This window comes from Robertkochia aurantiaca (genome assembly GCF_020166495.1).
Lineage (GTDB): Bacteria > Bacteroidota > Bacteroidia > Flavobacteriales > Flavobacteriaceae > Robertkochia > Robertkochia aurantiaca.
Map to the genome: position 1 here is coordinate 402259 of NZ_JAINZS010000004.1, position 57671 is coordinate 459929.

The 57671-nt window shown below is 44.9% G+C and carries 49 protein-coding genes (2 of these 49 only partly in view); 17 read left to right on the top strand and 32 right to left on the bottom strand.

Going from position 1 to position 57671, the window contains the following annotated elements; translation table 11 throughout:
- From K7R10_RS07635 to ruvB, 4 genes are all read right to left on the bottom strand, one after another.
- Window positions 1-476, bottom strand: the 5' portion of a protein-coding gene (locus tag K7R10_RS07635) for a hypothetical protein (protein WP_224484087.1). 46 nt of this gene lie to the left of the window's left edge; only the first 476 of its 522 coding nucleotides appear in the window; its start codon is at window positions 474-476; the stop codon falls past the left edge of the window.
- A 223-nt stretch (window positions 477-699) separates the two neighbouring features.
- Complete coding sequence (locus K7R10_RS07640; protein ID WP_224484088.1) at window positions 700-1308, bottom strand: hypothetical protein; 609 nt, start codon at window positions 1306-1308, stop codon at window positions 700-702.
- Window positions 1309-1466: 158 nt separating this feature from the next.
- On the bottom strand, window positions 1467-2552 hold the full coding sequence (locus tag K7R10_RS07645; protein ID WP_224484089.1) for a helix-turn-helix transcriptional regulator: 1086 nt from the start codon (window positions 2550-2552) through the stop codon (window positions 1467-1469).
- Window positions 2553-2679: 127 nt separating this feature from the next.
- Window positions 2680-3702 carry a Holliday junction branch migration DNA helicase RuvB gene (gene ruvB / locus K7R10_RS07650; RefSeq protein WP_224484090.1) on the bottom strand — a complete coding sequence of 341 codons (1023 nt, stop codon included), beginning with the start codon at window positions 3700-3702 and terminating at the stop codon, window positions 2680-2682.
- Between the two features lie 324 nt (window positions 3703-4026).
- Here ruvB and pckA point away from each other — a divergent pair, with 324 nt between their 5' ends.
- Window positions 4027-5601 carry a phosphoenolpyruvate carboxykinase (ATP) gene (gene pckA, locus K7R10_RS07655; protein ID WP_224484091.1) on the top strand — a complete coding sequence of 525 codons (1575 nt, stop codon included), beginning with the start codon at window positions 4027-4029 and terminating at the stop codon, window positions 5599-5601.
- Window positions 5602-5652: 51 nt separating this feature from the next.
- Here the strand turns inward: pckA and K7R10_RS07660 are convergent, their stop codons facing one another.
- The 4 genes from K7R10_RS07660 to K7R10_RS07675 all read right to left on the bottom strand — a co-directional run bounded on the left by K7R10_RS07660 (window position 5653) and on the right by K7R10_RS07675 (window position 7884).
- A complete protein-coding gene (locus tag K7R10_RS07660; RefSeq protein WP_224484092.1) occupies window positions 5653-6237 on the bottom strand; it encodes a DUF3332 domain-containing protein in 585 nt (194 codons plus the stop codon).
- Between the two features lie 271 nt (window positions 6238-6508).
- Complete coding sequence (rpmA, locus tag K7R10_RS07665; protein ID WP_224484093.1) at window positions 6509-6769, bottom strand: 50S ribosomal protein L27; 261 nt, start codon at window positions 6767-6769, stop codon at window positions 6509-6511.
- 27 nt (window positions 6770-6796) lie between these two features.
- The gene (gene rplU / locus K7R10_RS07670) at window positions 6797-7324 is read right to left on the bottom strand and encodes a 50S ribosomal protein L21 (RefSeq protein WP_224484094.1); all 528 of its coding nucleotides are present in this window, start codon (window positions 7322-7324) and stop codon (window positions 6797-6799) included.
- 98 nt (window positions 7325-7422) lie between these two features.
- Complete coding sequence (locus K7R10_RS07675; RefSeq protein ID WP_224484095.1) at window positions 7423-7884, bottom strand: DUF4199 domain-containing protein; 462 nt, start codon at window positions 7882-7884, stop codon at window positions 7423-7425.
- A 172-nt stretch (window positions 7885-8056) separates the two neighbouring features.
- Here K7R10_RS07675 and K7R10_RS07680 point away from each other — a divergent pair, with 172 nt between their 5' ends.
- A complete protein-coding gene (locus K7R10_RS07680; RefSeq protein WP_224484096.1) occupies window positions 8057-9373 on the top strand; it encodes a M16 family metallopeptidase in 1317 nt (438 codons plus the stop codon).
- Between the two features lie 7 nt (window positions 9374-9380).
- Window positions 9381-11450: an insulinase family protein gene (locus K7R10_RS07685; RefSeq protein ID WP_224484097.1), complete on the top strand. Its 2070-nt coding sequence runs from the start codon at window positions 9381-9383 to the stop codon at window positions 11448-11450.
- 64 nt (window positions 11451-11514) lie between these two features.
- Here K7R10_RS07685 and K7R10_RS07690 read toward each other — a convergent pair whose 3' ends face one another.
- Window positions 11515-12390 carry a DMT family transporter gene (locus K7R10_RS07690; RefSeq protein ID WP_224484098.1) on the bottom strand — a complete coding sequence of 292 codons (876 nt, stop codon included), beginning with the start codon at window positions 12388-12390 and terminating at the stop codon, window positions 11515-11517.
- Window positions 12391-12637: 247 nt separating this feature from the next.
- Here K7R10_RS07690 and K7R10_RS07695 point away from each other — a divergent pair, with 247 nt between their 5' ends.
- Window positions 12638-13069, top strand: a complete 432-nt coding sequence (locus tag K7R10_RS07695) for a hypothetical protein (RefSeq protein ID WP_224484099.1) — start codon at window positions 12638-12640, stop codon at window positions 13067-13069.
- A 49-nt stretch (window positions 13070-13118) separates the two neighbouring features.
- On the opposite strand, the gene gldD is transcribed toward K7R10_RS07695, so the two are convergent.
- The 4 genes from gldD to mutY are packed head-to-tail and all read right to left on the bottom strand — an operon-like array spanning window position 13119 to window position 16572.
- Window positions 13119-13676: a gliding motility lipoprotein GldD gene (gene gldD / locus K7R10_RS07700; protein WP_224484100.1), complete on the bottom strand. Its 558-nt coding sequence runs from the start codon at window positions 13674-13676 to the stop codon at window positions 13119-13121.
- Entirely contained in the window at window positions 13673-14995 is a 1323-nt protein-coding gene (locus K7R10_RS07705; protein ID WP_224484101.1) for a gliding motility-associated protein GldE, read from the bottom strand. The genes gldD and K7R10_RS07705 overlap by 4 nt, the downstream gene beginning before the upstream one ends.
- Before the next feature lie 26 nt (window positions 14996-15021).
- Entirely contained in the window at window positions 15022-15474 is a 453-nt protein-coding gene (locus tag K7R10_RS07710; protein WP_224484102.1) for a single-stranded DNA-binding protein, read from the bottom strand.
- 60 nt (window positions 15475-15534) lie between these two features.
- A complete protein-coding gene (gene mutY / locus K7R10_RS07715) occupies window positions 15535-16572 on the bottom strand; it encodes an A/G-specific adenine glycosylase (RefSeq protein ID WP_224484103.1) in 1038 nt (345 codons plus the stop codon).
- Window positions 16573-16702: 130 nt separating this feature from the next.
- On the opposite strand from mutY, the gene K7R10_RS07720 reads away from it, so the two are divergent.
- Entirely contained in the window at window positions 16703-16993 is a 291-nt protein-coding gene (locus K7R10_RS07720; RefSeq protein WP_224484104.1) for an HU family DNA-binding protein, read from the top strand.
- Between the two features lie 325 nt (window positions 16994-17318).
- Window positions 17319-18863 (top strand): Rne/Rng family ribonuclease, encoded by a 1545-nt coding sequence (locus K7R10_RS07725; RefSeq protein WP_224484320.1) that lies wholly within the window; start codon window positions 17319-17321, stop codon window positions 18861-18863.
- 46 nt (window positions 18864-18909) lie between these two features.
- Here the strand turns inward: K7R10_RS07725 and K7R10_RS07730 are convergent, their stop codons facing one another.
- From K7R10_RS07730 to K7R10_RS07755, 6 genes are read right to left on the bottom strand one after another with little or no spacing between them, the layout of a single operon-like run.
- Complete coding sequence (locus K7R10_RS07730; RefSeq protein WP_224484105.1) at window positions 18910-20247, bottom strand: RagB/SusD family nutrient uptake outer membrane protein; 1338 nt, start codon at window positions 20245-20247, stop codon at window positions 18910-18912.
- A 15-nt stretch (window positions 20248-20262) separates the two neighbouring features.
- Window positions 20263-23304, bottom strand: coding sequence for a SusC/RagA family TonB-linked outer membrane protein (locus tag K7R10_RS07735; RefSeq protein ID WP_224484106.1), 3042 nt, complete (start codon window positions 23302-23304; stop codon window positions 20263-20265).
- 26 nt (window positions 23305-23330) lie between these two features.
- Complete coding sequence (locus K7R10_RS07740; RefSeq protein WP_224484107.1) at window positions 23331-24623, bottom strand: aspartate aminotransferase family protein; 1293 nt, start codon at window positions 24621-24623, stop codon at window positions 23331-23333.
- A gap of 29 nt (window positions 24624-24652) precedes the next feature.
- The gene (locus tag K7R10_RS07745; protein WP_224484108.1) at window positions 24653-26140 is read right to left on the bottom strand and encodes an aldehyde dehydrogenase family protein; all 1488 of its coding nucleotides are present in this window, start codon (window positions 26138-26140) and stop codon (window positions 24653-24655) included.
- A 10-nt stretch (window positions 26141-26150) separates the two neighbouring features.
- Entirely contained in the window at window positions 26151-27383 is a 1233-nt protein-coding gene (locus tag K7R10_RS07750; protein WP_224484109.1) for a Zn-dependent hydrolase, read from the bottom strand.
- Window positions 27380-27877: an Lrp/AsnC family transcriptional regulator gene (locus K7R10_RS07755; RefSeq protein WP_224484110.1), complete on the bottom strand. Its 498-nt coding sequence runs from the start codon at window positions 27875-27877 to the stop codon at window positions 27380-27382. The genes K7R10_RS07750 and K7R10_RS07755 overlap by 4 nt, the downstream gene beginning before the upstream one ends.
- Window positions 27878-28069: 192 nt before the next feature.
- Between K7R10_RS07755 and K7R10_RS07760 the strand changes: the two genes are divergently transcribed.
- The 5 genes from K7R10_RS07760 to K7R10_RS07780 are packed head-to-tail and all read left to right on the top strand — an operon-like array spanning window position 28070 to window position 34030.
- A complete protein-coding gene (locus tag K7R10_RS07760) occupies window positions 28070-29455 on the top strand; it encodes an aminotransferase (protein ID WP_224484111.1) in 1386 nt (461 codons plus the stop codon).
- A gap of 50 nt (window positions 29456-29505) precedes the next feature.
- Window positions 29506-30819, top strand: a complete 1314-nt coding sequence (locus tag K7R10_RS07765; protein ID WP_224484112.1) for an agmatine deiminase family protein — start codon at window positions 29506-29508, stop codon at window positions 30817-30819.
- A 32-nt stretch (window positions 30820-30851) separates the two neighbouring features.
- Entirely contained in the window at window positions 30852-32156 is a 1305-nt protein-coding gene (locus K7R10_RS07770; protein ID WP_224484113.1) for a serine hydrolase domain-containing protein, read from the top strand.
- Window positions 32153-33511 (top strand): Na+/H+ antiporter NhaC family protein, encoded by a 1359-nt coding sequence (locus tag K7R10_RS07775; RefSeq protein ID WP_224484114.1) that lies wholly within the window; start codon window positions 32153-32155, stop codon window positions 33509-33511. Before K7R10_RS07770 ends, K7R10_RS07775 begins: the two co-directional genes overlap by 4 nt.
- 48 nt (window positions 33512-33559) lie before the next feature.
- Window positions 33560-34030, top strand: a complete 471-nt coding sequence (locus tag K7R10_RS07780) for a regulatory protein RecX (RefSeq protein WP_224484115.1) — start codon at window positions 33560-33562, stop codon at window positions 34028-34030.
- Between the two features lie 6 nt (window positions 34031-34036).
- Here the strand turns inward: K7R10_RS07780 and K7R10_RS07785 are convergent, their stop codons facing one another.
- From K7R10_RS07785 to K7R10_RS07810, 6 genes are all read right to left on the bottom strand, one after another.
- A complete protein-coding gene (locus K7R10_RS07785; RefSeq protein ID WP_224484116.1) occupies window positions 34037-34894 on the bottom strand; it encodes a cupin-like domain-containing protein in 858 nt (285 codons plus the stop codon).
- A 51-nt stretch (window positions 34895-34945) separates the two neighbouring features.
- Window positions 34946-36028 (bottom strand): biotin synthase BioB, encoded by a 1083-nt coding sequence (gene bioB, locus K7R10_RS07790; protein WP_224484117.1) that lies wholly within the window; start codon window positions 36026-36028, stop codon window positions 34946-34948.
- A gap of 128 nt (window positions 36029-36156) precedes the next feature.
- Window positions 36157-37323, bottom strand: a complete 1167-nt coding sequence (locus K7R10_RS07795; protein WP_224484118.1) for a beta-ketoacyl synthase N-terminal-like domain-containing protein — start codon at window positions 37321-37323, stop codon at window positions 36157-36159.
- A complete protein-coding gene (bioA, locus tag K7R10_RS07800; protein ID WP_224484119.1) occupies window positions 37320-38633 on the bottom strand; it encodes an adenosylmethionine--8-amino-7-oxononanoate transaminase in 1314 nt (437 codons plus the stop codon). Before bioA ends, K7R10_RS07795 begins: the two co-directional genes overlap by 4 nt.
- Before the next feature lie 57 nt (window positions 38634-38690).
- Complete coding sequence (gene bioD, locus K7R10_RS07805) at window positions 38691-39326, bottom strand: dethiobiotin synthase (protein ID WP_224484120.1); 636 nt, start codon at window positions 39324-39326, stop codon at window positions 38691-38693.
- A gap of 2 nt (window positions 39327-39328) precedes the next feature.
- Window positions 39329-40480, bottom strand: coding sequence for an aminotransferase class I/II-fold pyridoxal phosphate-dependent enzyme (locus K7R10_RS07810; RefSeq protein ID WP_224484121.1), 1152 nt, complete (start codon window positions 40478-40480; stop codon window positions 39329-39331).
- 100 nt (window positions 40481-40580) lie between these two features.
- Between K7R10_RS07810 and K7R10_RS07815 the strand changes: the two genes are divergently transcribed.
- On the top strand, window positions 40581-42374 hold the full coding sequence (locus K7R10_RS07815; protein ID WP_224484122.1) for a M61 family metallopeptidase: 1794 nt from the start codon (window positions 40581-40583) through the stop codon (window positions 42372-42374).
- A 65-nt stretch (window positions 42375-42439) separates the two neighbouring features.
- Here the strand turns inward: K7R10_RS07815 and K7R10_RS07820 are convergent, their stop codons facing one another.
- The 7 genes from K7R10_RS07820 to K7R10_RS07850 all read right to left on the bottom strand — a co-directional run bounded on the left by K7R10_RS07820 (window position 42440) and on the right by K7R10_RS07850 (window position 53235).
- Window positions 42440-42718, bottom strand: coding sequence for a F0F1 ATP synthase subunit delta/epsilon (locus K7R10_RS07820; RefSeq protein ID WP_224484123.1), 279 nt, complete (start codon window positions 42716-42718; stop codon window positions 42440-42442).
- 47 nt (window positions 42719-42765) lie between these two features.
- Window positions 42766-44274 carry a F0F1 ATP synthase subunit beta gene (atpD, locus tag K7R10_RS07825; protein WP_224484124.1) on the bottom strand — a complete coding sequence of 503 codons (1509 nt, stop codon included), beginning with the start codon at window positions 44272-44274 and terminating at the stop codon, window positions 42766-42768.
- A 226-nt stretch (window positions 44275-44500) separates the two neighbouring features.
- Window positions 44501-45988 carry an SGNH/GDSL hydrolase family protein gene (locus tag K7R10_RS07830; RefSeq protein WP_224484125.1) on the bottom strand — a complete coding sequence of 496 codons (1488 nt, stop codon included), beginning with the start codon at window positions 45986-45988 and terminating at the stop codon, window positions 44501-44503.
- Window positions 45989-45999: 11 nt separating this feature from the next.
- A complete protein-coding gene (locus K7R10_RS07835; RefSeq protein ID WP_224484321.1) occupies window positions 46000-48762 on the bottom strand; it encodes a TonB-dependent receptor in 2763 nt (920 codons plus the stop codon).
- A gap of 90 nt (window positions 48763-48852) precedes the next feature.
- The gene (glmS, locus tag K7R10_RS07840) at window positions 48853-50700 is read right to left on the bottom strand and encodes a glutamine--fructose-6-phosphate transaminase (isomerizing) (protein ID WP_224484126.1); all 1848 of its coding nucleotides are present in this window, start codon (window positions 50698-50700) and stop codon (window positions 48853-48855) included.
- Between the two features lie 41 nt (window positions 50701-50741).
- Window positions 50742-52412, bottom strand: coding sequence for a BamH family beta-barrel-assembly machinery protein (gene bamH, locus K7R10_RS07845; protein ID WP_224484127.1), 1671 nt, complete (start codon window positions 52410-52412; stop codon window positions 50742-50744).
- 13 nt (window positions 52413-52425) lie between these two features.
- Complete coding sequence (locus K7R10_RS07850; RefSeq protein ID WP_224484128.1) at window positions 52426-53235, bottom strand: glycogen/starch synthase; 810 nt, start codon at window positions 53233-53235, stop codon at window positions 52426-52428.
- A 109-nt stretch (window positions 53236-53344) separates the two neighbouring features.
- Here K7R10_RS07850 and panC point away from each other — a divergent pair, with 109 nt between their 5' ends.
- The 5 genes in view from panC to radA are tightly spaced (at most 34 nt apart) and all read left to right on the top strand, a layout consistent with a single transcriptional unit that may run on beyond the window.
- The gene (panC, locus tag K7R10_RS07855; protein ID WP_224484129.1) at window positions 53345-54193 is read left to right on the top strand and encodes a pantoate--beta-alanine ligase; all 849 of its coding nucleotides are present in this window, start codon (window positions 53345-53347) and stop codon (window positions 54191-54193) included.
- Window positions 54194-54205: 12 nt separating this feature from the next.
- Window positions 54206-54556 carry an aspartate 1-decarboxylase gene (gene panD, locus K7R10_RS07860; RefSeq protein ID WP_224484130.1) on the top strand — a complete coding sequence of 117 codons (351 nt, stop codon included), beginning with the start codon at window positions 54206-54208 and terminating at the stop codon, window positions 54554-54556.
- Between the two features lie 2 nt (window positions 54557-54558).
- Window positions 54559-55524 carry a lysylphosphatidylglycerol synthase transmembrane domain-containing protein gene (locus tag K7R10_RS07865; RefSeq protein WP_224484131.1) on the top strand — a complete coding sequence of 322 codons (966 nt, stop codon included), beginning with the start codon at window positions 54559-54561 and terminating at the stop codon, window positions 55522-55524.
- Window positions 55525-55558: 34 nt separating this feature from the next.
- Window positions 55559-56701 (top strand): alpha/beta hydrolase, encoded by a 1143-nt coding sequence (locus tag K7R10_RS07870; protein WP_224484132.1) that lies wholly within the window; start codon window positions 55559-55561, stop codon window positions 56699-56701.
- Window positions 56702-56716: 15 nt separating this feature from the next.
- A protein-coding gene (gene radA, locus K7R10_RS07875; RefSeq protein WP_224484133.1) for a DNA repair protein RadA crosses the window boundary here: on the top strand, window positions 56717-57671 show its 5' portion. The gene runs 407 nt beyond the window's last position; 955 of the gene's 1362 nt are visible here — the first part of the coding sequence; it begins with the start codon at window positions 56717-56719; its stop codon lies off the right edge, out of view.

Here is a 57671-nt window from a genome sequence, read left to right on the forward strand (position 1 = left end):
GCAAATACACCCTCAGGATTATCGATTCCGATCCAGACGTTCAGACGGTATGCAGATAAAGTTCCATCGAATCGCCATGCATCATGGTCTCCCGTAAATCCCTGCGGAGGTGTATACGCTCCATTGACGCCTCCATCTGAAGAAAACTCTTTCACCAGATAAGACACCCCGGCGAAGGTCAGCGATCCATCTGATTCCCGAATGTAAATGATCTCTTCCGGGTTCAAAAGATCAAAAACATTATCGACCAGGTCTGTATTCTGCATCTTGACAAGGTTTGCAGCAATCGGGCTTTCGCTATTTTGCAAATCATAGCCGAGTTTCTCGCAGTCGGCCGGATCAGGGAGGTCGCTATAATGAGCCTGTAGTTGCAGGAGTTCCCCGTAATAGGGAAGTCCGGCATTCTGATCTTCCGCATCATATATTTCTCCAAAGTTGTCAGATGAACAAGCCGTCAGGATTAAGGAAAATAACAAAACTGTCGTTTTGAAAAATGTTAATGAGCTCAGCCCCGAATGAGATAAATGTAATCGTTTCATAAATGTTCGTTTTTTGATTTGATGATTGATACTATTACGACGAATGAAAAAATAAAAAGTTACAGGAAGTAAGTTTTCACGTATCTCTACAGCTATGATCATTAAAAAAGCCGGAACATGATATTCCGGCTTTTTCGGTCAGATTGTTGGCCTGCTCAGATCACTGAATATTAACAGTAGCTACTACCGTGTTCAGCGCAATTGCAGGGTTCTCGTACGCGAATACACCATCAGGATTCTCGATCCCGATCCATACATTCAGCCTGAAGGTCGATTCTTTTGGTTGGTAACGCCAGACATCGTGGCTGCCTGCAAACCCCTCGGGAGCATTTTGAGGGGCAGTGCGCACCTGTTCATCCGGCGTCTGCCTGACAAGGTAAGATACCCCGGCAAAGGTAAGCGAGCCGTCTCCCTCTCTGTAATAGATCATCTCTTCCGGGTGCAACAGGTCAAAGGAATTATCAACCAATTGATTGTCCTGCATTCTGATTACTTCCGGAGCGATAAGACCATTGGCAAGTTGCTTGCTGTACCCCATTTTCACAGTTTCCGCCGCACTAACACTTTTTGCGAACCGCTCCTGCACCAATTGCAGTTCCTGGAGATAAGGTTGGCTTTCAACAGGATTATCGATCGGGTCTAATTCCCCGTAAATTTCATCTGAACATGCGATTACAGGAATAAGGACAGACAATAAGGCTACTTTGAGCAGTTTGGCTACGGTGGTACTCAGAATCGTTTTTCGGCTTGATTTAATTAAAGTTTTCATAACTGTTCGTTTTAAAATTGATGAATGATTGATGATATAAAAGTACCAAGGCCGGGAGGAAGTGACATGTTTGATTTGATCATAAATGAGAACAAATATTCCGGGGGAAAATCCTCCTTTCAGAGGGGGAAAACACCTGAAAGAAAATCAGGGGGGAATTAAATCAGGGAAGCTTTTTTCAGGTTCAGATAATCCAGAGGTCTCACCCCGTAACGCTCATTAAAGCATTTTGAAAAATAAGACGGGTTGTTAAAGCCTGAATCGTAGGCTACTTCTGAAACATTCCGGTCGGTAGCCTTCAACATCTTCAACGCCCGGCACAGACGATAGTCCCGAACCAACGCGTTTGGTGATTTTCCTATAATAGAGGTGCATTTTCGGTACAGCTGGGTTTTACTGAGTTGAACTGCATCAGACAGATCACTGAGTTCGAAATCAGGATCCTGCCAGTTTGTTTCGAGAACTTCGGCCAGTTTAAGCAAGAAACATTCTTCATTTCCGGTCATTTTATAAACCGGACTTATATAATCGCATACATCGAGAAGCTTGTTGGCTGCAAGTTCGTTAAAAGATGAAGAAACAAAGATCTTATGGGTTTGAGCGATCTTACCCAGAATACGTGACAATCTCAGTGATTGCCTGGTAAGTTCCCTTGCGTCTGAACACACCACTCCTGAATGAACCCCTATTTTCAGTGACATCGGTCTGTATGAATCTGATCGCACCTCATTAAGAATCTTTAAAAAATTAAGTGTCTTTACCAGGGAAGAGAATGCTATAAACTGCGTTCGCTCACTTATTTCAATAATTTCACCCAGGTATTCCCCGATAATATCCCTTAAAAACCCGGAAAAGGAAGCTTGTAAAGATTTTAATTCGTGTATGCCCAATTGGTGGGAGAGTAAGATATCGTCTTCAGACTCGATATATACCATATGTACCGATGATGGGGAGCTACCGGGACTTCCTGTTACAGGCTGACCTTCGAAGCGATCTATAAGAATATCAACCAGGGCTTCTTCAATCTCGGTGAAGCTGACATGCTCACAACCGGGAAGATCATCATGAATTTGTTGAATGACATCACGATCGGGTGCATCAATCAATTGTATTTGCAGACCTTTATCATGATCTTTCCATGAGAGCATGACCGTACAGTTCAATGCCATTGCCTTTTCCTTTTTGGCACTGCTCAGTCGTTCCACCTCTTCGGGCGACAAACCACGAATGATATGTTGATCCATGAACACAGGCATAATACAAATAACTATATGGTCGGAAGAAACACATTACATCAATAAATGTACTATTTCAACCACCTGTATTCAAGAGGGTTTTTCCCCTATTTAACTGTACAACAATTGATTACGTTTAAAAGAGTCCGGGCTGAGCACCCCCCTTGATACGCCCAAGATGCTTATATGCCAGGTCTGTCACTTCCCGCCCTCTTGGTGTTCGTATGATGAATCCCTGCTGAATAAGGAAAGGTTCATAAACCTCCTCTATGGTCTCGGCGTTTTCAGAAACAGCCGTTGCGAGCGTGGTAATACCCACGGGCCCTCCTTTGAATTTGTCAATAACGGTCGCCAGAATCTTATTATCCATCTCATCCAGGCCATAAGCATCAACGTTGAGAGCCTTAAGACCAAATTTGGAGATCTTGATATCGATGTTTCCGTCTCCTTTAATCTGAGCAAAATCCCTGATTCTTCTCAGCAATGCATTGGCAATACGCGGAGTCCCCCTGCTTCTGCCGGCAATTTCGATGGCTGCCTCCATGGTGATTGGCACCTTCAGTATACCGGCACTTCGCTGTACGATATCAGAGAGGATCTCGGTAGAATAATACTCCAGTCTGCTGCTGATACCGAATCGCGCGCGCATGGGTGCCGTGAGCAAACCGGAACGTGTGGTTGCACCTATAAGGGTGAACGGATTGAGATTGATCTGCACCGTTCGGGCATTCGGACCGCTTTCGATCATGATATCGATCTTATAATCTTCCATGGCCGAATAGAGGTACTCTTCCACAACAGGGCTCAGCCGGTGAATCTCATCGATGAAGAGCACATCGCGCTCTTCAAGATTGGTAAGCAGCCCGGCAAGATCTCCCGGTTTATCAAGAACGGGACCAGAAGTAACCTTAATACCCACCCCGAGTTCATTCGCTAGTATATGAGCAAGAGTCGTTTTTCCCAGCCCGGGAGGACCGTGAAACAAGGTATGATCCAGGGCTTCTTCTCTCAGATTAGCCGCCTGCACGAATATTTCAAGATTCTCCAGCACCTGTTGTTGTCCGGTGAAATCATCAAAGCTCAAAGGCCTGAGAGCTCTTTCGATATCCATCTCTTCAGAGGATAAATGGTCTCCGCTGGGGTCTAAAAATTCGTTCATAAGGCGTAAGTTCTGAGCGGGCTTCACCCGTTGCAACAAATATAACAAAGATCCTCACACCCGCCTTGAAATCATCAGGGCAGTTTCGACTCTTGATCTCCTTCTAAAAAATTGAAAGCTGTATAAAAACATCAGGAACATCAAAACAGAATCGTATTTTATTGATTTGATTTACAGAATCTTATCGAGTCTAAAGGTTATTAGGCTGAAAAATTACCCCTGATATTTTAAACGAATTAATTTACTTAAGGAAATCACAAATCAGCTAATGACACGATCATTTTAAAACGTATCGCAGTTCATGACGCTAACAAAAACATCTCTATGGAATTCACGCTCGAACAGTATGACATCCAAACAGAAAATATCTACCGCAATGCCAGCGCACCCGTATTGTATGAGCTTGCTTTAAAAAAGGAAAAGGGTACGGCATTGTCAGATAAAGGAGCTCTTTTAACTTATTCCGGGACAAAAACGGGTCGCAGCCCGAAAGACAAAAGAGTGGTTCGCAATGAAGCTTCTGAAAAAAATATCGATTGGGGGAGCATCAATATTGAACTCGATGAGCACACTTTTCTGGTAAACCGTGAAAGAGCCACCGATTATCTTAATACCCGGCAGCAGCTCTTCGTGGTCGACGCCTATGCGGGATGGGACCCTGAATATCGTTTAAAGGTCAGGATCATATGCACCCGGGCCTATCACGCCCTCTTTATGAGTAATATGCTGATCATGCCTGACACTGAGGAACTCAAAAATTTCGGGGAGCCCGACTATGTGATTTTCAATGCAGGCCAGTTCCCAGCCAACCGACACACTTCTCAAATGACCTCCAAGACCTCTATCGATGTTGATCTGGAACGAAGGGAGATCGTGATATTGGGTACCGAATATGCCGGAGAAATGAAAAAGGGCATATTTTCGGTGATGAATTATCTGATGCCCCTGCAGGACGTTCTTCCGATGCACTGCAGTGCCAACGTGGGAGAAAAAAATGATGTGACCATTCTTTTTGGCTTATCGGGAACGGGAAAGACCACACTGAGCGCTGACCCGGAAAGGCGGCTTATCGGCGATGACGAGCATTGCTGGAGCGACAGGGGTGTCTTTAATATTGAAGGCGGTTGTTATGCAAAAGCGATCAATCTTTCGGAAGAAAATGAACCCGACATTTTTCGTGCTATCAGATTCGGCACAGTACTTGAAAATGTAGTCTATGACCCCAAGACCCGGGAAGTGGATTACACAGACACCAGCATCACCCAGAATACCAGAGCCTCCTACCCTATCAGATTCATTGATAATATTCAACTACCCTGCCTGGCAGGTCATCCGGAAAACATCATCTTTCTTACCTGTGATGCCTTCGGGGTTTTACCACCGGTTAGCCGGCTGAATCCGGAACAAGCCTGTTATCATTTTATCTCGGGTTATACCGCCAAGGTAGCCGGTACCGAGATGGGAGTCACCGAGCCATCTGCCACTTTCAGCGCCTGTTTCGGAGCAGCTTTCATGATGTGGCACCCGAATGATTATGCCCGTCTGTTGGCCGATAAAATGAAAAAACACCGGGTAAATGCCTGGCTGGTCAATACCGGTTGGACAGGCGGACCTTACGGGGAGGGATCACGAATAAAACTCAAATACACCAGGGCTATGATAGATGCCATTCACAATGGTGATTTTGAAGGAGTGGAGACCAAAAAAGACAGCGCCTTCAAATTCGAGGTCCCCTTGCATTGTCCTGAGGTACCGGATGAACTGATGATCCCAAAAAACACCTGGAAAGACCAGGAAGCCTATGAGCAAACCCGGAATAAACTGGTAAAATTGTTTCGTGAAAACTTCAAACAGTTCGAAGAAAAAACCGACCCAAAAATCATCGGCGCCGGACCATAAAAAAACCCGCCTAAAGCGGGCTTTTTATTGAGCTTGTTGATCACTTGTACCTTATTTGGCTTCTGCGAACATTCCCTGACCGGTATAACAACCAATGTATTCATTGATCATTTGTATTCCATGGTCTTTATTCATTTCTGCGTCAATACGGATGGTTTCACCATCAGGCAGGTAAACCATGTTAAATCCATCTTCGAAAGAAGAAAGTTTAATGATTTCTCCTTCAGGTGTAATGGCATTCCATGATCTCTCACTTGGTTTGTAAAGAAGATCGATCTTATTGCCTTTTTTAGGACCTTCCACTATAGAGATCTGCATACGGTTCTTGGTAGCCACCATTTTATAGGTATTGCCATCATGTTCCACCATTTGCAGTTCTGACTCTCCTTCTTCCATCGCTACAGGGTTATTCCCGGTCCAGAATTCGAGTACGTTAAAAATAAAAACATCTCCAATCATGAAAATACCATAGACAGGTATGATATTTAGTCCCCAAAACAACAGGTTATTGATGAACTTACTATCAGACACCCCCATGTTCCAATCCTTCAGATTATTGAAGGCTGCAAAGGAACCCAGACAGCTCGTGAAAAGGATAGATGATGACAACAAACAGCATACGAGTAATTTTTTCATAATTCTGATTTTTATGGTTTATTACTCTAATTTATAAAAAAATACGCAGCAAACTATTTTAATTACCTAATAATTAGAATGTTGTGCGAAGGAAAAGTTTCGTATCGGACCACCGAATAAAAACGACGGTTAAGGCTTATAACAGGCGTAACTAGGAAACAGACAGGTCGCTTTTGAAAGATTGAGGCGTCAGGTTTGGGCACTGTCTTAAAATAAAAAATCCTTCCACCCCGAAGGTTGGAAGGATCCTTAATTTTGTATCGAAATCTGCTTAAGCCTGGAAAGGCTCTATAGAAACGTATGATTTATCGTTTCTTTTCTTTTCGAATCTTACGATACCGTCAACTTTAGCGTGTAATGTATGGTCTTTTCCCATGTATACATTTTCACCAGGGTTGTGAGCGGTACCACGTTGTCTTACGATGATGTTACCGGCAGTGGCAGCCTGACCTCCGAAGATTTTCACCCCGAGGCGTTTCGATTCTGACTCCCTACCGTTCTTGGAACTACCAACTCCTTTTTTGTGTGCCATTTTATTACGGTTTTATTCGGTTATACTTTATTTATTAAGCGCTTCGATCAATTCAGCCTTTTTCATGGATGAATATCCGGTGATTCCGGCATCCTTGGCCAATTCTCTCAGCTCTGCTACAGTTTTGTCTGAAAGATCAGCCTCGCTTTGCTTGGCTTCTTTCTTCTGTTCTGCTACCTTTTGAGGTTGTGGTGCTGGTACAGGGTTACTTTTGGCTTTGGCTGCACTGCTCTTTTTAGCACCGCTGGCCAGAATATCCTCGATCACTATCTCAGTAAGAGCTTGTCTGTGACCGTTCTTAACTCTGTAACCTTTACGTCTTTTCTTTTTGAAGACGATTACTTTGTCACCTTTCAGGTGCTTCAGGACCTTCGCTTCCACAGCGGCTCCGTCTATAGCCGGGGCGCCAAGGGTAACATCTCCATCGTTGTCAAGAAGAAGTACGTTGTCAAAAGTAACTTTCTGACCCTCTTCTCCAGCCAAACGATGTACGAATACCTTTTGATCTTTCGCAACTTTAAACTGCTGCCCTGCTATCTCTACAATTGCGTACATAACGTTATTATTAATGAATTATTTTATAGTATATGGTCTCCAAACTGAATTTTTGGAGGGTGCAAATATACTGCTAATTCATTAAACTCCAAACGTATTTAGGCCTTTTGAGCAGATTTTTTGCTGTTCCAGCTGGGTTTGAATTTCTGCATGAATGCCAGGGTGAGCACCACAGTGGAAGCAAAACCCTCTACGGTAAGAATAAAAATCAGAATTCCAGGTCCCTGGTTATAATCTTTCATCCAGGTGGTCATTATGCTTTCAGGAAAGTCGGGATCCAGGTGAAACATATACACGGCCATAAAACCCACAAAGATCAATGTCGCCAGAAAACCGGCATAGATACCGGTCTTAAAGCCTTTATAATAGCTGAAATCACTCCCTTCCAGTACTCTTCTGTAGCGTATGGCCGAATAAAGTCCATATGCCATGATAACTCCGTTAAGAAGACGCAACCAGGGATTTTCGTGCAGACCAAACAGCTTAACGATTAAAAAATAGGCAATAAGTGCAACGGCCATTACCAGGCCATATCGAATATGTATTCTGTCGGGATTCATTTAAGTTGATTTTTAGATTGATAAATTACAAAATTTTGAAATGGAGCAGGTTAAAATCATCTAAAATTTCCATACCACTCCTCGGTTCTGAGAGAATTTAAGTATTTTTACCCGTAGAAAAAAATCTGTAACATTGTAGTTTTTTTCATCAACTTAAAAAATAATGAATCATATGAAAAAGAAGTTTCTAGCCGGATTCCTGGCTTTGTTCACGGTCTGCTATGCCGGAGCTCAAAAAGTGGAGTTTGAAGAGTACGACCTTGATAATGGCCTTCACGTTATACTTCACCAGGATAATTCAGCTCCTGTAATCACTACATCGGTAATGTATCACGTGGGTGGTAAAGACCGCAAAGAGGGAAGAACCGGATTTGCACACTTTTTTGAACACTTGCTTTTCGAAGGAACCGAGAACATCGAAAAAGGAGAATGGGATAAACTGGTGTCATCACATGGCGGCAGCGGTAATGCGTATACCAGTCAGGACGTCACCTATTATTATGAATCCTTCCCTTCAAATAATCTGGAACTGGCGCTTTGGATGGAGTCTGAACGCATGTTGCACCCTGTCATAAAACAGGAAGGTGTTGACACCCAGAACGAGGTGGTCAAGGAAGAAAAACGCATGCGTTATGACAACAGTCCGTACGGTCAGTTATTGCCGGTTGTCTCCAAGGCCCTGTTCTCAGAACACCCCTATAAAGACCCGAATGTCGGCTATATGGAAGATCTCGACGCAGCCACCCTTGAAGAATTCAAAGAATATTTCGAAAAATATTATGCCCCAAACAATGCGGTACTGGTAATCGCGGGAGATATCGACCTGTCTCGTACCAAAGAACTGGTCGAAGACTATTTCGGACCCATACCCCGCGGCGCCGAGGTTCAGAGAAATTACCCTCTCGAAGATCCCATCGAACAGCAAATAAACCTTAAGACTTACGATCCGAACATTCAGGTTCCGGCACTTATCACAGCATACCGAACCCCGGGTCAGCAGTCCAAAGATTCATACGTGCTTAACATGATCTCAAGATATTTGAGCGGAGGCCGATCTTCAAAACTTTACAAGAAGCTGGTCGACGAACAGAAACAGGCGCTTCAGGTGGGTGCTTTTAACCTGGAACAGGAAGATTACGGCATGTACATAGTCTTCTCCCTTCCTTTGGGCGACACCCCTTTGGAAACCCTTGAACAGGAAATCGAAGAGGAAGTCAGTAAACTGAGAACCGAACTGATATCAGAAAAAGACTATCAGAAACTTCAAAATCAGTTTGAAAACAGCTTTGTGAATTCTAATTCGAGCGTTGAAGGCATCGCCAATAACCTGGCTAATTACTACATGCTTTACGGAGATACGAACCTGATCAATTCCCAACTGGAAATCTACCGAAACATCACCAGAGAAGACATAAGAGACGTGGCCATCAAATACTTGTTGCCACGACAAAAAGCCGTTATTGAATACTTACCTGAAAACAATCAATAAAAAAATCATGAAAAATATATTTTTCACACTAATTGCACTTTTAAGCATCACAACACTGCAGGCACAGGTCGACCGTACCGTTGTACCTCAACCGGGCCCGGCACCAGAGATCAACCTAAAGTCACCGACAAGCTTTGAATTGCCTAACGGACTGAAGGTACTGATCATCGAAGATCATAAATTACCACGGGTAAGCTACTCGCTGACCCTTGACAACCCGCCCATAGCCGAAGGAGAGAAAACCGGAGTTTCAACGCTGACCAGCAGAATGCTCGGTCAGGGAACACAAACCATCTCAAAAGATGATTTCAACGAAGAGGTCGATTTTTTGGGAGCCAGAATTTCCATTGGTGTGAATTCTGCTTTCGCCACCGGGCTGTCTCGCTATTCAGACAGAATTCTGGAGCTCATGTCAGACGCAGCGATCAATCCAAACTTCAAGCCCGAGTACTTCGAAGATGAAAAGAAAAAGCTGATAGAAGGGCTGAAGACCTCCGAAAAAGATGTCTCCCAGATTTCGAACACCGTTTCAAACGCTCTGGCTTACGGGAAGGCTCATCCGAAGGGAGAGTTCGTAACCGAAGAAAGTGTCAATCGCGTAGCTTTAAATGATGTGATTGACTTTTACCAGGATCAATTTGCACCTTCGAAAGCTTATCTGGTAGTGGTGGGAGATGTCGAATATGAGGCTATAAAGAAAAAGATAACCGATGCTTTCAGTACCTGGAAAAAAGCATCTCCGCTTTCCCTCACCTATTCAAAACCCTCTGATGCACAATACCGGCAGATCAACTTTGTAGACATGCCCAATGCGGTGCAATCTGAGATCAAGGTGCAGAATCTGGTAGAACTGAAGATGTCTGACCCCGATTACTTCCCTGTAATCCTTGCCAATTATATACTCGGAGGCGGATCTGCCGGCCGACTTTTTAAAACCCTGCGTGAAGAAAAGGGATATACCTACGGCGCTTACTCGAGCATAGGAAACGACAAATACAACCCTTCGCTGTTTCGTGCGGGCGCGAGTGTGCGTAACGAAGTAACAGACAGTGCAGTGATCGCATTCCTGGAAGAGATAGATAATTTCATAGAAAAAGAAGTAAGCAACGAAGAGTTAAGAACCGCGAAAGCGAAGTATACAGGAAATTTCGTCATGGCACTCGAAGATTCAGAAACCATGGCTAACCTGGCGCTGAACATAGAGGTGAACGACCTTTCAAAAGATTTCTACCGCACTTATCTTGAACAGATCGATGCCGTGACACGTGAGGACATCTCCAGGGTAGCAAAAAAATACCTGAACCCGGGACAGATGCGAATCGTTGTGGTAGGAAAAGGAAGTGAAGTAATCCCGGACCTTGAAAAGCTCTCTTATAAGGGCAGAAACATCCCCATCTTCTATTATGATAAAAAAGCAAATAAAACAGATAAACCCGAATTTGGTTCAGATGTACCTGAAGGAGTTACCATCGGTACCGTATTGAATAATTATATCCAAGCAGTTGGCGGAAAGGCTAAGCTGGAAGACGTTGCATCGGTATTTATGACGGCAAAGGCCAGCATGCAGGGAATGAACCTGGACCTGGAAATAAAGAAAGCACAGGGCAAGTTCCTGGTAGACACAAAAATGCAGGGCAATTCACTTTCCAAGCAGGTGTTTACCGGAGACTCGGCGTTCGTTATAAGCCAGGGGCGCAAGCAGGCACTTCCAAAGGAAAGGGTTGAAGAAATGCGAAAAACCGCCATGCCGTTCCCTGAACTGGAATGGCTGGACTCCGACCAGGTAAGTCTGGAGGGAATCAGTAAGATCGGAGAACGCGACGCTTACGTTGTAAAGGTATCTGATAACCAGAATTACTATTACGACGTGGAAACAGGCCTGAAACTGCGCGAAGAATCCACTGTTAAAATGGGACAGCAAACGATGCTGCAACAATCGAACCTGAGCGATTATCAGGATGTAAAAGGAGTCATGTTCCCTTTTAAAATGACCCAGACTGTAGGTCCGCAGGAAATCGAGATGAATGTGGTCTACGTCAAAATCAATGAAGGCATAAGCGATTCAGATTTTCAATAAAATCAAATCACAAACCTTAAAAAGCCGGCCCTTGATGGTCGGCTTTTTTTGTTTTATGAAAGTACTAGCGTCCGCGATTTACCTGGTACACCCCGAAGAGGATCACGGCAGAGCCAAGAACCTGGACCATGGTGAAACGCTCCTGGTCTAAAAGACCCCAGAAGATACCCACCACCGGGATGAGATAGGTCACCTGGGTAGAAAAAACCGCCGAGGAAATCTGTACGAGTTTATTGAACATGATCTTGGCTATCCCGGTACCTACCACCGCCAAAAGCAGCACATACAACAGGGAAGGGATAAAATCAGGAGAGCTCGTTACCTGGGGATCTGAAATTCCACTGAAGAATAAAATAATACAAGCCGGGATCACCATAAGGGCAAAGGTTCCCACTGCGATAGCCATCGCAGATACATTCTGAAGCCGTGATTTGATAATATTGGCATTTGCCGCATAAAGAATGGCTGCCGTAACCACCAAAAGAGCATAGAAGTAGTTCTGTCCGGGATTCACCCTTGAACCCTGCAGGATAAGGATAAGTGCTCCGGCCAGGCCAAGCAGCACCCCTATGAGCTGACTCTTGCTGAAACGAATTCCAAATATTACAAAACCGATCATAATCGTGAACAAGGGCACCAGAGAATTTAAAACCGATGCAATACTGCTGTCGATCTCAGTCTCTGCAAAAGCGAAGAGAAAGACGGGTAGAAATGTGCCGCAGAGAGCAGAGAGTGCGATCCATCTCCAGTCGGTCTTACTAAGCCCCCGAATCGAACGAAACCCGATGATAAAAAGGAATACCGTTGAAAACAGTATTCGTACACTTCCAAGCTGCAAGGGTGACAGACCTTGCAAACCTTTTTTGATCAAAATATAGGAACTCCCCCAAACCAGGGAAAGTATGATCAGATATATCCACTTTTTCTTTTCTTCTTCCATAGCAGTATTCAGCCTGCAAAAATCCTGATTTTTTTATCAATAACCTTTCCTGTGGTATTGTTTTATTCTATACCCCATTGCCGTCTTGCTTATTCCCTCGCCGTAAAAACAGGTTATGATCATTCAATCTTTCCATAGACTATTAAACCATGTACCCTTTCAAAAAAGAGACCCTTTGGTGCAATTAGGCCTGAGACAAAATCTAAAGCATGATTATGATGTATCTTTACACAAAACCGATGAACTCATGAGACATCTGATCATACTTTTCGTTATTCTATTTGTTTTTGGATGTAAAGAACAAGAATCCAACACCTCACAGGGACCTTCCCAAATGCAGCAGGTAATGACGATACACGATGAGGTAATGCCCAAGATGGGCACCATAGGAAGCCTTGTAGCCGAATTAAAACCCATAAGCGATACCATTGCAGATCCGGAACCCTACAACACTGCCATTAAAGATCTGCAGGATGCCCATCAGTCTATGATGGACTGGATGAGAGGTTTCGGCGAAAGATTCGATTCAGAAGAGATCATGAAAGGCAAAGAACTAAGTCAGCAAAAAAAGGAATGGCTGGACGAGGAAGAGGAAAAGGTTAAGGCTTTGAAAACTCAGATCAACTCCAGTATCGAACAAGCTCAAAATCTTCTGGATCAAACGAACTCACCAGATTAAAAACCTTCAGAAAACCAAGATCGGTGTACATCCAAAACCCGGCTCCTGTTTATTTTTCCTGCCAGCGCAGGGACTCCATGATCTTTCTGATATCATTTTCAAGGTAGATCGCGGCAGGAAATACCGAATCATAATTGGGTTTACTATTGAAGTACAGACTTCCGGTCAGGAAATGTCTGGTGCTGTCGGTAACATAAAACTGAGACTGAGAAGCAGCATCACCCCTGAGCTCATAGAACATGCCATATACCCGATCATCTTCATTGATAAAAGGTTGTTCGGTAATATTATCGGCCTTCACCACATGCTCATAAGTTAACTTCTGAGCATCGTTTAATAGGGCATTAAGGTTGTTATCAACCTCTTTATAAGTAATAAAAATACTGGCATTCATGGCGGGGTACTGCAGCACCAGGGAGCAGTCTCTCTGCCCGTCTACCTGTGCCCGGCTGTTCTTTTCAAAACGGTAAGGGCAGTCAATATCCAGGCTTTCATATGAGGCAGACTCATACTCGAGCCTTAATAACCCTTTAGGTTTCGGAGTAGGCTCTTCCCGGCATGAAGCCACTAAAAACAACGAGATCAGTATAAACAGTGAATTTCTCATATGGGATTCAGGGTCACTTTAATTTGTTTAATTCGCTTTTTATCGAGGGCTTCGACCACAAAGGTCACATTATTAAACACGATCTTTTCACCCTTTCTGGGAAAGTTCCGTGCGATCTCCAGCACAAAGCCGGCTATGGTTTCAGATTCTCCCTTATTTTCTTCAAAAGCTGAGTAATCATCAAGCTTGATCACCCGGTAAAAATCTTTCAGTGCCGTTTTACCTTCAAAAACGAAATTTCGTTCATCGAGCTTGGAAAAGATGAGGTCTTCAACATCAAACTCGTCGCTGATGTCACCCACGATCTCCTCGATGATATCTTCAAGCGTAACCAGGCCAGACGTTCCTCCGTATTCATCGACCACGATGGCCAGGTGATTTTTCATCTCCTGGAACTCCCGCAACAGGTCATCGAGCTTTTTATTTTCAGGCACAAAATAAGGCGGACGCTTTAATGAAACCCAATCAAGCGTTTTCCGATCCAGGTAAGGTAACAGGTCTTTTACATAAAGCACTCCTGTGACATGATCCATATTCTCACTGAAAACCGGAACGCGTGAATACCCGTTCGCAACGACTTCTTCAAGTACTTCAGGGTACTTCATCTCCTCATTAAGGGCAAAAATATCGATACGCGGCCGCATGACCTGCTTCGTATCGGTATTCCCAAAGGAGACGATCCCTTGCAGGATCTTCTTCTCCTCCTTGGTGGTATCTTCTTCAGAGGTGAGTTCAAGAGCATGTGAAAGCTGATCAACAGAGATATTCGCCTTTTGCTTTCCCAGGTGCTCATGAAGGTAAAGCGTCACCGAGCGCATGGGCATGCTGAGCGGATACAAAATCTTATCCAGCACATTCAGCGGGTGTGCCATCATCAATGAAAACTTGATCTTGTTCCTGCTTGCATATATCTTCGGAAGTATTTCACCGAAAAGCAATATCAATGATGTTGCCACCACTACTTCCAGTAAGAATCTGAGATCAAAGAAACCGATGGTCATCTGAAGACCTCCAAAGATAAATTCACTCAGGGAACTAAAAAGGAGTACAATGGCAATATTTATAAAGTTGTTGGCGACCAGGATGGTGGCAAGCAGCTTTTTCGGCTTTTCCAGCAGCCTTGCGATAATATCACCCTTGACTGCATCTGTATTCTTTGACTCGAGTATATCTGAAGGAGACAGCGAGAAAAGTGCAACCTCGGCACCAGAGACAAGGGCTGAACATCCCAGCAAAATCAAAAGCACGATCAGCTTGAGGACATTAGCGGTTTCGTAGGACAGAAATAAGGACAATAAACTCGCGGGATCAGGGTCCAATAGCGAAATATTTAATTAAACATGTATTAAAATGGTAGATCGTCGTCGTCTTCAGTTTCCTGTTGCCGTGGTTGTGGAGCCGGTCTTTTCATATCGTTCTGCGCTGACTGATTTCCACTTTGTGCACCTGACTGCGGTGCCGGGTTATTCGAGAGAAAGGTAAAATCTGTCACCTGAATCTCTGTAGTATACCGATTGTTTCCATCTTCCCCTTGCCACTGACGTGTCTTGATCCTTCCTTCCACATAGATCTTATCACCTTTCTTCAGGTACTTTTCACAAACCTCTGCCGCCTTATTACGCACCACTATATTATGCCATTCGGTATGTGTTACCTTTTCACCGGTCTGTCTGTTTGTATAGCTTTCATTGGTCGCCAAAGGAAAATTCCCCACACAATTACCGCCATCGAAGTACTTTAGTTTAACATCATCTCCGAGATGGCCGATCAACATAACTTTATTCAATGTTCCACTCATTTTTCCTTTGTTTATTTAACGTTTACAGGTGGTCATAAATGTATTTAAAAATTACTCAATCTAAAAATCTAATTCCCTGACAAAATTCGCAACCAGCACAGGCATGGGATACTCGTTGACCTTTTCTCTATCAACCGCCTTTTCAAGGGGAGAGTTGCAGTGTATGATCCAGAACCGTGTATGTATATGCTGATGTGATAATTTATGGATCAATGCCTCTTCATGGTAAGGCTCCATAATGAAGTCGTCGTCGGGGAGAATGGAAGATTCTCTGATCTTCTCCTGAAGTTCTTCACGCTCTGCCGGACCGGAGGTTTCGATCAGAGGAAACTCATACATGTTTTTCCATATATCGTTACCCGTGCGCTGTTGCAGGATCACCTTATTATCATACAGGGCTACCAGGTAATTAAAAAAACGACGTTTCACCTTATTCTTTTTGGTCTTCACAGGCAGGTCTGATACCCGGTCGGTCTGAAAAGCCACACACTCCTTACTCAAAGGACAATTCTCGCAATCGGGATTAGCGGGAACACACTGCAGGGCCCCGAACTCCATGATAGCCTGGTTATGGGTGGCCGGATCATTCTTGTCGAGCACTTCGGCGGCCTTCCCGGCAAAGAGCTTTTTCCCTGCCGTACTGTTCACAGGAAGATCAATTCCAAAGTATCTGGCCAGTACCCGGTAGACATTACCATCTACCACCGCCACAGGTTCGTTATAGCAGAAGGAGGCTATGGCATGCGCCGTGTACTCGCCCACCCCTTTCAGGCCCTTGAGTCCGGCCGCTGTACCGGGAAAATCCCCGTTCATTTCATGAGAGACCTGTCGAGCCGCATGATGCAGGTTTCTGGCTCTGGAGTAATACCCCAACCCCTGCCAAAGCTTAAGCACCTGCTCTTCTTCGGCTTCAGCCAGCGAATGCACATCAGGAAAATGGCTGATAAACCGTTCATAATAAGGCAAACCCTGAGCCACACGCGTTTGTTGAAGAATAATTTCAGACAACCATATTTTATAAGGATCAGATGACTGGCGCCATGGTAAATTACGCTTATTATCTGAATACCAGTTTTTTATAATTGGTGAAAAAGCCATATATTGGTGTGATTTTAGAACTTGAAGCAACTATATATGGTTAAATTTTAATCAATTACAGTTTATAAATTGATTATTTAATTTATATATTTGCAACCCCTAAATTATAACACTTAAACAAGATACGAAAATGACTAAAGCAGACCTTGTAGCTAAGATTTCAGAAAAGCTTGGTATGGAAAAAGGAGATGTACAGGCAACTGTTGAATCTTTTATGGAAGAAGTGAAGAATTCACTTGAGAGTGGCGACAATGTTTACCTGAGAGGTTTTGGAAGTTTCATCATCAAAACCAGAGCAGAGAAAACAGGCCGTAACATCTCTAAGAATACTACTATTAAGATTCCTGCTCACAATATCCCGGCATTTAAACCTGCCAAGGTATTTGTAGAGGGCGTTAAGACCAGTGTAGAAGTTAAGTAGATTTATTAATAAAAATTGATTTTAAATGCCTAGTGGTAAAAAAAGAAAAAGACATAAGGTAGCAACGCACAAGCGCAAGAAGCGCAGACGAGCTAACCGCCACAAGAAAAAGTAGTTAGACAACTACTTTTTCTTTTTTGGCCCTTTTGGGCCTTTTATCGTTCTTTGAAATAGGGATATAGCTAAGTATATCCTGCCGGGGTTAATAACCAATAAACCTGTCAAAAAAACCATGATGCGCCCTTTATCAGGTCGTATCCAACTATTGTTTAATCCATCAGCCAATTTTCCTGAGGGAAAACTGGCAGATATAAATTCATTCAGAGTGAATAAAGAATTAATCGTAAGATCTGGTTCCTCTGACGTTGATTTTGCCATATTAAAGGATGGAAAGCTTATTGAATTGCATAAGGAAGAAGACAGCAATGATTTTTCTGTAGGCGATATCATGCTTGCAAAAATCAGAAAGCCCGTCTCAGGACTGAATGCCGCTTTTGTGAACGTCGGTTATGAAAAAGATGCATTTCTGCATTATCATGACCTGGGTCCGCAACTGTCTACCCTACTAAAATTCGTTAAGCGTGTAAGCACAGGTAAACTAAAAGATTTCTCTTTAAAAAACTTCCCATTTGAAAAAGATATAGACAAAAATGGGGTCATCAACGATGTGTTGAAGGCCAACCAGTCTATATTAGTGCAAATTGTAAAGGAGCCAATCTCAACCAAAGGTCCCAGAATCAGTTCTGAGCTATCGATAGCCGGACGATTTCTGGTGCTGGTACCATTTTCTGACCGCATTTCGGTTTCACAGAAAATCGAAAGCAAAGAAGAAAAAGACCGGTTAAAAAGGCTTGTAATGAGCATCAAACCGAAAGGTTTTGGTGTTATCGTTCGTACAGTTGCCGAAGGCAAAAAAGTCGCCGAACTAGACAAAGACTTGAACAACTTGCTGAGCAAATGGACAGCATTGTGCAAAAAAATTTACAAGGGCTCTTATCCCTCTAAAGTACTCAGTGAACTAAACCGAGCCGCATCTATTTTAAGAGATGTATTTAACGACGAGTTCTCGGGGATTTATGTTGACGATGAGACCCTGTATTATCAAATCAAGGATTATTTGCAGCAAATAGCACCAGACAAAGAATCCATTGTTAAACTGTATGATTCTAACGTACCCATATTCGAGAAATACGGAGTAGAACGTCAGATAAAAACCTCATTCGGAAGAACAGTTTCAACCAGTAAGGGAGCCTACCTGGTCATCGAACACACCGAAGCGCTTCACGTTATAGACGTGAACTCGGGTAATCGATCGAACAAAGCTAAAACTCAGGAACAGACAGCTCTCGAAGTGAACCTGATCGCAGCCACCGAGGTAGCAAGACAACTCAGACTCAGAGATATGGGAGGCATCATCGTTGTAGATTTTATCGATATGTCTTCTGCTGATAACCGCAGAAAACTATACGATCACCTCCGCAACGAAATGAAAGATGACCGAGCCAAACATAAAATATTACCACCCTCTAAGTTTGGACTCATACAGATCACCAGACAACGCGTAAGACCGGAAATGAGCATCAAAACGCGGGAAGAAAATCCCAACGGCTCAGGGGAGATAGAAGCTCCCATTGTACTGATCAACAAGATCACCGCAGATCTGGAACGTATTGTTTCAAATAAAGGGCATAAGAACGGTATAGTGCTTAATACGCACCCGTTTATCGCCGCATATATTACCAAAGGATTTCCATCCGTGCGTTCTAAATGGTTTTTAGAACACAAAAAATGGGTAAAAGTTTTACCAAGAGATGCTTACACATATTTAGAATACCGTTTTAAAGACAAAGACGGAAAAGTATTAAAATAAAAAAACCACGCCAGTCGGCGTGGTTTTTTTGTTTATAGTCATTTCATTATTCAGTGGCATAGCCCGGATTCTGAACCAGTGCAGGATGTGTCTGCAACTCGTTACGTGGAATGGGAAGAATCTTTCTGAAATCTTCTGTAAGACCAAGAACTTCACCGGTCAGGTCGTAACGTACCAGGTCAAAGAAACGGTGACCTTCAAAATTCAGTTCAGCACGTCTTTCCTGCTGCATAGCAGCGATGTAATCATCCATGGTAGCAAATACTCCAAGAGGTAACAATCCGGCTCTTTCTCTGAGCACATTCAGATCATCTGTACCAGCGTTAGGATCATTCGAGCTCATAACCGCAGCTTCTGAACGAATGAGATACATCTCAGCCAAACGCAACACCTTAGCGTTGTTAGCGTTGGTATTGTCAAGATATTTAGCCGTACGGTCACGACTTCTGTCAACGACGAAAAGATCGGCACGTGCATCACCTTCCTCGAAGGAAACAAGAAGATCAGGGTCTACATTATACTCATCTCTACGAATGGTGTAGGTATTGAAATCACTCTGATCCTGGTCGTTGAACTCAAGATCGAAGATCGACTCAGAGGTCACATCGGTAGTGAAATAAACATCAGCTACATCGGGAACAAGGCTGAAAGGCCCCTCGGTAATCACCCTGTTGGCATCTGCGAAAGCCGCCTGGTAATCCATACGATAAAGGTTCACCCTTGCGCGCAGAGCCAGTGCTGCCCAGTAATTCATTCTTTCCTGGTCATCAAAGCCTTCCAGGAGCGAAATGGCCGTATTCAGATCTGTAAGGATCTGATTGTAGGTATCACTCACATTACTGCGCTCAAGGTTTGGTATCTGGTTAAAATCATTGTCAGGAATGGGTTCCAGCAACAATGGCAATCCGAACTGAGAAGTGGTATCATAAAACTCTCCGAAAGAACGCAGCAGGTCAAAATAAACCAGCGCTCTTACGGCATGAGCCTCCCCGTAGATCAGATCTCTGTCGAGAGCCGGATCATCTATATTATCGACACCATCGATCAGAAGGTTAGCCGAATTGATCACACGGTACATTTGCACCCATGCATCGGTTACCCAAAGGTTGGTGATCGGCACAGCTTGCTGATCGAACTCCAATTGAGAATCGTAGAATCCCTGAAAAACAGAATTATCTGCATACAGGTCGTTATTCAAGACGAATTCGGCCCCGTAATAGGCTATACTCTGCATTGAGGAGTAAGCTCCAAGCATGATCCCTTCAGCTGAAGCTGCATCTACCAGGGCATTATTGGCATCTAATGATGTCTGCGGTTCGGGCTCCAGCACGTCGCATGAAGCCAGCGAAATTAATCCTAAGACAGTTACTAATATTTTCTTCATGATATGTTATTCTTTTTATAGTCCAATGTTAAATCCAAGGCTCAAACTCTGCGACTGTGGCAGGGTTCCGAAGTCTGATCCGGCAACCAGTGGGTTTCTGGCATTCTGGTTAACTTCAGGATCAAAACCTGTGTAATTCGTAAGGGTCCAGAGATTCTGCCCCTGCAGGTAAATACGCAGACTTCTGAGTCCAACGCTTTCAATCACCTCCGGCTTAAAGTTGTAACCGAAATTGATCGTTTTCAAACGAAGGAAAGATCCGTCTTCCAACCATCGTGAAGAGTATTCTCTCCAGTTGATTCTTTCCAGGGAAGCTCGAGGGATGTCTGTAACATCACCAGGCTCTCTCCAACGATCTTCAACCCCGGTATAGTTATTACCATCAGGTAACGGGAAACCTGGTCCGATACGGCTCCAACCAAGGTTTTCATAGGTCGCCCGGCTATGGTTAAAGATATCATTTCCTACTGTAAACTGGAAGAACAGGTTCAGGTCAAATCCTTTATAGCTTAAGTTGTTATTCCACCCTCCGAAAAAGTCAGGCTGGGCATTACCAACGATCTGACGGTCTCCCGAGTTGATTGAACCGTCTCCGTTCAGGTCGTCCCAGATGATATTACCTGTCTGAGGATCCACCCCATCCTGATCGATAAGGAAGAAGGTACCTATAGGCTGTCCTTCAGCAAGAATGTGTGAATCGTTCAACACCTGGCGGTCAACAGCCAGTTTTTTCACTTCGTTCTCAATGAATGAAATGTTGAATGAAGAATTCCAGGAGAACTCACCATTTAAGATAGCACCTCTCAGAGCCATCTCAAGTCCGCGGTTTTCAACCTCTCCGATATTATCCAATACACTAGGGAATCCTGAGATACCGGGAATCAGTCTGCTCAGCAGCAGGTCGTCGGTGTTCTTGATAAAGTAATCAGCAGTAAAGCTTACCCTGTTATTGAACAAGCCAAGATCAAGACCTACGTCAAACTGGCTGGTGCTCTCCCAGCTCAGATTCGCATTGCTCAGCTGAGTAGGAACAAGGGCAGGTGTCTGACGGTATGCACCAATCCCGAACAATCCTCTGGAAGCAAAGTTCCCGATTCCGTCCTGGTTACCGGTAAGACCATAACTCACACGGAATTTCAGGTTAGAAACCGCGTCTACATCTTCCATGAATTTTTCGTTGCTCACTCTCCAGGCCAAAGATCCTGAAGGGAAGAAACCGAATTGGTTATTCTCACCGAAACGCGATGAACCATCGGCACGACCTGTAAGTGTTAGCAGGTAACGATCTGCGTAGCTATAGTTAAAACGGGCGTAATAAGAGGCCAGCCCCCACTCTGTACCGCTGGTAGAACCGGCAGTCACCTGAGACGCAACAGAAAGCTTTGTGAACTGATCACTTGGGAAGCCCTGAGCTGAGATAGAAGCAAAGTCTCTTGCTGAAGCCTGGTATGAAGCACCCACCACCCCGTTGAAGGTATGGTTCTTTCCAAAGGTGGTATCGTAGCTAAAGTAATTCTCTGTGATCCAGGTAAAATCCTGGGTTGAACCGTAGAAACCAAAACCATTGGCGTTGGCATTACGCGATTCTCTTGAAATTATCGGGGTATAAGCTTCATCGCTCAGACTTGTATAGTCGACAGACCATGATGATCTGAACTTAAGCCCTTCTGCCAGGGTGATCTCGGCGAAAATTGACCCAAGACCCCTTACAGTATTGGTGAATCGGCTATATTCGTTAGCGATCAATACCGGGTTATCAAGCATCCACCAACCGAAATAGTTGAATGGATCGGCATAACTTCCGTCTTCCTCATAAACCGGCATCAATGGATCAGCTGCCAGCGTATTAATTACGACCCCATAAAGCGAGTTATCATTGATAGTTCTGTCCTGAACAGTTTTGTTCACATTCAGACTTGAACCGAATTTCAACCATTCATTCGCCTGAACATCAAGATTGATACGTCCGCTGATACGCTCAAAACCTGTTCCGATCTGTGTACCTTCCTGGTTAAAGTAAGCGATTGAAGAGTAATATTTGATCTTCTCATTACCTCCTGAAATTCCAAGGTCATGACTTTGAATTGGTGCCGTTCTGAAGATGGCATCATACCAGTCTGTGTTTTGCAGGTTTGGATCATTAGGATCGTATCCCCAAAGATCACTCACATAATTTTCAGGGTAATTAGTACCCAGGTCACGGTTATCCTGTTGGGCGGCCTCGTTCATCAGGTTAAGGAACTCACTGGAGCTCTGCATCTCGATCACATTGGTAGGCTCCTGGAAACCGTAATAAGTATTGAAATCGATCTTAGGCGCACCTTCACGACCTCTTTTAGTAGTGATAAGCACCACCCCGTTAGCACCTCTTGAACCATAGATAGCGGTAGCAGATGCATCTTTCAGGATCTCGATCGAAGCAATATCGGCCGGGTTAATATCTGCCATAGAGTTGGTTCGCTGCCCTCCTGAGAATAGCCCGGAAAGATCTTCTGAGATCATGGGGATACCATCTACTACGTAAAGTGGTTCACTACTTGCTGTAAGCGAGGTGTTACCACGAATGTTGATGCTGATACCTGCACCGGGAGTTCCTGAAGGCGTACTAACAAACACCCCGGAAGCTCTTCCCTGAATGGCATTGTCAACACTTGCCACCGGCAGGCGAGCGATCTCATCTCCATCAACACTGGAAACCGCACCGGTCAGGTCACTCTTTTTCTGAGTACCATACCCCACGACGACCACTTCTTCGAGTGACTGGGAGTCGAGTTCCAACTGCACGTTGATCACCTCTTTATTTCCCACGTTCCTTTCGGTGGTCTTCATTCCCACATAAGAAAAAACGAGCACATCTTCTGCCTCTGCGGCAATGGTGTAATTCCCGTCAAAATCTGTTTGTGTTCCGGTAGTCGTTCCCTTGATCATGATGTTTGCTCCCGGCAGGGGCAAGCCATCCATATCAGTAACTTTTCCAGAGACGTTCTGCCCGATTGCCTGCGAAGTAAATCCCGCAAACAAAAAGGACATCATAAGAAAAATAAACGTTCTTTTCATTGTTAAGTTATTTGATTTAGAATTAATTAAGAGTTATTTATAGTTAACTTCTCCAATTTTTCAGAAGCCCTTTCAAGGGCCCGGTTAAATATTAAAAGCGCCTCCTGCATCTCCTCTTCGCTCACCACCAGGGGAGGAATGAATCGTATAACATTCCGGTAGCTGCCACAACTGAGCAACAACAATTTCTCCTCCAGACATTGAGCGATGATCTCAGAGGTTAGTTCCGGGAGGGGCTCTCCTTTTTCATCACATATCTCGGCACCCACCATGAGCCCGAGGCCTCTTATGTCTGCCAGAAATGGATAATCTGCAGCCATTTTCTTAAGACCGGTCATTAGTTGAAGACCTCTTTCCGAAGCATTGCTGCTGAGATCTTCATCAAGAAGCACATCGATGGTGGCAGAGGCCGCAGCCAAAGCCACACCGCTACCACCCCCATAGGTACCTCCGTGAGTACCCGCCGGCCATTTTTCCATCAGCTCCCTGCCAGAAGCTATGGCTGCCACGGGCAAACCACTGCCAAGGCCTTTGGCCATTACGAGTATATCGGGAATTACCCCTGAATGTTCGAAACAGAACATTTTTCCCGTTCGGCCAAAACCGCTTTGAATCTCATCGATAATTAAAAGGATTCCGTATTTGTCACAGATCGTTCTCAGTTCTTGCAAGAATGTCTGAGGTACAGGAATGTACCCTCCTTCACCCAGCACAGGCTCAATAATAATGGCGGCTGTTTCGCCGGGAGCAGACTGACTTTGAAGCAGCAAATGTAATTGTTTGAGGCAAAAATCCACAGTTTTTTCCTCATTCCATTCATAAATTCTCGAATGGGGAAAAGGCGCTGTAAATACTCCCGACGGAAGTGGCTGATACTTATATCTGTACACAGTTTTGGATGTTGTCATTGCCATTGCCATATGGGTACGGCCATGAAAACTTCCCTGGAAAACGATGATATTCGATCTCCCGGTCGCAGCCTTTGCCAGTTTAACGGCGGCTTCTGTTGCCTCTGCCCCGCTGTTGGTAAAGAAAAACCGGTCTAATTCCGGGGGAGTAATCCTGTTGAGCTTTTCTGCCAGGTTAACAGCCTGCGGTGAAATCACACAATTCATTTGTGCAAACAGCAAATCTTCAGCCTGGTCGCGAACAGCTCTCACCACCCGAGGATGGCAATGACCTGTATTGACCACCCCAATCCCGGAGGTGAAATCGACATAACGATTCCCCTGTTTATCATACAGGTGAACACCCCGGCCTTTCTCGGGTTGGATCTCCGTAAGATGTGTCCAAACGGGAGATAACAATTCGACTGACATTGGTTCTTGGTTTATGTTGTTATAATTGATTAAAGAGCAACCCAAATTGCCTTTTCACGGGTATAAAGATGCATGGCGCTACGCCCCATTTCTTTCCCTATACCACTTTGCTTAAATCCTCCAAAGGGAACAGCTGCATTAAAGCGGTCATATCCGTTAATCCATACCGTTCCGGCCTCCAGTTCCGAGGCAAATCTGTGAGCCAGGCTGATATCGCGGGTCCATACCCCTGCAGCCAATGCGTATTCACTGGCGTTAGCCCGTTCAAGAACCTCAGCATTATCTTCGAAACTGCTAATAGTCACAACGGGTCCGAATATCTCTTCTCGATTCAAAACCTGTTCATCGCCGACCCCGACGAAAACTTTGGGGGTCATGAAATAACCCTCATCAGGCACTGAGACCTTCGAGTCAAAGATCAGCTCTCCTCCTTGTTTTATTCCTTGTTCTATATAATTAAGTACTCTTTCCTGTTGTTGACGGCTGATCATGGGACCCAGGTCTGAGTCGTGAAAGCCATCACCAATTTTAAGCGCACCAGCGCCTTTTGACAACATGTCAACCACCTCTTCGTAGCGACTTTTATGCACAAAAATTCGTGAACCCAGGGTGCATTCCTGTCCGGTATTATAAAAGCTTGACCACGTAAGGCTCTCTGATAATTTGCTCATATCTGCATCGGCAAAGATCACATTGGCCGACTTCCCTCCCAGTTCCAGGCTTACATCTTTCAGATTAGAAGCCGCAGCTGTTTTCATGATTTCCTTCCCGACCGGGGTAGACCCTGTAAAACTGATCTTATCGACTCCATGATGCGAAGTCAGTGCTTCTCCGGTAGGAAATCCGGGTCCTGTTACTACGTTATACACCCCGTCTGGAAAACCACTCTCTTTAATCAGCTCTGCCAGGTAAAGGGCGGTGAGCGAGGTTTGCTCTGCCGGTTTTAACACGCAGCAATTTCCCGCTGCCAGAGCAGGGGCAAGTTTCCAAACAGCGATCATCAGGGGAAAATTCCATGGAACGATCAACCCGACCACTCCCAATGGTTCTCTGCGGGTATACACCATATGCTGATTATCTACCGGAATACCGCTGCCTTCAAACTTTGTCGGCCACCCTGCATAATATTTAAAGTGACTTATGGCGCTGTCTACATCATAAGCAGCATTCTCCAGGGGCTTTCCGTTCTCAAGAGTCTCAAGCTCCATTAAAACCTGCCGGTCACGCTCCATCAACAAAGCCAACTGATATAGTAAATCAGACCTCATGGCGGGAGTTATTTCCTCCCGCCAGGTCTGCCTGAAGGCTTTTCGTGCAGCCGCAACGGCCAGGTCTACATCAGCCTCATCAGCCAATGCGACCTGCGCCAATTCCTTACCGTTGGCCGGGTTCTCGGTACCGAAATACCGATTAGACCGGGGCTCCAACCATTCCCCTCCTATGAACAATGTATGGTTCCGTTCCAGAAAAGCCCTGGTTTTTTCATGTAGTACTATGTCAGATGGAATACTTTCCATATCAGTTTTTTTATTTATTGGTGTTTTCAGCCATTTTCAGAACTGCATGCAGCAAAACATCAGCACCGGCAATAATATGTTCCTTATCTGCATGTTCTGCTTCGTTATGACTTAGTCCGTCTTTGCACGGAATGAATATCATGCTTGTAGGCACTTTATTGGCTACGTACACGGCATCATGACCTGCCCCGCTGACCATCTCTTTTGCATCGAGTTTCAGTTCGACGACAGCCTGTCTGACAGCCTCGATACAGCCACTGTCAAAATGAACCGGATCGGCCTTCCAGATCTGTTGCAAGCCGAAATCCAATCCCGTATCTCTTTCCAGGTCTGATATTATTTTATTCAAGCCTTCCTGCATCTGTTTCAACTTTTCACCCGAAGGATGGCGTAGATCAATGGTCAGATCAAGGTTTCCCGGAACCGTGTTCACCACACCGGGTTCAGCATGGAGTTTTCCTATGGTCACCCTGGCCTCTTCTCCATGAGCGGCACCCAGTTGATAGATCGCCCCCAACGCTTTGACAAGACCCTGAACGGGATCCTTCCGCATGGACATAGGACACGGACCAGCATGGGTTTCCTGCCCCTTTATGGTAAGTTCATACCAAACAATACCCTGAACTCCTGTCACGATTCCGATCGGCACATCGTTTGCCTCCAACACCGGTCCCTGCTCGATGTGAACTTCGAAACTCGCTTTATATTCACGAGCACCCACAGGATCGTCTCCTAAAAAACCGATCCGCCCGAGCTCCTCCTTCAGAGATTTACCCTGATCGTCTTTACGACTGTACGCGTAATCGAGGGTGAAAGCCCCTCCAAATACTCCCGAAGCGATCATCGCCGGGGTGAAACGAGCCCCTTCCTCGTTAGTCCATGAAACGATTTCAATGGGTGAATCGGTGAGATGCTCATACCTGTTCAAGGTTTCGATCACCTCCAAACCCGCCAGAACACCATACACTCCATCATATTTCCCTCCTGTAGGCTGACTGTCAAGGTGACTTCCTATAAGCACAGCAGGAAGTGAAGAGTCTCTTCCTTCCCTACGTGCAAAAATATTTCCCAGGGCATCTGTATGTATGGAACAACCTGCTTCACGACACCATTTCACAAATAACTCTCTACCTCTTTTATCTTCATCGGTCAGGGCTACACGGCAGACACCCCCCTTGGGAGTACCTCCGATCTGAGCCATTTGCATGAGTCGCTCATAAAGTCTGCTTCCGTCAACCCTCATTCGCTCCCTTTTTCTTCCGAAACAAAGGCCTCAGTATCGTTCATCTGCCAATCTCCGGTATCATTAGAAGCCCACTTATAAACATTGTAATAAACGGTAGATTCAGTTCTGAAAACCCCTTCGATCGGGAACACCTTATTTCTCATCACTTCCATCAGATGCTTGTTATCCCGACAGATCAGGTTGATCTCTATATCGGCAGCTCCCGATGTAACCGCGAGGAAAGACACCTCTTCCACATTCATTAATTCCCTGGCAACCTTTTCTATAAGGTGTGAAGGACTTACTTCTATGGTGATTCGGTTATAAGCGTTCATTCCTGACTTGGTGGGATCAACCCACCCCAGAATGTGCAACACCTTATCGTCTACCAGGCGATTGTAGCGATTACGCACTGTGGAAACAGAAACATTCAGCCTGCCAGCGATGTCTGTAAAAGACATTCTGCCGTCCTTTTGCAGCAGATCTACCAAAGCCTTATCAAAATCATCCATAGTAGTTTTATTTTTCGTTGATTCAACAACTTATGCCAAATGCAATTTTTGCAATTAAATAGCATTTTATCTGCTTATTATGCAGCATTTGAGGTCAAATATAGCATTTTATTTTTTTTATTTGCATTTTTTGTACATTTTTACAATTGACAATAACGATACAATCTTATGCAGACAGTGAATAAAACAGTCATGAGCCAGCAAACTCATAAGATCTGGGAAAAGGACCGGAACCACATATTACATCCATACACCCACTTTGAAAACTTCGACAGGGAAGGGTCGGTGATCTACTCCAGGGGAGACAAGCACTTTATTTTCGACAACGACGGAAAGAGATACCTGGACGGGATCGCCGGATTGTGGTGTGTCAATATAGGACACGGTAACCAGGAGATGGCTGATCACATCGGCAGGCAGGCAAAAGAACTCGCCTATTACAACACCTTTGAAGACGCAGTCTCTCCCCCTACGGCTGAGCTCGCAGCTGAGTTGGCCCGATTGGCTCCGGGCGACCTGAACCATGTGTTTTTTGGAACCGGTGGATCTGTAGCCAACGATTCGGCCATAAAGCTGGTTCACTATTATTACAATATTATCGGCAAGCCTGAAAAGAAAAAAATTCTTTCCCGTGACCTGGCATATCATGGAAGCACTTATCTGGCTCACGCACTCACAGGAATTTCAGGAACCCACTCGGCTTTTGATCTGCCAAAAGAACTTATACATTATCTTTCTGCTCCCTATCCCTACAGAAGAAGAGATGGTCAGTCAGAAGAAGAATTCTGCGATGTTCTGATTGCCGAAATGGAGGAGGCCATAATAAAGATTAAACCACAAAACATTGCGTGCTACATCGCTGAACCCATCATGGGGGCCGGTGGAGTAATCGTGCCTCCGAAAGGATATCACAGACGCACTGCCGAACTTTGCAAAAAGTATGACATACTCTATATAGCCGACGAGGTTGTGACCGCCTTTGGCCGCTTGGGTAATATGATATCTTCGAAAGACACTTTCGAAGTTCAACCAGACATACTGATTCTTGCCAAAGGTATTTCTTCAGGCTATGTCCCGCTTGGTGCCACCGTTTTCAGCGACCGTATATATGATGCGATCTCAAAGGCAGAAAAAGAAAATCCCTATTTCTCTCATGGTTTTACCTATTCAGGGCATGCCCTTGCATGTGCAGCAGGATTGAAGAATATTGAGATTCTTGAAAAAAACAGGCTATGCGAAAAGGTAAGACAACTAGGACCGTATTTTGAAAAGGAATTAGCTTCCTTACAGGATCATCCCCTGGTAGGTGATGTACGCGGCAGTCATTACATGCTGGCGCTTGAATATGTCAAAGACAAGCACACCAAGGAAGCATTTGATCCGGCCATCAATATCGGAAAACGGGTTTACCGTCACGCCAAGGAAAAAGGTCTAATTATAAGACCCATCGCACACCTGAACATACTTTCACCTCCCCTTACCTATGACAAGAATGCCATAGACGAGACGGTGTCAATTCTTTCTGAAAGTCTCGACGCGACGCTCGAAGATCTGACCGCTGAAAAGCTGCTTTCTTAAAAGAAGATTTTAAACGAAATATCAGGAAGGATTCTTAAATTAACCACCCTATGAAAACCTTAATGCCGACAGGAAAATCATTGATCACCGGATTATTATTTTCAGGATTACTGGTCATAGCCTGCAATTCTGAGAAGAAGGATCTAAAAATTGAAGATCAGTTGGTGGTCGAAAGACAGGCTGCAGAATTTGAACCTCAAAGATCTGTGTGGCTAATCTGGCCCCCCACAGACCATAAAGCAACATTGAGCAATGCCTCGGTTGTAATCGAGATTCTGGAAAAGCTTACTCCGCATACCCCGGTAAACCTGACATTTTCTAACGATTCCCTGGTGAAAAACGCTCTTGAAATGATGGTCGCGAGAGATATTGACACCTCAAATGTTGATATCAGTGTTCTTCCTTCTGAAGAATTCTGGACCAGGGACATGGGACCAAACTTCGTAGAGCTGGAAGATGGCCGTAAAGCCATCGTCGATTTTGATTTCAATGCCTGGGGGTATACCCCGGCTGATTCACCGGATGCGTACACCATACGAATGGAACAATTCGACAGCCTGATCGCCCGAAAACTGGACCTGCCTATTATAAAATCTGATCTCATCAGTGAAGGAGGCAACCGCGAGGTAAATGGAAAAGGGGTTTTAATGCTTAGTGAGGTGGTTGAAAAAGGGAGAAATCCTGAATGGAGCCGGGAGCAAATGGAACATGAATTCCAAAGAGTTTTGGGAGTCGATGACGTCATTTGGTTAAAGGAAGGACTACTTGAAGACCGGCATACCTTCCTGGGTCCGCTAACCCTTGAAGATGGCAGTAATGCCTATACCGTGGTCACAACAAACGGGCATACCGACGAGTTTGCAAGATTTGTAAATGACAGCACCATCATGCTCGCAAGCGTAAAAGAGGAAGATCTCGAAGACCCCATTGCTGCAGAGAACAAAAAAAGAATGGATGAAAACCTTAAAATCCTACAAGCTTCAAAAGACCAGGATGGGAAGCCCTTTCACATCATACGTATGCCTTTACCCAAGACCGTCGTAACATCGATGAAGCCGGGCGATCCGGTTTATGATTATATCGAAACCCTGGAATTTACAGACGGCAGTAGCTTTCCGAAAGGAGAAACCGTTCAGGTGGTGGCTGCAGCCAGCTACCTGAATTTTCTGATCACTGACAAGGTAATCATCGGTCAAAAATACTATCGTGAAGGCATGGATCTCTCGGTCAGGGAAAGAGACCGTGAAGCAGATTCCATTCTGCGCTCTGCCTTTCCAGATCGCGAAATCATTATGATCGATGCCCTTCCGGTAAACCTGGGCGGAGGAGGGATCCATTGCATTTCCATGCATGAACCTCAGTAATTTTTTAAATAACCAATACCTACAACTACTCCATGAGAATTTTAGCCTTCCTCTTAATCATCACCAATCTATTATCCTGTACCGGAACCCAAAAAAAACAAATTCCATCAGAAAAAACTGATAACCCCGCATTGACCAAAGCTCTCGATAGTGTATTCCGAAAAAATGAGCTGCTGGGGCTAAGTGTCACCCTGATCGGAAACGGAAAGCCGGTTTATGAAGGGTATTTTGGAACAGCGAATATCACAACACAAAAGCCAATAGATAAAAGTACCATATTCCGTATCGCTTCAATTTCCAAGACCTTTACGGCCACGGCTCTGATGCAGTTAGAAGAAAAAGGCCTCGTAGACCTGCATACCGATGTGAGTGATTACCTGGGATGGGAATTGAAACACCCTGAATTTCCTGAAAAAATCATCACTCTGCACCAGCTGCTAAGTCATCAGAGCAGCATCAGAGATGGTGAAGGTTATGCCAGGTTTTCCAGTGAAATGATATCTGAAAAACTGGACATCAAAGAACTATTTCAGCCGGAGGGAGCATACTTCACCCCTGATATGTTTGCCGCTCATGAGCCAGGAAATTACTTTTCCTACACCAACTGTACCTGGGGCCTGATAGCCAGCATCATAGAAAAGGTCAGCGGACTCACTTTTGATGAATATTGCCGTAAAAATATTTTTAATCCGCTGAATATGAAGGCCGATTTCAATGTAGCCCGAATAACTGAACCTGAAAATCTGGCCGCTTTATATCGCTATAAAGATGGAGCATGGGAAGCTCAGGCAGATGAATATTCTGAAAAATCACCGGAATCCCGACTGTATCCTGAATACAGCCCCGGCAAAAACGGACTCATCTTTGGCCCTCAGGGGAGCCTGCGCATTTCAGCTCCCGATCTTTACACCTTTACCCAAGCCATTATGAACGAAGGAGAAATCGACAGCGTTTCGGTACTCACAAAAGAAAGCGTTGGTAAAATGATGCAAACCCATTGGCGATATACAGGTGATAACGGTGACACCTGGGATAACTTCTTTATGGCATACGGCTACGGAATACACCATCTCACCAATACCGAATCAGCAGATTTCATTTATCCTACCGAAAACATGAGTGGCCATCCCGGCATAGCATACGGTTTACTGAGCGATCTGTATTTCGACCCGGAAACCCGAAACGGGTTGATCTTCATAACCAATGGAAGTAAACAATCATTTGAGTACGGAAAAAAATCATCCTTCTACCAGGTAGAAGAAGATGTATTTCAATCCACTCTACCCTTTATGTCTGATTTCCTGAATAAACAACCCGAAACTGAAGGCAGCCGATGATTGACTACGGATTCATCAGTCTGATACCTACACTGGCGGTGATCGCCATTGCCTTATGGACCAAAAAGACCTTTGAGGCGCTTCTGGGCGGAACTGTTCTTGGTTACCTGATACTTTCGGGGCAAGGATTTTTCGGAGATTTCACTTCCGGACTCCTCACCGTGATGCAAAATGACACCATTGGCTGGGTAATCATGGTGTGCGGGCTCTTCGGTTCCCTGATCTTTCTTCTATCACAGTCGGGAGGAACGCTTGCATTCTCAAAGAGAATGCTGAAATATACCCGATCCAGAAACAGTGCACTGCTGGTTACCTGGTTCATGGGACTGGCTATCTTTATCGATGACTACCTCAACGCTCTTACGGTAGGAGCTTCGATGAAAAAAGTTACCGACAAGTATAAGGTGCCAAGGGAAATGCTGGCATACATAGTAGATTCAACAGCGGCTCCTATTTGCGTACTGATACCTCTGTCAACCTGGGCCATCTACATTTCAGGGCTTTTGGAAAACGAGGCCGTAGTAGCCCAGGGAGAAGGTCTACAGGGATACCTCAGTGCCATACCATTCATCATTTACGGTTGGGTGGCAGCTTTTATGGTTCCCCTGGTTGCCACAGGGATTATCCCTGCGATAGGACCAATGAAAAAAGCAGAAAAAAGAGCCGCCGCCGGTCAACTCATACCTGACAACTCAGAGGCCATTGCCTTAAAAATACCCGAACCTGAACACGATAAAGAACCCAGGCTACGACATTTCACTCTGCCTCTGCTTGTATTGATAGCGGCAACCATATTATTTGAAGTAGATGCCCTTAAGGGTATCATCACGGCCATCGTATTTACAGTAACATATTACGCCGTAGAAAAGGTAAGGCCAGTATTCAAGGCTGTGGAAGATGTCTTTTCAGGCTTTAAGACCATGCTATACGCATTGGCTATAGTAGTGATGTCTTTCGTATTAAAGGAGGTAAATGATCAATTAGGCTTGAGCCAATATGTGATCGATACCGTATCCCCTCTGCTGAACCGGGACCTGCTTCCCGTAATAACTTTTCTCGCACTGGCACTGGTTACTTTTGCCACAGGTTCATTTTGGGGAGTTTATGCGATATCCTTTCCCATTATCATTCCGCTGGCTAAAGAAATGGGAGTAGATGTATGGCTGGCAACCGGAGCAGTAATTTCAGCTGGTGCATTTGGGTCACACTCCTGTTTCTATGGCGATGCAACGATATTATCGGCATCAGCCACCGGATGCAATAATGTAGCTCACGTGATGACCCAGCTCCCTTATACCCTGATAGCAGGTTTTATCACAGCTGTTATCTACTTGTTTCTCGGTATGTATATCTAACAATTCAGCGTAATCTGAAACCAGTTATCTTATTTGTAAATTGCCGTCGTGAACGTGAAGAAAACCTATACTGTCGACGAGGCCCGGGCAAAACTTGAATATTATTGTGCCTACCAGGACCGCTGTCATAAAGAAGTAAGAGCAAAACTGAAAGATATGGGCATGATCCCTGCTGCCACAGAACAGATCATCACCCACCTGATACAGCATAATTTTCTGAATGAAGAGCGCTTTGCACGTTCCTTTGCAAGGGGAAAGTTCAACATAAAGAACTGGGGAAAGCTCAGAATTATCAGGGAACTCAAATTCCGCGAAATATCCAGATTCAATATCGATGCCGCTCTGAAAGAAATCGATGAAGAGGTGTATCTGGAGAAGTTACACTCATTAGCTGAGTGGAGGCTTGGGCAGATCGATGAACGAAATCCGTTCAAACGCAAAAAGAAACTGGCCGACTACCTTCTTTACAGAGGCTGGGAACCACACCTGGTATACGAGCTTGTGCAGGATTTGACCTGAAGGTATCTAAACAAGGTTTGCGTGGGTGTTCCTAATAGCCTTTTCATTTTTATAATCGATCCATCGCTGTCCGTGCCACCTTCTCATCAGCACATCAAAATACCGCATAAAAACCACGTTATAAGCCGCTTTACACAGGTGCTTAGGCGAACGGGGAAAAGCACGAAGGCTCATTGAAAACCCCGCAGTTTCATATTTCATGAAGTGCCAGTAACCTTCGGGCATATAAAGCATGTCTCCATGCTCCAGTTCGGCCACATATCCCTTCGCATGTTTTAGTGCGGGCCACCGATCAAGATCCGGTGATTCGAAATTTATATCCTCACGTGAAATCAGTGAATGAGGTACCTTATAAAGAAATGGCGTCTGGCTGGGGGGAAATATGATACACTTCTTCCTGCCATGGAAGTGAAAATGCAGTATGTTCGAATAATCGATATCATAATGCATGAATACCTTACTGCCTTCTCCTCCAAAGAACAACATCGGCAACTGCTTGACCAGTTTAAGCCCCAGATCAGGCCAATTAAAATCATGCTGTAGTTCAGGAACTTCCCTGAGGAGATTGAACAGAAAAATGCGGTAGTTGGTAGGCCCCTCCTTCAACAGCTCGAGATAATCTTTAAAGAGCATGCGTTTATGAGGCTCATTAAATCCATCTTCATGCGAAACAGGTCGGTCATCATATAGAGGGACCTCCTTTTGACCTGCCACCTCTTTAAAATGATCCAGATTCCATTTAGAGTAAGCAGGCCAGTCTTCAGTCATTCCACTCATTACAACAGGCCTTTGATCCCTGATATAATGCTGATGGAATTCATCCTTATCAGCCCGGTCGATTCGTGTGACTTGAGTAAGTTGCATGAATGTAAATTCGCATGAGATCAGAAAAGAACACCTGCCCTGAAAAGGAGGTTATTTTCGTGATCTGGCATTTTCGTTTCTTTCGATCTTATGACCGGGTCGACTCCAGCGCGGCTTTTCTCCCAAAGGCTGGTATTGAGATGCCTCAGCTTCGACGGTCTCCGGTTTCATTTTTTTGATAAAAGGCTTCTGAGGGTTGAGCCCCAACAGCTTGAACATTTCCATATCTTCGTTGACATCCGGGTTCGGGGTGGTAAGGAGTTTATCTCCAGCGAAAATAGAATTCGCACCAGCGAAAAAACAAAGTGCCTGTCCCTCGCGACTCATACCTGTACGACCGGCAGACAGCCTGACCTGTGTTTCAGGCATGACGATCCGGGTGGTAGCGACCATTCTCACCATTTCCCATATCTCTACCGGTTTCTCCTCAGCCATGGGAGTTCCCTCGACTGCCACCAATGCATTGATCGGCACTGATTCAGGCTGCGGATTCAGAGAAGCCAGAGCAACGAGCATTCCGGCACGGTCTTCAACCTTCTCTCCCATTCCTATGATTCCCCCGCTGCAAACCGTTACATTGGTCTTTCGAACGTTATCTATGGTCTGTAACCTGTCTTCATAACCCCTGGTAGATATCACTTCCTTATAATATTCTTCTGAGGTATCAAGGTTGTGATTGTATGCATAAAGTCCTGCCTCAGCGAGACGCTTTGCCTGGTTCTCTGTGATCATTCCCAGCGTACAACAAACCTCCATATCAAGTTTATTGATGGTTCTTACCATTTCCAGGACCTGGTCGAATTCAGGGCCGTCTTTGACGTTTCTCCAGGCTGCTCCCATACAAACCCTGGAACTCCCAGAAGATTTGGCGCGCAGAGCCTGTGCCTTCACCTGTTGCACACTCATCAGATCATTCCCCTCAACATCTGTGTGATAGCGAGCGGCCTGAGGGCAGTACCCGCAATCTTCCGGACACCCGCCGGTCTTTATTGAAAGAAGGGTTGAAACCTGAACGGTATTAGGGTCGTGAAATTGTCTGTGAACAGTAGCTGCTTCGTACAGCAATTCCATGATCGGTTTATTATAGATTTCGAGAATTTCCTCTTTTGTCCAATTGTGTCTGATTTCGCTCATAACCTTTATTCAGTTTTGAAGGGTTTTGAAACTGCTCTGCCCTTCCTTCAATGATTTACAAATGTAATAAAATGATTCACCCTGTGTTCGGTGAACTGTCTATTTTGAATATTTAGCCCCGCATTATATCAATCTCTTCCGATGAGTACACTAACCGCATTCCCTCCAAAACCCACAGCATTCACCATGATATACTCCAGTTTTTCAGGATTTTTTTTAGCTGAAACGAAAGGAACGGCAATGAATTCCTGATTTTGCAGCATCAATACCCCCAGTTCGAGACTCAGGCTGCCGGAGGCACCGAAGGTATGGCCCAGCTTCCACTTATTGGTTGTCAGAGCCGGATGGTGGTCGCCGAAAACCTTGCGAATAGCCGCCATTTCGGCCAGATCACCTTTGATGGTACCCGGAGCATGCATCACCACGGCATCAACCTTATCTGGTGAAAGGTCACCAAGAGCCATTTTCATGGAACGCTGAAAACAATCGGCCTCCGCAGAGATCGAAATATTGTGTTTAAGAGACTCTGTAGCATAACCCACTCCTGCTATCCTGGCCAGTTTTTTCCCCTTTCCGGGATTGGTCTCGATCGCGATCACCGAAGCTCCCTCACCCAGCACCATACCATTTCTCTTCTTAAAAGGATCTCCTGCTCTTGAAGGGAAGTGGCTTTCTGCTGCATCTGCATAGATCTTCAAGGCTTTCATCTGAGCAAGGGTGAATCCGGTCAAAGCGGCCTCACTTCCCCCTACCAGGAATTTGGAGGTCATCCCACTTCTCAACCAGGCAACGCCGTTGATCAATGCATGCAGGGCTGTCGAACAGGTAATGGAATGGGAAATCTCGGGCCCCCTGGTTTTAAGATCCTGAGCGATCCAAGACGAAAGATTCCCCAAAGTAGTGGTTGGTGAAGCCAGGGTGGCACATCTGCCTTCCTTTCGGTAATGATCGTAATGCTGTTCGAATAACTGTGTCGCACCACGAGATGAACCGATATTGATTCCAAAATCATCCCCGGCCTTCCACCCGGCATTTTCGACCGCTTTACGGGCAGCAATAATACCCAGCAAGACACTTTTATCGAGATCAGCATACCGGGAATCTTCATTTCTGAGAGCATCCAGCTGTTGTTGATCTGATTCAGTAAGCCCGGCAATCCATTCTTTCCGATTATCGACCTTCACCGAACTGAGATAATGCTTGTCATCCCGGTAAGCTTTCCATATGGCATCTGTGTCTGATCCCAAAGGAGAAACACTTCCCATGGAGGAAATAAATATTTCTGTATCAATCATTCCCGGCTGGTATTAGCGGTAAATTCATCAAGATGATCCAAACAGTCTTTAATAACTGCATAGATCTTATCCATTTCTTCTTTTTCAATAATGTAGGGGGCGAGAATATAAATCGTCTTGCCCAGGGGGCGTAAAAAGACACCGCGATTCATAAAGAAGTGAAAAAGGCGGTCCCTGAACGATCCGTATCGCTCTATTTTGATGTCGATATCAAGAGCGAAAATGACTCCCTTGTTGCGAACTGATGCCACCCTGGGGTGTTCCCCGATCTCCCTTGCAAATTCTTCATGCCAGCCTGAGATCTCAGAAATACGTCGCTGAATCTCATCACTCTTCAAAAGCCTTACTCCTTCGAGCGCAGCTGTGCATGCCAGGGGGTTAGCGGTATATGTATGCCCGTGAAAGAATCCCTTGCTTAGCTCATCACTATAAAAGCCATCAAAGATCTCTTTTGTGGTGCTGGTAACCGCCATCGGCATGAGTCCGGCCGTCAGAGCCTTGCTCATGCAAATGATATCAGGCTTATTCTCAAGGTGATCTGAAGCAAAAAAAGTACCTGTCTTCCCAAATCCTGTCATCACCTCGTCGGCAATGGTGATAATGCCATGCGCGCGGCAGAAAGCGATAAGTGCATCAAGCCCCCGGGCATCGTGCATTTTCATGGCGGCTGCCCCCTGAACCAAAGGCTCAAAGATAAAGGCAGCAATATCATAGCTCCCTGCAAGCTCTCTCAACCTCTCCAGCACCTTCTCGTTATTATCTCCAACCGGAACAGGTAATCGCAGCACTTCCAGTCCCATGCCTGAAAAGGGCCCGTTGTAAACGTCTAATCCTGAAACAGACATGGCTCCAAAGGTATCACCGTGAAATCCCTCTTCAAAAGCCAGCAGTACCCGTCGCTTTTGCCCCTGATTGTGATGATACTGTAAAGCGATTTTTACTCCCACCTCGACAGCCGTTGATCCATTATCAGAGAAAAAGAGCTTATCCTGGTTGTCAGGTAATACCGAGATCAGTTCTTCTGAAAGATTTACAGCAGGCTCGTGAGTAAAGCCACTAAAAACCACATGATCAAGCCTGGTCATTTGACGGGTGACGGCATCGGTAACCTGCGGATTACAATGTCCGTACATTGCGGTATACCACGACGATATTCCGTCGATATAGCTTTTACCATTCTCGTCTGTGAGATACACTCCCTGTGCCTTAGTAATACCAAGGGCAGAACCATGCGTTTTATGCTGAGTGAGCGGATGCCAGATATGGCGACCATCCCGCTCTGAAAGCGATATTTCTTTCACTGTCTCCATCTCTCTTCTTTTGTTCGGGCAAAGATAAGGGCTCCCGTCGGGTTCTGCCAAGATTCTTCAGGCAAGTTCTAAGAGATTCATGAGGGCCGGTCTGAACTCATCAGCATATTTGCTGATGATGCTCGGAGTAAACTCCCTTTCTTCTGCGATACGTCCCAGCATCCGGCACTTACTCATCTTCAGAATGGCCTCTTCTGTTGTTGGGTGCGGTTCTCCACTAAAAATGATCAGCGGATCAAAGCCCCGTTCTTTAAGGTATTTCAAAGTCAACAGTGAGTGATTGATACTGCCAAGATAATGCCTTGATACCACCACCACTTCGTAATCCTGATCGATCATATCGGCAATGGTGTCGGTTTCATTCAATGGGACCAGAAGTCCGCCGGCTCCTTCTATCACCAGGTGATTGGTCGTTTCCGGCTCTATGATCTCTGACAAATCTATGGTAACACCGTCAATAGCCGCCGAAGCATGCGGGCTCATAGGCGTATTCAAGGCATAACTGTTCTTAAAAAATTCCGATTTTGAATTTGTGATCAGGGCCTTCACTTTATCGGTATCTGAATAATCGAGGTCACCAGACTGTATCGGTTTCCAGTAGTCAGCTTCCAGTGCTTCAACCAATATCGCTGAAGCAATGGTCTTCCCTACCTCAGTAGAAATACCGGTAACAAATATCTTTTTCCTTTTCATGCTTAAAGGTGTTGTTCTAAAGTTTTAATAAGTGATTTGATCTCGTTTTCATCATTATAGGTATGCAGACAAATTCTCAGACGCTCTTTTCCACGAGGCACAGTCGGCGACAAGATCGCTTTGACATCTAAACCTTCTTTAAATAACTCAGCAGAAATCTTCTTTACCTGATCATTGCCGGACACTACCAGGCAATGTATGGCAGAATGACTTTCAATAGCACAAGACGACACCTGACTGCCGAAAAGTGTTTTTCTGAAGAGCCCGATCTGCTCCTTTATTTTTTTAGTCGCTACACCTGATAACAGCTTTTGATGGGCAGCAATTACAGTGGCAATCGTATGAGGCGGAAGAGCGGTGGTATAAATAAGACTGCGGGAAAAATTCACCAGATAATCGGTTAGCTCCCGGCTTCCTAAAACGGCAGCTCCGTTACCACCCAAGGCTTTGCCAAAGGTAATCACCCGAGCAAAAACCTCTCCTTCCAGTCCTTTTTCAACGACCAGCCCTTCACCCTTTTTTCCATGAATTCCTACTGCGTGTGCCTCATCAACTATGAGGCGGGCACCGTATTCAGCACACAATTCAGACATGACCCTAAGCTCAGGTGAATCTCCGTCCATGGAAAAAACCGATTCCGTGACCACATAGGTTTGCGAAGAAAATTCATCTGACGAAGCAGCATATCTGTTCAGCAGTCGCTTCAGATCCTGAATATCATTATGCCTGAATTTATAATTGCGGGCATGACAGAGTTTGATCCCCTCCCTGATAGAAGCATGGGCATACTCATCATAAAGAATCACATCATTTCTGTTCCCCAGGGCACTCAGAAGTCCGCTGTTAGCATCAAACCCTGAATTGAAGATCAGAGCCGACTCTGAAGAGTAATACCTGCCAAGCATTACTTCCGCCCTTTCATACAAGCTGTGATTCCCTGAAAGCAACCTTGATCCCGTACTGCCATTATATCGGGAGGATACATCCAGCACTAAATCACAGGCATTTTTGTAAAGTTCACGGTCACGGGCAAACCCGAGATAGTCATTGGATGAAAAATCTGCCACTTCGCTCTGCATACCGAGAGTTCTGAATGCTCCTTCCTCCCGACGGTCTTCAAGCATGGCAGTAAGTCTGGCAGGCAATTCTTTCATATCTCAAAAATACAACACTGATACGATTTGAGACATACCCTCGAACGATTAGACTCATTTTATTACCTTAGAAAAAATTAAAATCTCAAATTAACACCACATGAACATTCGATTAGTCATGCTGGCCTTCCTTTTGGCAGCTTTGCCGATAAGATCTCAGGAAGCCATACATTACCACATTTCATTCGATAACGCCATACACCACCTTGCAGAAATTGATGTTTCCTTCACCCAATTGGAAGGAAAAGACCTTTCTGTTCGTATGGCGAGAAGTTCCCCCGGAAGATATGCCATACATGAATTTGCTAAAAATGTTTTCGGATTCACTGCTGTCAACTCCAAAGGAGACACACTTCAAACAGAAAGGCCCGACCCCTACAGCTGGACCGTAAAGGAACATGACGGAACGGTAAAGGTGTCTTATTATCTGTTTGCCAATCGCGCCGACGGAACCTATAGCCAGATCGATGAAACACATGCACACCTGAATATGCCGGCAACATTCATGTTTGCTCCTGAATATGCCGAAAGACCAATCGACATATTCTTTGAGGTCAGGGAAGACCTGAACTGGAAAGTAGCCACCCAACTCAAACAAACAGGGCACAACAGATTTTCAGCACCCGATCTCCAGTACTTCATGGACAGCCCTACAGAAATCAGCGATTTCAAAGAGCGGAGCTTCATTGTTGAAGGTAAAACCGGAAAACAGGAGATTAGCTTCGTCTTACACGATAATGCTTCTGAGAGTACATTCGACGATTATTTCGAAAAGGTCAAAAAAATCGTACTTGAGGAACGAAAAGTGTTTGGGGAACTTCCTGAATTCGACTATGATCGCTACACCTTTATCGCATGCTATACTCCGGGAGTCTCAGGTGATGGGATGGAACACAGAAATTCAACCATTTTGACCAGCACCTTATCAATCGAAGAAGGTGATGGTGGTTTCGAAAGAAATATCGGGACAGTCTCTCATGAATTCTTTCATGCCTGGAACGTAGAACGCATTAGACCGGACAGTCTCGAACCTTTTGATTTTACCGGCGCAAACATGAGCGGAGCACTTTGGTTTGCTGAAGGCTTTACGAGTTACTACACCTCGCTGATGCTGATCAGGCCCGGCATCATCGATATTGAAGATTATTTAAGGCAACTAAACCGCACATTCAATTATGTATGGACCTCCCCGGCGAGAACCTGGTTCAACCCGGTAGAGATGAGTTACCAGGCCCCATTCGTAGATGCAGCCACTGCTATTGACCCCACCAACTTTAACAATACCTTCATCTCATATTACTCTTACGGAAGTATGCTCGGTCTTGCTCTTGACCTGAAATTAAGACAGAAAGGACTGACTCTCGATGAGTATATGAAAACAGTATGGGAAGCTCATGGAAAAAAGGAAGAACCCTACACCTTGCAAGACCTGCAAAGCCTTTTAGCGGAGTACGCCGGGAGTGAGTTCGCAAACGACTTTTTCAACAACTACATCTTCAAAAGCAGGATGCCTGATTACCACACTTTATTTGAAACCGTAGGTTTTGAACTCAAATTTGAAGAAGGACCTGGTGAAACAGGAGTGAAGTTTAAAAACAACAGGGTTACATCCACAGCGAAGATGGGTTCTCCCGCCTGGAAGGCCGGTATCGGAGAAGGAGATACGATTATCAGCGTGAACGGACTTGAAATTACTGATGAAGACGACCTGAACGAAGTGCTTAAGGACTATCAGGCTGGAAACACGCTGAAATTAACCCTTAAAAGAAATGGGCGTATCCTGGAAAGGGAGCTGCAGGTTGAGAAAAACAATGACTATATCATCACCATAGCTCCGGATGTCACGAAAAAACAATTAAAAGCAAGAGCCTCCTGGCTGGAAGGAAAAGATTAACCATAAAAAAAGCGCCTGTAAAAACAGGCGCTTTTTTATATGTGTTAAGGTGAAGCTTACAATGATCAGTCAGCTAAAACGATCACCTTATTATCATTCATCTCAATAGTTCCGCTCTGAATAGGAAGAATGGTTTCATTCTTATCACCTTTGGTAAACCTGTCGGCGAACTCTTTCTTAAGGGTAATATCACCATAGATCTTAACAGCGCCCTTACCGAGTATAGATACGATAGGAGCGTGATGATTCAGCATCTGGAAATCCCCGTCTACTCCGGGAACCGCGACCGAGGTCACCTCTCCTTTAAACAATGTAGCTTCAGGGCTTACAATTTCTAAAAACATAGGTCAATATCTAAATTCGGTTAAACTTGAAACCTTTTGGGTCCCTTTTATGCTTCCGCCAACATTTTCTCTCCGGCTTCTATAGCATCTTCTATAGTACCTTTCAGGTTGAAGGCAGCTTCAGGCAGGTGATCAAGTTCACCATCCATGATCATGTTAAATCCTTTGATGGTATCCTTAATATCAACCAGCACCCCGGGGATACCGGTAAACTGCTCAGCTACGTGGAAAGGCTGCGATAGGAAACGCTGTACCCTTCTGGCACGTGATACGGCCAGTTTATCTTCTTCAGAAAGCTCTTCCATACCAAGAATCGCAATGATGTCCTGCAGCTCTTTATATCGCTGAAGAAGCTCCTTCACACGCTGTGCACAGGCATAGTGCTCTTTACCCAGAATATCCGCAGTAAGAATTCGAGAAGTCGAATCAAGCGGATCTACCGCAGGATAAATACCAAGCTCAGCAATCTTTCTTGAAAGTACGGTTGTTGCATCAAGGTGGGCAAATGTTGTTGCCGGAGCAGGGTCAGTCAAGTCATCCGCAGGTACGTAAACCGCCTGTACCGAGGTAATCGAACCTCTTTTTGTAGAGGTAATTCTTTCCTGCATGGCACCCATCTCTGTTGCCAGGGTAGGCTGATATCCTACCGCAGAAGGCATACGTCCGAGTAGTGCAGACACCTCAGAACCGGCCTGGGTAAATCTAAAGATATTATCCACGAAGAACAGTACATCTTTACCTTGTCCCTCACCGGCGCCATCACGGAAATACTCAGCTACGGTAAGACCTGAAAGGGCCACACGTGCACGAGCTCCCGGAGGCTCATTCATCTGTCCGAATACGAAAGTTGCCTTTGATTCTTTCAGCGATTTTTTATCTACTTTGCTCAGGTCCCATCCGCCTTCTTCCATAGACTCCATGAAACCTTCGCCATATTTTATAATTCCTGATTCAAGCATTTCACGTAGCAGGTCGTTTCCTTCACGTGTACGCTCTCCAACACCGGCAAATACAGACAGACCACCGTGGCCTTTTGCGATGTTGTTAATAAGCTCCTGAATAAGTACTGTCTTACCAACTCCGGCTCCACCGAAAAGCCCGATCTTACCCCCTTTTGCATAAGGCTCGATAAGGTCGATAACTTTGATCCCGGTAAAGAGTACTTCGGTTGAAGTCGACAGATCTTCGAACTTAGGTGCTTCCCTGTGAATAGGCAGTCCGTTTTCACCTTCTTTAGGAAGGTTTCCAAGACCATCGATAGCATCTCCGATAACGTTGAACAGACGCCCGTAAACCTCATCACCAATAGGCATTTGAATAGGACTTCCCATTGCAGCAACCTCGGTTCCCTTGCTCAATCCATCGGTTGAGTCCATTGAGATGGTTCTTACGGTACCTTCTCCGATATGAGACTGTACCTCTAATACCAGCTTCGATCCGTCTTTTCTGTCAATCTCCAGAGAATCGTAAATTTTAGGAAGTTCTGACCCGGAATCAAATTCAACGTCGACAACCGGACCTATAATCTGTGCAACTTTACCTGTAACTTTTGACATTACTTAAGTGTTTAATGTTTAGCTTATTATTTGCTGAAAAAAACCTAAAACATCAGTTCAATAAGCAAGCTTTTTTCGCGCTGCAAAGATATATTTTTAATTGAAAAAATATCCTTTTTATAATTTTTTTTTACACCCCTTAACACCTCGTTCTTACCGAGATGTCCGGCATAAAAAAAGACCCCTGAAAACAGGAGTCTTTCTTCTATATTGATATGTTAAATGATCAGTTTGGCAGGTCGGCCGGATACAAGGTCGGAAAATCTGCGGCCTCATACCTGGGCAACACGGCGTTGTAGCTGGTCTCGATGGCACCCATCATAATATTTGCCACGTAGGCATTACCACGAGCAGTAAGGTGAATTCCGTCAAGTGAGAACAAACCTCCGAAAACCAAATCTCCGGTAAGGGTGAATTCATCGAAAGGAACTCCGCCCTGGCTGATATTCTCAAATTCGGCATTGGCATCAACAAACGCCAGGCCATACTGACCGGCCAGAGAAGATATCACCTGGTTAAAACTTGCCGTAGCTGTCTGAACCTCTGCGATCTCATCTGTTGTAAGCACCCACCTGTCTTCCAGAGGAACACTTACCCCATTGATCAGGGTAGGATCACCACCAACATTGGTACCTATGAAAGACGCCCCCGGCAATACCAGAAGGTCTTCAGGCTTGGTTTGGCGGTAGGAAGGCAACCCAATTGCTCCAAGATCTGTAAGGTATTCATCTACGATAACGACCGGGTTCTGACCTTCGGCAAACACTATGGTTCTTGCTTCACGCTCTTCAGCTGAGATGGCCTGCAACGCTTCTGCCTGCAGTAATCCCTGATTATAGGGTGCAAACTGTTGATTCAGAAAAGCTGCGGTAGCCGCATCTAAAGGAACAGGGTTGTAAGGCACCGTTGTGAAATAAGGTATTCCGGTAACATCAGGAATATTGGCTACCACCCCTCCTGCTCCGTTCGCTGTAAGTACGCTTAATAAGTTATTATAAACACTCGCAAATACCTGCGGATCACTTATATCATTTGATCCATAGGTAGAAGGGTCGAAATTATTGAGTTGATTATCACCGTCACCTCCTGAAGTCGCATACCCAAGCACGTCATTGGCTCCTATCCACAGTGAAAAGAAGCTGGGGTCCTGAACGGCAGCATCTTCAATAACCGAGGCAGATGCACTGCTGGCGAAGCGGGCATAATAAGGGTTCGCCTGCCCCAGGGGCACACCCTGAAGATTCCCGTAACCATTGGCCAGCAAATGAAAGCTCTTAGCGCCGGGAACACCCATATTATTGAAAGGACCACTGAGTTGTTGTGTAATATCTGTTGTAGGAGTCGCAGGAAGTCTTACCGGGGCCTGACCATTAAAATAAAGTCTCGGCTCCTGTATTTGAGTCCCTCCGAATAGCAGGCCTCCGATGTTATCATTCATGAGAGGTTGAGTAAACTCCCCTCCACCGACCACAGAGAACTGATTAGCCAGAAGATTCGGGAAAGAATTTTCCTGAGCAGCTATGAATAGCGCGCCATCTGAAAAACCTGCGGTAAGCGAGTTACCCAGGGATACATAAGTTGTAAAGTCAGCATCACCGGCACTGTATTCAACTTCTTCTGCCGGCGGCATACCCGTGGTTGCATCATCATCGCTCGAACAGGACACTATTGCGATCGCTGCAAAAGGTATGATCCACTTTGTATATAATTTCATGTTCTTAGATTTTATAGATTATTGATTGTCCAGGAAACGTAGAACTGTGAACCGATTCTACCGGTACCAAAGGCTGTAAAATACTCTTCTCCCGTGAGGTTGGCCGCTCCGGCTTTGAAGGTAGATTTGATACTGGGAACGCGGTAATTGATCTGCGCGTCAACAACATGGAAAGAAGGCACCTGTCCGTCTCCAAAGCTTGCCTGCCAGAAAAACGTATCACTCCATCGGTAATTCACACCGAAACCAAAATTCTCGAACAATTCATTATTGCCAAAAGAAGCTTTGAACTTATGCTTAGGCGTATTGAAGTTCGGTCTGAAATCAGGATCGTCAAGCTCAAAATCAGCATAAGTATAGTTCAATCCAAGATCGAAACCATTGAGTATTCTGGCATTAACAGCGATCGATCCACCCCATGACTGCACTCCTGATTCGGCATTTGTATAGGTTTGATATGCCTTAAAGTCTCCAAACTGTAATGCTCCTAGCGCCAGTTGATCCGGAGCTCCGCCGTTACCATCAACATCACCATAGAAAGGAACAAGTACTGTTTCATTGGCGATAAAGTCATCATACTCGGTATAATAACCGCTCAGGTCTACAGATATCTTATTGACCTGTCCGCGGTAACCCAATTCATATACTCTGGCTTTTTCAGGCTCTACCAAACCAACGCTGGCCGCGGTTGGGGCACCTGCCTGAACAGAATTCAGGGTAAAAGCATTTTCATAGGCTCTGCGCCCGAGAACGGTTTCAGTTGTTTCTCCACCGTTAAGCGCTGCATTATTCACATTATAGGTTCTGACGTCACGGTCAAGGTTTTCTTCAGCCGATCCAACCAGGATAGCGGCACCTGCATCCAACCCTATAAAAAGGTCCTGGGTAGTAGGGTTACGAAAGGCCGTCTGGAATGAAGCTCTGAAGTTGTGGTTTCTGTTTTCTCCGGCAGTATAACCCACAGAAAAACGCGGTGTTACCTGTCCGTCGAACAATTCAGATTTGTCATAACGCATTGAACCGGTTAGCTTAAGTCTTTCATCAAGCAATTGTTTCTGAATCTGGGTATAAAGCCCGTATTCTTTATAATCTATCGGTCCGTCGATATCTGTATAGATGGTTCCGAATGAATTAAGCACGTATTCTCTGAAAGAACCCCCTACCTGAATGTCTACAACATCGGTCAGGTGTCCAAAATTATAGTTAGCATCTACGTGGCGTAATTTAGATCCGTCCTGGAACTTTGAACCTGTGGTCAGGTCGGGATCATTAGTAACAGTTTCAAAGGCACTTTCAAACCCTGGAGTACCCGGCAACAATCTTCCGGAATCTGCAGCTCCACGAGCGATCTGGTGAGCCTGGTCACTGGTGGCTCCGCCAAGGGCAGCCTGAATATAGGCTCCTGCATATTCACCGAACCAGGTCGAATCATCTTTCCAAAGCCTGTTGATGTTGATCCCGGTAAAACGCATATCGTAAGAATCACCGGCGGTTTCATCGGTGAAGTATCCACGAACAAAGAAATTGTCATTGCGGAATTCCAGTTTATGTTGCTGCAAGAAGAAATTCTTGATGTTATAGCGGTTAGCACCCTGGTAGATGGTCGTACCCCTACCCAGTTTTGCCTGATAAATGATCTCAAAATCATCTGCAAAAGGCCTGTAGTGCAGAGCCGCATCGAATTTTACGCTTTCCGCGTTGTAGTTGGTCAGATCCTGCTCGGCATAACCCGTACGACTTACATTCTCGTTAGGCAGTAAGTTCACTGCACTTTGAGGAATCAGTCCCATAGCAGCCAAAGCGTTCCCCACACCTCTGATGTTGGTACTTACTTCATCACCATATATGTTAACCCCGTCATAATTCGGGTCAACTCTTCCGACCCCTGGATTATTCAGGTTTGAAAAATCGTTGGCAAACCAGTCTGTACCCCTGAGATACCCGAAGTTCACTTTACCGGCAAATTTCTCTGAAAATTTCTTTGCAGCACGGAAGCCTACGTCATAATATTCGTTATCACCGGCAGCTTCCTGAGAGGTCAATCCGGTTTTGATATAGGCGCTCACCCCTTCGAAATCGAACGGACTTTTACTGCGCATAAAAAGAATACCGTTAAAGGCATTCGCTCCGTATAATGCTGAAGAGGCACCCGGAAGTAACTCGACGCTTTGAACATCAAGTTCGGTCATACCCAAAAGGTTACCTAAAGGGAAGTTCAATGCAGGAGCTGAATTATCCATTCCGTCAACCAGCTGCACAAAACGCGTATTGGCAAAGGTGGCAAAACCACGGGTGTTGATAGACTTAAAGGTCAAACTGTTCACATTGATATCAACTCCTTTAAGGTTTTCGAGTCCGTCATAAAAGGTAGCCGAAGGAGTGGATTTGATATCTTCCAGTCCGAAGCGTTCTACCGTAACCGGCGACTCGAAAATTCTTTCCGGAGTACGGGAGGCAGAAATCACGATTTCTCCTAATTGAGTAGTCTCTTCTTCAAGTTTAATAGTGATCTGTTCAGTTGAAGAAGTCACCTGTACCGTCTGGGAAGTAAAGCCAATGCTCGACACCCGAATGGTAAATGGTGGTTCTTCATCTACAGTAAGAGTAAAAAAACCATCGAAGTCAGTAACAACTCCAACGGCTTTCCCTGATAGAATTACGTTAGCGCCCGGGATCGGTTCATTAGTTTCATCAACAACCTGTCCGGTAATTGTAGTCTGGGCATTAACGCTATATCCAATAAATAAAATCAGTGCATAGAGTAGCGTTCTCATCATATTAGTTTAGTTTTTTGATGAGCTCAATATACACCTTTTTTAATTATTTAAATAAAGGGCTCTATTTATAAGTTATTCACAAAATTACTACTCTACAGTAACAGATTTCGCAAGATTACGAGGTTGATCCACATTACAACCGCGCATAACTGCGATATGATAGGACAACAACTGTAGCGGGATGGTAGTAAGAAGTGGCGAAAGTCCTTCGTACGTCTCAGGAACCTCGATCACATGATCGGCGAGTTTCTTAACGTCTTTATCTCCCTCGGTAACTATAGCGATGATCTTTCCCTTTCGTGATTTGATCTCCTGAATATTACTCACGACCTTTTCATAGTGACCTTTTTTGGTAGCTATCACCACTACCGGCATATGTTCATCGATAAGAGCGATCGGACCGTGCTTCATCTCTGCAGCAGGATATCCTTCGGCATGAATATAAGAGATCTCCTTTAATTTAAGAGCACCCTCAAGGGCAACAGGAAAATTATATCCTCTACCGAGATACAGGAAGTTGGTAGCATCTTTAAAAATGGAAGAGATATATTTTACATGGGCATCTATCTGAAGACTGTCGGCCACTTTATCGGGAATGGTCTCCAGCTCCACCAGGTGATTATGGAATTCTGATTCACTCAACCTTCCTTTAGCCTTAGCCAGCTTAAGAGCCATGAGAGTCAATACGGTGATCTGAGTGGTAAAAGCTTTGGTTGAGGCCACGCCGATCTCCGGACCTGCGTGGGTATAAGCCCCCGCATGCGACTCTCTCGCAATAGAAGAACCTACCACGTTACAAACCCCAAAAACAAATGCACCATTCTCCTTGGCCAGTTTTATCGCAGCCAGTGTATCTGCCGTTTCCCCTGATTGAGAAATGGCTATAACCACATCATCCTGGTTAATAATGGGGTTTCTGTACCTGAATTCTGAAGCATATTCCACTTCAACGGGAACACGAACAAGTTGTTCAATGATATACTCCGATACGAGTCCGGCATGCCATGAAGTTCCGCAGGCAACTACTATAATACGTTTTGCGTTCAGGAACTTTTCAAGGTTATTATCAACCCCCGCCATCTTTATGATTCCGGAATTGATTCTCAAACGCCCTCTGTAAGTGTCCTTGATAGCCTTAGGCTGCTCGTGTATTTCCTTGAGCATAAAGTGATCATAACCTGCCTTTTCGATTTGTTCAAGATTCAATTGCAGCTCCTGAACATATGGCATCACCTGCTTATCACCTTTGATCTGCCGCACTTTCACATCGCGACCTCTTCTAATAATGGCGAGCTGCTCGTCTTCCAGGTATATGGCGTTATTCGTGTATTCTATAAAAGGAGAGGCATCTGAGGCGATAAAATATTCCCCTTCACCAACTCCGATAGCCAGAGGACTACCCAATTTGGCTACTACGATCTCATCAGGTTTGCGCTTGTCAAATACGGCGATAGCATAAGCACCAACCACCTGGTTAAGGGCAATCTGAACGGCTTTACCCAGCTTAACCCCTTCTTTGATCTGTATATCTTCGATCAGGTTGACTAAGACCTCGGTATCTGTATCTGAAGCAAACTGATATCCTCTTCCTTCCAAAGCCTCTTTTATGGAGGCATAATTTTCAATGATCCCGTTATGAATTATCACCAGGTTGCCTGAATTGGAATAATGCGGGTGTGCATTCTGATCGTTCGGCTCTCCATGAGTTGCCCAGCGGGTATGACCGATTCCCACATTACCGTGAATTACTCCGGCACTTTCTGCTTTGCTTTTCAGGTCAGCAACCTTACCCTGAGTTTTACACAGTTCAATGTCGTTATTGTTAAATAAAGCCAGACCGGCGCTATCATATCCTCTGTATTCCAAACGCTCCAGCCCCTTTGTAATGATTCCGTAGGCTTCTTTATCTCCTAAATAACCAACAATCCCGCACATAGTATTCCTGTTTTTTCGTTAGATCTTAAATGAAAGAAAAATTATTTCGGCTCGGTATATAATACTTCCAGCCTGACCCTTTTGACATCCATCCCATTGCCAGGCACGCTACCAAAAAGAATCGTTCCCCGCGGATCGACAACGCCGGCCTGAGCAGTAGAAACATCTGCTCCTTCAGCCGTTCTTGCGCGAACCACCGCTCCGTTGGAAATATTAGAAGTGAGAGAAAGTCCCAACCTTACATTAGTAGAATCGTTTCGAATAATATTATTCAGGTGTTCGGTGATTCTGAAACGATAACGTATTCCTGTTTCATCTTCCTCATTCTTTCTACCATCAAATATAGCATAACGGCGATCACCGCTTACATTACCTCCGACTAAATCAAAGGTATAATCTACCAATTGCCTCTGATTCTCAGCATCATACAGAAAAAGCCGGTCAGGAATATTCAAAGTGGCATTACCGGCAGTAGCCTCTTCGTCCAGGTAGAATATCAGGTTTGCTTCATTGATCAGCCAGTCTCCGGCGATGGCTTCTCCAAACACCTGCTCTATTGGCTGACCTCCGGTAATATCAATTTCAGCATAGGTCCCCGATCCACCGCGGAGGTATATTCTTTCAGGCTCCTGCTCACTGTTCAGAGCATTGACGATATCTTCAGGATAAGTCGATTCGTCGATATAATTTACGAGATTTCCTCCCATATTAAATCTGAAGGTATCTGTAACCGTATCTATAAAATCATCTGAAGTATCATCGGTGGTTCCGTTATTGCTATAATCATCATACTCATACTCCATCTCGACATAGGCAGATGGCGTATCAAGCAGCATAGCCAGATTATTATCCGGTATCTCTACCGAAATAAAAATACCCCGGAAAAATTCAAGGAAATTATTGGCGTTGGAAAGCACCAGTTCTCCTTCATTATCAAGTATCTTTTCCTGGAAAATAGCCGGATCAAGCTCAACACGCAAACGAGGCGTAAGTACTTCTGAAGGCTGCTGGGACTCATCAACATCGGGAGTCTCAGGATTATCTTCTCCTTCAAAGATCAGAATCTCCTCTTCCACTATACTCACCTGATCATCGAAAAGCAAGGTCGAAAGAAAGGGCGAAGGGTCTTCATCTGAAAAGTAATCCTGCGCATCCTGGAAATTGGAAGAGGGGTCAAGGCTTCTTAAATATTTGGTGAATTCGTATACTTTAAGAGTGAAAGCCTGATTCCTGTTGCCAAACACAGAATCGACGCGGTAAGGAATGGGCTCATTCTCTTCCCGCTGAGTCGTGTCTTCAAGTGCCTCAGCAAAAAACGGAAGGTTCAGATACACCCTTGTAACTCTTTCATTTTCCTGGATAATCGATGGGTCATTATTTCCCTCCGCAGTATCCTCACTGCTTTGAGAGAAGTTGCCAAAAATCGGGTTATAGGCGGGCATGGTTAATTGTGCCGCAAAGGAAGTTCGATACCGCCCGAAGATAGGGTGTGTCAAATCTCCCAATTGATAAGAATTCAGTCCGTTGGTGCGCACAGCACTGAGATCTGAATTGGTAACCGATACTTCATAGGTCACATTACGGGTCTGAAAGTCGCCTCCCCCGATAAGGTCGGCTCCGATAACCCTGAAATCATCTTCACAGGCATGAAAAAAAGCTGCACCACATAAAATCAGCAGCGCCTTAACAACATTACTCTTAAATATGTTCATGATGATCAGTAGGTTAACTTAAAACTTTTTGCTCGTAGAATTCGTGGTAAGCCTCTTCGAACTCGTAAATAGACATATGGGGCAACACGGGTTTTGACAGCTTGTCGATATATTCCTTCAGCTCTTCATTCAAATCTTCGGAAGCAACAACCACCGCGTCAGAATGATCAACAGCCACCTTTATCAAATTCGGGTAAGTCGGGTTTTCCAAAGGTGCCACGGCCTCATGATCGATACCGTCAAATTTGATCTTATCGATCATCTTCTCATCAAGGGAGCCTTTGAACCCTTTATTATAGACCGATGTCACGATCTTACTATCTGCAAACAGAGGTTCGTCAGAATAATATCTTCTCAGATATAATGGAAACAAGGAAGCCATCCATCCATGCACATGAATGATATCAGGGCTCCAATTCAATTTTTTGACAGTCTCTACCACTCCTTTGGCAAAGAAAATAGCTCTCTCGTCATTATCGGGAAAAAGATTCCCGTCTTCGTCAGTGAAGGTCGCCTTGCGTTTAAAATACTCTTCATTATCGATGAAATATACCTGGATCCTCTCTTTGGGAATGGAAGCCACCTTGATGATCAGAGGCATATCCATATCATTGATTACCAGGTTCATTCCAGAAAGACGAATTACTTCGTGAAGTTGGTGTCGACGCTCATTGATATTCCCGAAACGAGGCATAAAGATTCGTATTTGTCCCCCCCTGTCATTCACCATTCGCGGGCTTTCGTAGGCCATAGATGACACTTCATTCTCCGGCAAATAAGGGATCATTTCAGAAGCGACAAATAATACTCTTTTGTCTGTCATAAAATCAATTTGTTTCTTTTACACATTAGGTCTAAAGCATGCAAAATTACAAAAAATATGCCTAATTAGTTTAAAATATATAGCTTTGCACGCTGTTAATTTTTACTAAATGTTTGTTTTCAAGCATAAAAACGACCTGATTTCACATCTGGACAAAGAACGATCTTCGGGTCATTCCATAGCCCTGGTTCCCACCATGGGTGCCTTGCATGAAGGACATCTTTCTTTGATCAAAAGAGCCCTCTCAGAATGCGACCGTGCGGTGGTAAGCATATTTGTTAACCCCACCCAATTCGACAATCCTGAAGACCTCGAAAAATATCCGCAGAACCTGGAAAGCGACCTGGCTTCCCTGCAGGACCTGAGCGACGAGATTATCGTCTTCACACCCTCTGCTTCAGAGATGTACAATACCGATGTTAAGGCCCAGGCCTTCGATTTCGACGGTCTCGAGCACCAGATGGAGGGGAAGTTCAGAAAAGGCCATTTTGACGGGGTTGGCACCATAGTAGGGAAATTACTCGAACTGATCGAACCGGACCGGGCGTTTTTCGGTGAGAAGGATTTTCAACAGCTGCAGATCATCAAAAAGCTGGTCGAAAAACAGCAACTACCGGTTACCATAGTTGGCTGCCCTATTTCCAGGGAAGAAAACGGACTTGCAAGGAGTTCAAGAAATGAACGACTAAGTCCCGAGCAACGCGATCAGGCGGCTTTTATTTACAAAAGCCTTAGGGAAGCGCGTGAAAAGATCAAGACAGAAAACGCTGATTCTGTGATAGATTGGATTGAAAAATCGTTTAAAAGTCATCCTTTTCTAAACCTGGAATACGCTGAGATCGCTGACGAAAATACCCTGAAACCTGTTAAGGAACTGGAAAAAAATAAAAATTACAGGCTCTTTATTGCAGTATACGCAAATGATGTTCGCCTGATAGACAACATAGCTCTAAATTAATAACTTTGTACCATGCAAATTGAAGTTGTAAAGTCTAAAATTCACCGTGTTACAGTAACCGGAGCAGACTTAAATTACATTGGAAGTGTGACTATTGACGAGGCTCTTATGGAAGCCTCCAATATCATCGAAGGAGAGAAAGTACAAATCGTTAATATCAACAACGGCGAAAGACTTGAAACCTATGCCATAAAAGGTAAAAAGAACAGCGGTGAGATCACCCTGAACGGTCCTGCAGCAAGAAAGGTTCAAAGAGGAGACGTAGTTATCATCATCTCTTATGCCTTACTTGACTTTGAGGAAGCTAAAGAATTCAAACCGTCACTGATCTTTCCCGACGAATCTACCAATACCCTGAAATAGCCTTGAAAGGGAATGCTGCCAGGATCCTGAAACTAATACTCCCGCTTATGCTGGGAGTATTTCTGATCTGGTATACCTATCACAACACCTCAGCAACAGATCGTGCCAACATCCTGGAAGCTATCAGAAATGCCGATTATTTCTGGGTGATCATCTCTGTGCTAATGGGTTCGCTTAGCCATGTTTCAAGAGCCATGCGTTGGAACCTTTTGTTACAGCCCATGGGGTATAGCCCCAGGTTCTGGAACAATTTTATGGCCATACTTGCAGGGTACCTGGCGAACCTCGGTATCCCACGCTCCGGAGAAGTGCTTAGAGCAACTACCATTTCCGGATATGAGCAAATTCCCTTTGAAAAAAGTTTTGGCACTATCGTGGCCGAAAGAATCGTAGATATGATCATGCTCCTGTTGGTGGTGGTCATTGCAGCCATACTGCAAACCGATATCATTTTAGAGTTTCTCACTGCCCGGAATTATTCACTGAACAACCTTCTGCTGGCATTGCTGGCTGTCACTGTCTCGGGCATACTCTTCCTTTATGTGGTCAGAAATTCTGATCATAAACTTTTTAAAAGGATCAGGGTGTTCATTAGCGGCCTCTGGGAAGGGCTGACCAGCATCTTCAAAATGAAGAGAAAAGGGCTGTTCCTGCTACATACCCTGCTGATCTGGGGTCTCTATATAGGTATGTTCATCGTGATCAAATACAGTATTCCTGAAACCCGGGACGCAGGTATGAGCGCAATTATTGTAGCTTTTGTCGCCGGTGCATTTGCCATGAGCGCCACTAACGGGGGTATAGGTGTTTACCCCATTGCTGTAGCAAAAGTGCTTACCCTGTACGGAATTCCCGCCGCTGCAGGTGATGCTTTCGGATGGATCATGTGGACCTCACAAACATTAATGGTCATCATTTTCGGCGGATTATCATTCTTCCTTTTACCCCTATACAATAAGAGGAAATAATTCTTTATCTTAAGACCCCATAAACCGATCACCTATGAAAAATTTTGCTATTGTTCTGCTGGGACTATTGTTCTGTATTCCAGCTGCTTCACAAAAGACCACCACGACCATCCATTCATTCAAACTTGACGATCAAAGAAAAATTCACATCTATACTCCGGAAGACTACGACCAAGAGAAAGAGTATCCGCTGCTGGTTGTTTTAGACGGCGATGTGCTTTTTGATCTCGTGACCGCCAATGTAAAATACTATACCGGCTTAGACGAGATGCCCGGAAGCATCGTCGTGGGTATCGAACAGAAAGGCACGCGCTATGAAGACACATTTTATAGCGATGAAAACGGAATGCCTGATAAAACCGGCAACCAGTTCTTTGAATTCATAGGTATGGAACTCATTCCCTATATGGAGAAAAACTACAAACTGGCAAACTTCAAAGGCATTATCGGGCACGGTTCTACAGCCAACTACCTGAATTATTTCCTCTTTAAAAAGAGTCCTCTTTTTGACGCCTATATCAGCCTTTCACCTTCGCTGGCTCCCAATATGGAACAAAATATCCCGGGCCGAATGACGGGTATAGAAAAGATGCGTTTTTACTACCTGGCAACCTCAGCCAATGACGACAAGGAAAACAACAGGCGTATCAACATCCTGCATAACAATCTAAATCAGATCAAGAACGAAAATTTGTATTACTACTTCGGTAATTTCGAAACCGGGAATCACTATTCTGTCGCCTCCTATGCCATTCCCCAGGCCATGGATCAGATCTTCAAGATCTACAAACCAATCAGTATAGAAGAATATAAAGAACAGGTTTTAACTTACGACGGTCCGCCACACCAGTATCTACTCGACAAATACACCACTATCGAGAATCTTTTCGGTTTTAAAAAGCCGGTTACCCTGAATGATTTCATGGCTATCTATGCTGCCGTAAAGAAAAAGGAAGATTACGAATCACTAAATGAGCTGAGCGAGATCGCCAAGGAAGAATATCCCAACACCATGCTGGGTTTTTATCTGGAAGCAGAATACCTCGAGCAAATGGGGGAGCCTAAAAAAGCTATGCGCACCTATGAAAAAGCCTTTGGTATGAAGGAGATCGATTTCCTCACCAAAGATCATGCTCTTGAAAAAATAGACCGAATCAAGGCTGATTTCGGCTGGTAAAAATTTATTGAATACATGGCCAAGACCAAAACCGCGTTTTACTGTCAGAACTGCGGAACCCAATATGCCAAGTGGCAAGGACAATGTTCTTCCTGTAAAGAATGGAATACCATCGTTGAGGAAGTTGTTCAAAAGGAAGAGAAAAAACCCTGGAAAGAGGAAAGTTCAGGAAAAACAGCCAAAGTTCGTCCGTTAAAGATCAAAGACATCGACAGTTCGGGTGAAAAACGCATCAGAACTGGAAATGCAGAATTCGACCGTGTGCTGGGCGGAGGCCTTGTTCCGGGATCCATGACGCTCTTAGGAGGGGAACCCGGTATCGGGAAAAGCACCCTGCTTCTTCAGATAGCCCTTCAATTACCCCTTTCCACTCTCTATGTCTCAGGCGAAGAAAGCCAGAAGCAGATCAAGATGCGAGCAGACAGGATCTTTGCAGACAGCGAGAATTGCCTGGTGCTAACAGAGACCAAAACCCAGCAGATCTTTAAGCAAATTAGCGCTGTACAGCCTGACATCGTAGTGATCGACTCTATTCAAACCCTGCAAACCGAATACGTCGAGTCATCGGCAGGAAGCATCTCACAAATTCGGGAATGCACTTCAGAATTCATCAAATTCGCCAAGGAGACCGGGGTGCCGGTGATCCTTATCGGACATATCACCAAAGAAGGCCATATAGCAGGTCCGAAGATACTCGAACACATGGTCGATACCGTGTTGCAGTTTGAAGGAGACAGAAACTATGTCTACCGTATTCTAAGAGCCCTGAAGAACCGTTTCGGTTCCACCGCCGAACTGGGCATCTACGAAATGATCGGCAGCGGGCTTCGGGAGGTCAGCAACCCCTCAGAGATCTTATTGTCTAAATCTGAAGAGGAACTCAGTGGTACGGCCATCGCCTCCACCCTGGAGGGCATGCGACCCCTCATGATCGAAATACAGGCCCTTGTAAGTACGGCGGTCTATGGAA

Excerpts from the sequence above, each read along its gene's own strand:
- pckA (WP_224484091.1), top strand. The coding sequence starts at position 4,027 with ATGGAATTCACGCTCGAACAGTATGACATCCAAACAGAAAATATCTAC.
- ruvB (WP_224484090.1), bottom strand. The coding sequence starts at position 3,702 with ATGAACGAATTTTTAGACCCCAGCGGAGACCATTTATCCTCTGAAGAG.
- K7R10_RS07775 (WP_224484114.1), top strand. The coding sequence starts at position 32,153 with ATGATTGACTACGGATTCATCAGTCTGATACCTACACTGGCGGTGATC.
- bioD (WP_224484120.1), bottom strand. The coding sequence starts at position 39,326 with ATGAAAAGGAAAAAGATATTTGTTACCGGTATTTCTACTGAGGTAGGG.
- rplU (WP_224484094.1), bottom strand. The coding sequence starts at position 7,324 with ATGTACGCAATTGTAGAGATAGCAGGGCAGCAGTTTAAAGTTGCGAAA.
- K7R10_RS07810 (WP_224484121.1), bottom strand. The coding sequence starts at position 40,480 with ATGAAAGAATTGCCTGCCAGACTTACTGCCATGCTTGAAGACCGTCGG.
- K7R10_RS07640 (WP_224484088.1), bottom strand. The coding sequence starts at position 1,308 with ATGAAAACTTTAATTAAATCAAGCCGAAAAACGATTCTGAGTACCACC.
- K7R10_RS07760 (WP_224484111.1), top strand. The coding sequence starts at position 28,070 with ATGAGCCAGCAAACTCATAAGATCTGGGAAAAGGACCGGAACCACATA.
- K7R10_RS07740 (WP_224484107.1), bottom strand. The coding sequence starts at position 24,623 with ATGTCAGTCGAATTGTTATCTCCCGTTTGGACACATCTTACGGAGATC.
- atpD (WP_224484124.1), bottom strand. The coding sequence starts at position 44,274 with ATGTCAAAAGTTACAGGTAAAGTTGCACAGATTATAGGTCCGGTTGTC.
- K7R10_RS07755 (WP_224484110.1), bottom strand. The coding sequence starts at position 27,877 with ATGGATGATTTTGATAAGGCTTTGGTAGATCTGCTGCAAAAGGACGGC.
- panD (WP_224484130.1), top strand. The coding sequence starts at position 54,206 with ATGCAAATTGAAGTTGTAAAGTCTAAAATTCACCGTGTTACAGTAACC.
- K7R10_RS07795 (WP_224484118.1), bottom strand. The coding sequence starts at position 37,323 with ATGATTGATACAGAAATATTTATTTCCTCCATGGGAAGTGTTTCTCCT.
- K7R10_RS07835 (WP_224484321.1), bottom strand. The coding sequence starts at position 48,762 with ATGAGAACGCTACTCTATGCACTGATTTTATTTATTGGATATAGCGTT.
- gldD (WP_224484100.1), bottom strand. The coding sequence starts at position 13,676 with ATGAGAAATTCACTGTTTATACTGATCTCGTTGTTTTTAGTGGCTTCA.
- glmS (WP_224484126.1), bottom strand. The coding sequence starts at position 50,700 with ATGTGCGGGATTGTTGGTTATTTAGGAGATAAAGAAGCCTACGGAATC.
- K7R10_RS07685 (WP_224484097.1), top strand. The coding sequence starts at position 9,381 with ATGAAAAATATATTTTTCACACTAATTGCACTTTTAAGCATCACAACA.
- rpmA (WP_224484093.1), bottom strand. The coding sequence starts at position 6,769 with ATGGCACACAAAAAAGGAGTTGGTAGTTCCAAGAACGGTAGGGAGTCA.
- panC (WP_224484129.1), top strand. The coding sequence starts at position 53,345 with ATGTTTGTTTTCAAGCATAAAAACGACCTGATTTCACATCTGGACAAA.
- K7R10_RS07720 (WP_224484104.1), top strand. The coding sequence starts at position 16,703 with ATGACTAAAGCAGACCTTGTAGCTAAGATTTCAGAAAAGCTTGGTATG.
- K7R10_RS07690 (WP_224484098.1), bottom strand. The coding sequence starts at position 12,390 with ATGGAAGAAGAAAAGAAAAAGTGGATATATCTGATCATACTTTCCCTG.
- K7R10_RS07820 (WP_224484123.1), bottom strand. The coding sequence starts at position 42,718 with ATGTTTTTAGAAATTGTAAGCCCTGAAGCTACATTGTTTAAAGGAGAG.
- K7R10_RS07730 (WP_224484105.1), bottom strand. The coding sequence starts at position 20,247 with ATGAAGAAAATATTAGTAACTGTCTTAGGATTAATTTCGCTGGCTTCA.
- K7R10_RS07660 (WP_224484092.1), bottom strand. The coding sequence starts at position 6,237 with ATGAAAAAATTACTCGTATGCTGTTTGTTGTCATCATCTATCCTTTTC.
- bioA (WP_224484119.1), bottom strand. The coding sequence starts at position 38,633 with ATGGAGACAGTGAAAGAAATATCGCTTTCAGAGCGGGATGGTCGCCAT.
- K7R10_RS07675 (WP_224484095.1), bottom strand. The coding sequence starts at position 7,884 with ATGAATCCCGACAGAATACATATTCGATATGGCCTGGTAATGGCCGTT.
- K7R10_RS07815 (WP_224484122.1), top strand. The coding sequence starts at position 40,581 with ATGAACATTCGATTAGTCATGCTGGCCTTCCTTTTGGCAGCTTTGCCG.
- K7R10_RS07710 (WP_224484102.1), bottom strand. The coding sequence starts at position 15,474 with ATGAGTGGAACATTGAATAAAGTTATGTTGATCGGCCATCTCGGAGAT.
- K7R10_RS07695 (WP_224484099.1), top strand. The coding sequence starts at position 12,638 with ATGAGACATCTGATCATACTTTTCGTTATTCTATTTGTTTTTGGATGT.
- K7R10_RS07870 (WP_224484132.1), top strand. The coding sequence starts at position 55,559 with ATGAAAAATTTTGCTATTGTTCTGCTGGGACTATTGTTCTGTATTCCA.
- K7R10_RS07765 (WP_224484112.1), top strand. The coding sequence starts at position 29,506 with ATGAAAACCTTAATGCCGACAGGAAAATCATTGATCACCGGATTATTA.
- K7R10_RS07735 (WP_224484106.1), bottom strand. The coding sequence starts at position 23,304 with ATGAAAAGAACGTTTATTTTTCTTATGATGTCCTTTTTGTTTGCGGGA.
- K7R10_RS07750 (WP_224484109.1), bottom strand. The coding sequence starts at position 27,383 with ATGAGGGTTGACGGAAGCAGACTTTATGAGCGACTCATGCAAATGGCT.
- bamH (WP_224484127.1), bottom strand. The coding sequence starts at position 52,412 with ATGAACATATTTAAGAGTAATGTTGTTAAGGCGCTGCTGATTTTATGT.
- K7R10_RS07830 (WP_224484125.1), bottom strand. The coding sequence starts at position 45,988 with ATGAAATTATATACAAAGTGGATCATACCTTTTGCAGCGATCGCAATA.
- K7R10_RS07770 (WP_224484113.1), top strand. The coding sequence starts at position 30,852 with ATGAGAATTTTAGCCTTCCTCTTAATCATCACCAATCTATTATCCTGT.
- bioB (WP_224484117.1), bottom strand. The coding sequence starts at position 36,028 with ATGAGCGAAATCAGACACAATTGGACAAAAGAGGAAATTCTCGAAATC.
- K7R10_RS07645 (WP_224484089.1), bottom strand. The coding sequence starts at position 2,552 with ATGGATCAACATATCATTCGTGGTTTGTCGCCCGAAGAGGTGGAACGA.
- K7R10_RS07745 (WP_224484108.1), bottom strand. The coding sequence starts at position 26,140 with ATGGAAAGTATTCCATCTGACATAGTACTACATGAAAAAACCAGGGCT.
- K7R10_RS07850 (WP_224484128.1), bottom strand. The coding sequence starts at position 53,235 with ATGACAGACAAAAGAGTATTATTTGTCGCTTCTGAAATGATCCCTTAT.
- K7R10_RS07680 (WP_224484096.1), top strand. The coding sequence starts at position 8,057 with ATGAAAAAGAAGTTTCTAGCCGGATTCCTGGCTTTGTTCACGGTCTGC.
- mutY (WP_224484103.1), bottom strand. The coding sequence starts at position 16,572 with ATGGCTTTTTCACCAATTATAAAAAACTGGTATTCAGATAATAAGCGT.
- K7R10_RS07785 (WP_224484116.1), bottom strand. The coding sequence starts at position 34,894 with ATGCAACTTACTCAAGTCACACGAATCGACCGGGCTGATAAGGATGAA.